Source organism: Clostridioides sp. ES-S-0001-03 (assembly GCF_020676075.1).
Taxonomy (GTDB): Bacteria; Bacillota; Clostridia; order Peptostreptococcales; family Peptostreptococcaceae; genus Clostridioides.
The window spans coordinates 288,358-346,028 of sequence record NZ_JACVWJ010000005.1; the positions used below are offsets into that span (position 1 = coordinate 288,358).

General features: G+C 28.7%; 48 protein-coding genes and 2 other annotated features (1 of these 50 running past the window's edge). Of the genes, 10 read left to right on the plus strand and 38 right to left on the minus strand.

Features of this window, described 5'->3' with window-relative positions; all coding sequences use genetic code 11:
- From IC174_RS12390 to IC174_RS12445, 12 genes are all read right to left on the minus strand, one after another.
- Window positions 1-209: the beginning of a diguanylate cyclase domain-containing protein gene (locus tag IC174_RS12390; RefSeq protein ID WP_227483010.1), read on the minus strand. 2,260 nt of this gene lie to the left of the window's left edge; 209 of the gene's 2,469 nt are visible here — the first part of the coding sequence; it begins with the start codon at window positions 207-209; the stop codon falls past the left edge of the window.
- A gap of 238 nt (window positions 210-447) precedes the next feature.
- Window positions 448-1,269: a nitroreductase family protein gene (locus IC174_RS12395; protein ID WP_227483011.1), complete on the minus strand. Its 822-nt coding sequence runs from the start codon at window positions 1,267-1,269 to the stop codon at window positions 448-450.
- 104 nt (window positions 1,270-1,373) lie between these two features.
- Complete coding sequence (locus IC174_RS12400; RefSeq protein WP_227433465.1) at window positions 1,374-1,850, minus strand: NUDIX hydrolase; 477 nt, start codon at window positions 1,848-1,850, stop codon at window positions 1,374-1,376.
- Window positions 1,851-2,061: 211 nt separating this feature from the next.
- A complete protein-coding gene (locus tag IC174_RS12405) occupies window positions 2,062-2,640 on the minus strand; it encodes an HD domain-containing protein (protein WP_227433466.1) in 579 nt (192 codons plus the stop codon).
- 103 nt (window positions 2,641-2,743) lie between these two features.
- Entirely contained in the window at window positions 2,744-5,269 is a 2,526-nt protein-coding gene (locus tag IC174_RS12410) for a U32 family peptidase (protein ID WP_227483012.1), read from the minus strand.
- Window positions 5,270-5,394: 125 nt separating this feature from the next.
- Window positions 5,395-6,078: a YoaK family protein gene (locus IC174_RS12415; RefSeq protein WP_227433468.1), complete on the minus strand. Its 684-nt coding sequence runs from the start codon at window positions 6,076-6,078 to the stop codon at window positions 5,395-5,397.
- Between the two features lie 200 nt (window positions 6,079-6,278).
- Entirely contained in the window at window positions 6,279-6,869 is a 591-nt protein-coding gene (gene zapA, locus IC174_RS12420; RefSeq protein ID WP_227433469.1) for a cell division protein ZapA, read from the minus strand.
- A gap of 23 nt (window positions 6,870-6,892) precedes the next feature.
- Entirely contained in the window at window positions 6,893-9,286 is a 2,394-nt protein-coding gene (gene pheT, locus IC174_RS12425) for a phenylalanine--tRNA ligase subunit beta (RefSeq protein ID WP_227483013.1), read from the minus strand.
- A gap of 16 nt (window positions 9,287-9,302) precedes the next feature.
- On the minus strand, window positions 9,303-10,322 hold the full coding sequence (gene pheS / locus IC174_RS12430; RefSeq protein WP_227433471.1) for a phenylalanine--tRNA ligase subunit alpha: 1,020 nt from the start codon (window positions 10,320-10,322) through the stop codon (window positions 9,303-9,305).
- 49 nt (window positions 10,323-10,371) lie between these two features.
- Window positions 10,372-10,606, minus strand: a binding site (T-box leader).
- A gap of 198 nt (window positions 10,607-10,804) precedes the next feature.
- The gene (locus IC174_RS12435; protein ID WP_227433472.1) at window positions 10,805-11,602 is read right to left on the minus strand and encodes a TrmH family RNA methyltransferase; all 798 of its coding nucleotides are present in this window, start codon (window positions 11,600-11,602) and stop codon (window positions 10,805-10,807) included.
- A gap of 199 nt (window positions 11,603-11,801) precedes the next feature.
- Window positions 11,802-12,473 (minus strand): potassium channel family protein, encoded by a 672-nt coding sequence (locus IC174_RS12440; protein WP_227433473.1) that lies wholly within the window; start codon window positions 12,471-12,473, stop codon window positions 11,802-11,804.
- A gap of 216 nt (window positions 12,474-12,689) precedes the next feature.
- Window positions 12,690-14,066 (minus strand): TrkH family potassium uptake protein, encoded by a 1,377-nt coding sequence (locus tag IC174_RS12445; RefSeq protein ID WP_227433474.1) that lies wholly within the window; start codon window positions 14,064-14,066, stop codon window positions 12,690-12,692.
- A gap of 427 nt (window positions 14,067-14,493) precedes the next feature.
- Between IC174_RS12445 and IC174_RS12450 the strand changes: the two genes are divergently transcribed.
- Complete coding sequence (locus IC174_RS12450) at window positions 14,494-16,236, plus strand: peptidase M3 (RefSeq protein WP_227483014.1); 1,743 nt, start codon at window positions 14,494-14,496, stop codon at window positions 16,234-16,236.
- A gap of 261 nt (window positions 16,237-16,497) precedes the next feature.
- Here the strand turns inward: IC174_RS12450 and IC174_RS12455 are convergent, their stop codons facing one another.
- Window positions 16,498-16,806 (minus strand): hypothetical protein, encoded by a 309-nt coding sequence (locus IC174_RS12455; RefSeq protein WP_227483015.1) that lies wholly within the window; start codon window positions 16,804-16,806, stop codon window positions 16,498-16,500.
- A gap of 121 nt (window positions 16,807-16,927) precedes the next feature.
- Here IC174_RS12455 and IC174_RS12460 point away from each other — a divergent pair, with 121 nt between their 5' ends.
- Window positions 16,928-17,746 (plus strand): MerR family transcriptional regulator, encoded by an 819-nt coding sequence (locus IC174_RS12460; protein ID WP_227433477.1) that lies wholly within the window; start codon window positions 16,928-16,930, stop codon window positions 17,744-17,746.
- Between the two features lie 376 nt (window positions 17,747-18,122).
- Here the strand turns inward: IC174_RS12460 and IC174_RS12465 are convergent, their stop codons facing one another.
- The gene (locus tag IC174_RS12465; RefSeq protein ID WP_227483016.1) at window positions 18,123-18,686 is read right to left on the minus strand and encodes a GNAT family N-acetyltransferase; all 564 of its coding nucleotides are present in this window, start codon (window positions 18,684-18,686) and stop codon (window positions 18,123-18,125) included.
- A 51-nt stretch (window positions 18,687-18,737) separates the two neighbouring features.
- Entirely contained in the window at window positions 18,738-19,631 is an 894-nt protein-coding gene (locus tag IC174_RS12470) for a LysR family transcriptional regulator (protein WP_227433479.1), read from the minus strand.
- A gap of 168 nt (window positions 19,632-19,799) precedes the next feature.
- Between IC174_RS12470 and IC174_RS12475 the strand changes: the two genes are divergently transcribed.
- Genes IC174_RS12475 through IC174_RS12490 form a run of 4 tightly spaced genes read left to right on the plus strand, consistent with a single transcriptional unit; the run spans window position 19,800 to window position 22,687 of the window.
- A complete protein-coding gene (locus tag IC174_RS12475; protein ID WP_227483017.1) occupies window positions 19,800-20,972 on the plus strand; it encodes an iron-containing alcohol dehydrogenase in 1,173 nt (390 codons plus the stop codon).
- 24 nt (window positions 20,973-20,996) lie between these two features.
- Complete coding sequence (locus tag IC174_RS12480) at window positions 20,997-21,569, plus strand: DapH/DapD/GlmU-related protein (protein ID WP_227433660.1); 573 nt, start codon at window positions 20,997-20,999, stop codon at window positions 21,567-21,569.
- Window positions 21,570-21,573: 4 nt separating this feature from the next.
- Window positions 21,574-22,122 (plus strand): flavodoxin family protein, encoded by a 549-nt coding sequence (locus IC174_RS12485; protein ID WP_227433481.1) that lies wholly within the window; start codon window positions 21,574-21,576, stop codon window positions 22,120-22,122.
- A 4-nt stretch (window positions 22,123-22,126) separates the two neighbouring features.
- On the plus strand, window positions 22,127-22,687 hold the full coding sequence (locus IC174_RS12490; protein ID WP_227483018.1) for a cyclophilin-like fold protein: 561 nt from the start codon (window positions 22,127-22,129) through the stop codon (window positions 22,685-22,687).
- 61 nt (window positions 22,688-22,748) lie between these two features.
- On the opposite strand, the gene IC174_RS12495 is transcribed toward IC174_RS12490, so the two are convergent.
- The 8 genes from IC174_RS12495 to infC form a co-directional block, all read right to left on the minus strand.
- Window positions 22,749-23,834: a diguanylate cyclase gene (locus IC174_RS12495; RefSeq protein ID WP_227483019.1), complete on the minus strand. Its 1,086-nt coding sequence runs from the start codon at window positions 23,832-23,834 to the stop codon at window positions 22,749-22,751.
- A 655-nt stretch (window positions 23,835-24,489) separates the two neighbouring features.
- Window positions 24,490-26,379, minus strand: a complete 1,890-nt coding sequence (locus IC174_RS12500) for a metallophosphoesterase (RefSeq protein ID WP_227483020.1) — start codon at window positions 26,377-26,379, stop codon at window positions 24,490-24,492.
- A gap of 184 nt (window positions 26,380-26,563) precedes the next feature.
- On the minus strand, window positions 26,564-28,510 hold the full coding sequence (locus IC174_RS12505; protein ID WP_227483021.1) for a metallophosphoesterase: 1,947 nt from the start codon (window positions 28,508-28,510) through the stop codon (window positions 26,564-26,566).
- A gap of 576 nt (window positions 28,511-29,086) precedes the next feature.
- Entirely contained in the window at window positions 29,087-30,004 is a 918-nt protein-coding gene (locus IC174_RS12510) for an exopolyphosphatase (protein ID WP_227483022.1), read from the minus strand.
- 566 nt (window positions 30,005-30,570) lie between these two features.
- Complete coding sequence (locus IC174_RS12515; protein ID WP_227483023.1) at window positions 30,571-31,107, minus strand: helix-turn-helix domain-containing protein; 537 nt, start codon at window positions 31,105-31,107, stop codon at window positions 30,571-30,573.
- Between the two features lie 163 nt (window positions 31,108-31,270).
- Window positions 31,271-31,627 (minus strand): 50S ribosomal protein L20, encoded by a 357-nt coding sequence (gene rplT / locus IC174_RS12520; RefSeq protein ID WP_227433488.1) that lies wholly within the window; start codon window positions 31,625-31,627, stop codon window positions 31,271-31,273.
- Between the two features lie 60 nt (window positions 31,628-31,687).
- Complete coding sequence (rpmI, locus tag IC174_RS12525; protein ID WP_003418222.1) at window positions 31,688-31,882, minus strand: 50S ribosomal protein L35; 195 nt, start codon at window positions 31,880-31,882, stop codon at window positions 31,688-31,690.
- Window positions 31,883-31,909: 27 nt separating this feature from the next.
- Window positions 31,910-32,419, minus strand: a complete 510-nt coding sequence (gene infC, locus IC174_RS12530; RefSeq protein ID WP_227433661.1) for a translation initiation factor IF-3 — start codon at window positions 32,417-32,419, stop codon at window positions 31,910-31,912.
- Window positions 32,420-32,447: 28 nt separating this feature from the next.
- Window positions 32,448-32,590, minus strand: a sequence feature (ribosomal protein L20 leader region).
- Window positions 32,591-33,148: 558 nt separating this feature from the next.
- On the opposite strand from infC, the gene IC174_RS12535 reads away from it, so the two are divergent.
- Together IC174_RS12535 and IC174_RS12540 are read left to right on the plus strand one after the other, a co-directional pair.
- Window positions 33,149-34,552, plus strand: coding sequence for an ATP-dependent metallopeptidase FtsH/Yme1/Tma family protein (locus IC174_RS12535; protein ID WP_227433489.1), 1,404 nt, complete (start codon window positions 33,149-33,151; stop codon window positions 34,550-34,552).
- A 524-nt stretch (window positions 34,553-35,076) separates the two neighbouring features.
- A complete protein-coding gene (locus IC174_RS12540) occupies window positions 35,077-38,403 on the plus strand; it encodes a cell wall-binding repeat-containing protein (protein ID WP_227483024.1) in 3,327 nt (1,108 codons plus the stop codon).
- Window positions 38,404-38,543: 140 nt separating this feature from the next.
- Here IC174_RS12540 and IC174_RS12545 read toward each other — a convergent pair whose 3' ends face one another.
- The 6 genes from IC174_RS12545 to IC174_RS12570 all read right to left on the minus strand — a co-directional run bounded on the left by IC174_RS12545 (window position 38,544) and on the right by IC174_RS12570 (window position 46,100).
- A complete protein-coding gene (locus IC174_RS12545) occupies window positions 38,544-39,566 on the minus strand; it encodes a LacI family DNA-binding transcriptional regulator (RefSeq protein ID WP_227483025.1) in 1,023 nt (340 codons plus the stop codon).
- 96 nt (window positions 39,567-39,662) lie between these two features.
- The gene (locus tag IC174_RS12550; RefSeq protein WP_227433492.1) at window positions 39,663-41,261 is read right to left on the minus strand and encodes a sodium:solute symporter; all 1,599 of its coding nucleotides are present in this window, start codon (window positions 41,259-41,261) and stop codon (window positions 39,663-39,665) included.
- Between the two features lie 40 nt (window positions 41,262-41,301).
- Window positions 41,302-42,576, minus strand: a complete 1,275-nt coding sequence (locus tag IC174_RS12555) for an MFS transporter (RefSeq protein ID WP_227483026.1) — start codon at window positions 42,574-42,576, stop codon at window positions 41,302-41,304.
- A gap of 137 nt (window positions 42,577-42,713) precedes the next feature.
- Entirely contained in the window at window positions 42,714-44,006 is a 1,293-nt protein-coding gene (locus tag IC174_RS12560) for an ester cyclase (protein ID WP_255625503.1), read from the minus strand.
- A 50-nt stretch (window positions 44,007-44,056) separates the two neighbouring features.
- Complete coding sequence (locus tag IC174_RS12565) at window positions 44,057-45,064, minus strand: nuclear transport factor 2 family protein (protein ID WP_227483027.1); 1,008 nt, start codon at window positions 45,062-45,064, stop codon at window positions 44,057-44,059.
- A gap of 415 nt (window positions 45,065-45,479) precedes the next feature.
- Window positions 45,480-46,100 (minus strand): hypothetical protein, encoded by a 621-nt coding sequence (locus tag IC174_RS12570; protein ID WP_227483028.1) that lies wholly within the window; start codon window positions 46,098-46,100, stop codon window positions 45,480-45,482.
- A 378-nt stretch (window positions 46,101-46,478) separates the two neighbouring features.
- Between IC174_RS12570 and IC174_RS12575 the strand changes: the two genes are divergently transcribed.
- Together IC174_RS12575 and IC174_RS12580 are read left to right on the plus strand one after the other, a co-directional pair.
- Complete coding sequence (locus tag IC174_RS12575) at window positions 46,479-46,838, plus strand: RNA polymerase sigma factor (RefSeq protein ID WP_413927189.1); 360 nt, start codon at window positions 46,479-46,481, stop codon at window positions 46,836-46,838.
- Window positions 46,816-47,595: a hypothetical protein gene (locus IC174_RS12580; RefSeq protein ID WP_227433497.1), complete on the plus strand. Its 780-nt coding sequence runs from the start codon at window positions 46,816-46,818 to the stop codon at window positions 47,593-47,595. The genes IC174_RS12575 and IC174_RS12580 overlap by 23 nt, the downstream gene beginning before the upstream one ends.
- Before the next feature lie 384 nt (window positions 47,596-47,979).
- Here the strand turns inward: IC174_RS12580 and helD are convergent, their stop codons facing one another.
- The 9 genes from helD to IC174_RS12625 form a co-directional block, all read right to left on the minus strand.
- Window positions 47,980-50,223, minus strand: a complete 2,244-nt coding sequence (gene helD / locus IC174_RS12585) for an RNA polymerase recycling motor HelD (RefSeq protein ID WP_227483029.1) — start codon at window positions 50,221-50,223, stop codon at window positions 47,980-47,982.
- A 129-nt stretch (window positions 50,224-50,352) separates the two neighbouring features.
- A complete protein-coding gene (locus IC174_RS12590) occupies window positions 50,353-51,162 on the minus strand; it encodes a MarR family winged helix-turn-helix transcriptional regulator (protein WP_227483030.1) in 810 nt (269 codons plus the stop codon).
- A gap of 226 nt (window positions 51,163-51,388) precedes the next feature.
- The gene (locus IC174_RS12595; RefSeq protein WP_227483031.1) at window positions 51,389-52,075 is read right to left on the minus strand and encodes a DUF2461 domain-containing protein; all 687 of its coding nucleotides are present in this window, start codon (window positions 52,073-52,075) and stop codon (window positions 51,389-51,391) included.
- A gap of 198 nt (window positions 52,076-52,273) precedes the next feature.
- A complete protein-coding gene (locus IC174_RS12600; RefSeq protein ID WP_227483032.1) occupies window positions 52,274-53,140 on the minus strand; it encodes an RNA polymerase sigma factor in 867 nt (288 codons plus the stop codon).
- A 263-nt stretch (window positions 53,141-53,403) separates the two neighbouring features.
- On the minus strand, window positions 53,404-54,069 hold the full coding sequence (locus IC174_RS12605; protein ID WP_227483033.1) for a methyltransferase domain-containing protein: 666 nt from the start codon (window positions 54,067-54,069) through the stop codon (window positions 53,404-53,406).
- Between the two features lie 530 nt (window positions 54,070-54,599).
- Window positions 54,600-55,469, minus strand: coding sequence for a Nif3-like dinuclear metal center hexameric protein (locus tag IC174_RS12610; RefSeq protein WP_227483034.1), 870 nt, complete (start codon window positions 55,467-55,469; stop codon window positions 54,600-54,602).
- A 213-nt stretch (window positions 55,470-55,682) separates the two neighbouring features.
- Window positions 55,683-56,126, minus strand: a complete 444-nt coding sequence (locus tag IC174_RS12615; RefSeq protein WP_227483035.1) for a DUF3788 family protein — start codon at window positions 56,124-56,126, stop codon at window positions 55,683-55,685.
- A gap of 52 nt (window positions 56,127-56,178) precedes the next feature.
- On the minus strand, window positions 56,179-56,646 hold the full coding sequence (locus tag IC174_RS12620) for a VOC family protein (RefSeq protein WP_227483036.1): 468 nt from the start codon (window positions 56,644-56,646) through the stop codon (window positions 56,179-56,181).
- A 531-nt stretch (window positions 56,647-57,177) separates the two neighbouring features.
- Window positions 57,178-57,549, minus strand: a complete 372-nt coding sequence (locus IC174_RS12625) for a BlaI/MecI/CopY family transcriptional regulator (RefSeq protein WP_227483037.1) — start codon at window positions 57,547-57,549, stop codon at window positions 57,178-57,180.
- Window positions 57,550-57,671 lie beyond the last annotated feature (122 nt).

Here is a 57,671-nt window from a genome sequence, read left to right on the forward strand (position 1 = left end):
GTATATTGTGCAATTTCTAACAGATATTCGTATGTATATCCAGAGTACTTACCTTGTTTATCTAGTTCAGTTAACCCTTTTTGAATAGGATAAGCAACCCGAATAGTACGATTATCACTACCTAGAGCATTGACATTAAAAGGAAATATGCAAGAAGTGAATATGGATGCAATTACAATAATTAATAAAAGTAATTTTTTTGAATTCACTACACTAATCCTCCATATAATTAAGATTTACAATGCAAATTACTACTTAAACTTTTAGATATGAAAAAGTAGATTAGCATAAAAAAGGATATAAAAATTTACTTAAAAATTTAAATATCCTCACCATATACAATATACCTAGATTATAACTGATTTATTTGATTATTACAACAAATTTACTATATTAAATGTATACATTATCTTGTGCTAATCTTGAGTATATAATACATTCTAAGTTCTATCTTATTTCAAATTTAGCACTATTTCTATTTACAGTTCTCTTATATTTTACACTTGGGTATCCCAATATAAATGAAGTTATAACTGCTTCATTATCATTCATTCCCAATAATTCCTTTAACTTTGGCTCTACATTTGATGCCATAACAAAGAATCCATTGTAGCACATTCCTAATCCTTGAGAATAAGCCATAAGCTCCATATTAGACGCAGCTAATCCACCATCTACATATACACTTCCTCCTAAAGAAGTATCACCAACTACTACCATAAGTAATGGTGCATCATAGAATAGAGAATCATATCCTTCTTCTTTATATCTTTTGTACATTCTCTTAAATGTATTTTTATATATAGAACGTACAGGGTCTTCATCATCAGTATTTAATGCCAAGTTATAAAGCCCTTCTATTGCTAATTCTTTTACTTCTTTTAGTTTTTCTTTTACTAATATGTATCTTATCGGTTGTCTATTTCCACCTGTTGGTGTGTATCTTCCTGCTTCTAATATGTTTTTTATTTTTTCTTCTTCTACCTCTATGTCTTTATAGCTTCTTATACTTCTTCTAAATTTGATAAAGTTTAGTAATTTTTCAGGCTCTAGTTCAAAATTTTCATGATTGAATTCTAATACTTCATTTTTATCAAATCCCTGCATTTCTATTGCATCTGTTGGACATATAGCCATACAGTGACCACAATTAATACAGAGAATATTTTTCACCTTTGCTTTATCTTCTTTAACCCTTATTGCATTTACAAGGCAGTCTGACTCACACATACCACATCCTACACATTTGTCTAAATTTATGTCTATCATTCCAGATTATTCCTCCATTTTAAAATTTTTACTCTAGTATAAATCAAATAGTTGTCCTAGTCAATTTTTATTTTTTTAACAATACAGAGGCTTTAATTTTTTAATTAATCTAAAAAATTTACACTGTAATCTTTCAATTTACCATTATCATATGTTATCTTTGCACTAAAAATTTTGCCTTTTTTAGCCCAATCTAAAAATAATCTGTCGCCTTCCCACATATTTAAGTCAAATATTTTATCATTATCAACCCAAAGTAACTTGCCTTCTTTACAATTATCTAAATCTTTGTTAGATAAAGTTCCTTCAAATTCATCTGAAAAATACAAAAACATATACCAATCTTCTTCATCTTTAAATTTTGGAAAAGTTATCAATCCTTTGTATGTTAATGACTTAAGAGTAAGACCTGTTTCTTCTTTAACTTCTCTAACTATACATTCTTCTGGTGTTTCTCCCTGCTCAAATTTGCCACCAACACCTACATACTTACCTTCATGTACATCATCTTTCTTCTTATTTCTATACAACATTAAAGTCTTACTGTCTTTTTCTATATAACAAATAGTCGTAAGTTTCATATACTTCGCCTTACTTTCTCTTTTCTATTTTTCATTTACTTATTTTATATATTTAAGTTTATTACTATAATTACTGATGCAAAGAATCACTATAATTACTCATTGCAGTCAATTATTAACAAGTTGACCTTAAGTTTATATTAATTATAGTCATTTATTTAAACTAATTATTGTCAATTCACATTTTTAAATTTATTGTTATTTTCCTTATTTACTCATTTTCATTGTTTTCAAGTACATCACTAATATTTTTCATTGCATTAAGAGAAAGCTCTGCAAATTCATCAAATGGAATCCCTATATCTTCTATACTTCTCATTGCATCTCTATTTACATTTGAAGCAAATCTTGTTTCTTTCATTCTTTTAATTACAGATTTTGTCTTTACACTCGTAAGTTTTTTATCTGGATAAACTAAAGCTATTGCAGTTATAAATCCAGTTATAGGGTCTGCTGCATATATAGCTTTTTCCATTAAACTAGTTCTTGTAACCCCCATACCATCATGATGACCAAGTATTGCTCTATACATTTCTTCATCACCAAAATTTTCTTTTTTAAGAAGTTCTACAGTTGTTGTTGCATGACCTTCACAGATTTCTCCTGGTTTTCTTCCAACTATATCTGAATCCAAATCATGTAAAAGACCTGCAACCGCCCATTTTTCTTCTTTTTCTGGCTCTAGTCTTTTGGCTAAATCTTTCATAACTGCTTCAACTGCGTAGCAATGTTTTCTCATTCTATCAGTTTCTAAATACTTAAATAAAATGTCTAAAGCTTCTTCTCTCATTTTCAGTAATCCCCCTGTTTTTTCATAGATATGATATTTTTATATATTAATACACATAAATTCAAGAGTTTTTATATATTTATGTATATTTTTCATGTTATATCTATTCTACACCTTTATAGTAGTGTCCTGCAACTGTTCCAATTTCATCCAATTGCTTATATAAGTTAGTAGCTTTTTCTCCAAGTTTATAATTATTGTTTAAAACCTCAATATGAGCTTCAATAACTTTCTCTACCATTTCACTATTTTCCACTGTAAAATCTATTCTAAATACATCTACTCCAATCTCATCTAATTCATAAAGATTGTCCAACATACAGGTTACCTTTGAATTGTAAATAGTGCTTCTACAGAATATATCTTGTGTTATCCTATAACTTGCATCTGTAAAATCTCTTAGAGCATAACTGCTCTCCTTACATTTAGCTACTCTCTTATCTTTTTTACAATCTCTAACAACAACCCCCATAGGACAGTATTCTGTGACCATCATAGGCGTATATCCATATATCACTGCTTCAATTTCTGCATCTGTATATTTTAATGTTTGTTCAATTTCACTTAAATTTAACTCCTGTGATAAACAAACCGTATTTGCTCCTGTATCCCTAAAGTGATTTATACTTTCACTATTAAAAGTATTCAAATAGCAATCTATATTTAGATTTTTATCTTTAAAATAATCCATAGAACCCCAATTACCAATTTGAATTTTATTTAGCCCTTTTATATTATCTAATACTTCAAACTGTTTGTATTCTCTATTTCTAATAATTCTTGGTGCTGAATAGATTAATCTATCTTCAAAGCTAGATGTTCTTTCACTTGAAACATTTACATCATCTATATTTAATGAAGAATTTACACTATCTATATTTGAACTTAAATTAACTGATTCTTTAGAAATACTTGAAGCTATTTCCAAAGCTTCAAATAGCGTATTTATATCTTCATAATAAATTAAATCTACATTATATTTTAGTACTGATTCTAATTGCTCTAAATTCTTAACTTTAACTCTAAGTTTAGGAGTTGTATTAAATTCTTTATGTCGATTTATTTTAGCTGGTTTATATTTTAATTTACTTTCCTTAAATCTTCTCTCTTTTATCCTTATTCTTTCCTCATCCAAAAGCTCAATACAATCTCTTCTCATTTGATTTAATATACTTATAGGTATACTTACACCTTCGTCTAAATCAATGTCTATATCTTTTAATTTATAAGGCGTGTTTCCAAGTTTTTGAATCTGTGTTTCGATTTTTTCTTCACTTAAAGCAACTTTTATAGCTTTTTCAGCTACCTTTTCACCCTCTACAACTGCTTTATTACCACAAAAATCACTTATAGAGAGTACTGGCTTTTCACCCAATTTAATACTTACTTTTGCATTTATGTTAGTTTTTATAAGTTCTTTATCTTGCTGAAATGTAGACTGTACTTTGTCCATTAATTCACTGTCTGAAGTCTTGAATATAAGTTGATTTCTCTTTGCTTCCCCAATAAAATCTAATTCGATTAAATCTCCTTTGTGTGCTATTGTAGTTATCTCTCCATCTTTTATAATTCTTCCAATAGTTCCTCCACCTAAGTTGATTCCATCTCCTTTTTTAAGGGTATTCTCTAGTATCACTCTAAGTCTCTTTGTTTTTCTATTATGGTCTAAGACTTTTCCAACATATAGACCTTGATTGTTAGGTCTATCAGAATTCATTATATCCTTACCAACTTCACCTAATATATATCCTTTAGTAAACTTTCTATTGAAGATAGTATACAAATTATTTATTATTTCCTCAGAAATATTTATTTTATTCTCACTTATAAACTCATTAATCGCTTCTCTATATCCTGAAACTACAGTAGCTACATATTCTGGCTTTTTCATTCTTCCTTCAATTTTTAGAGATAATACCCCTGCTTCGATTATTTTGTCTAAATCTTCTATAGTACTTAAATCTCTAGGGCTTAATAAGTAATCTCCATTACTATTTACAACTTCACCTGTATTTATATCTATTAACTCATATTTTTGTCTACATGGTTGTGCACATCTTCCTCTGTTTCCAGACCTGTTTCCTATCATACTACTCATAAGACATTGACCTGAATAACATACACATAAAGCCCCATGCACAAATACTTCTACATCTACAGTTGTATTTTCACAAATCCATTTTATCTCATCAACATTTAATTCTCTTGCCAAAACTACCCTATCAAATCCTACGCTTTTAAGGTATTTTACATCTTCTAGCGAATGAGCTACCATCTGAGTACTTGCATGTAATTCAAAATCAGGTAGTAATTTTTTTATAAGCCTTGCCATACCTATATCTTGAACTATTAATGCATCAATATCTATATCATATAAAAATTTTACATACTCGACAAAATCTTCTATCTCATACTGTTTTATCAATGTATTTACAGTGACAAATACTTGTACTCCTCTTATATGACAATATTTAACAGCTTCAATCAACTCATTTCTATCAAAGTTATTTGCAGATGCTCTCGCACTAAAGTCTTTTCCACCTAAGTACACAGCATTTGCCCCATTTTGTACTGCTGCTTTCAAGGAATCAAAAGAGCCAACTGGTGCAAGTAATTCTATTTTTTTCATATTTTTCTCCTCTATATATACTTTTTAAACTTAATGTTATCATGTCTATAATTTACACATTTACACTAAATTTATATACTACTTACTATATTTAAAGTATATCAAATAATGACTCTATTGTTTTGTTAATTTAAATTAAAAGAATCATCTTTATTGATAAACATAACTATAAAGACTACTGATAAAATAAGGAAACATATTAATATAGATTTTTCCACAAAAATCTTTGTAAAAACAGTTCCCAAAATAGCTCCCAAAATAAAGAATATAATAATAGCATAATACTGCAAACTCTTCTTTATCATAAAAATATTTTTAGTTTGCACATAATGAAATAGTGTTTCTGTAGCACTTCTTAAATTACCAGTACACATTGTTGTTGCAAATGTGTTGCCATTTACCTTTCTAAAACTCTCAACTTGCATTGAACAAATGAAAGATATAGCAACATTTACAAACATATTAAATTTTCCTTGAGGAATAAAAGAAACAATAAGTATAGTAATCATTTCAATTCCAATGATAACTTGTCGCCAATGAATCTTTCTATTATTATTTTTAAAATGATTTCTTATTTTTTCTGCTATCAACACCCCTAAAATAAAAGCCAAAATAGGAATAAAATAATAAAAAGATTTCCTGACATTACCTTCTGCTATGTTAAGACCAAATAAAACTATATTTCCAGTCTGTGCATTAGCAAATACTTTTCCTCTTACTACATAAGTATAAATATCTAAAAATCCTCCTGTTATTGCCAATAAAGCGCATAAGAAGAATGATTCAGACATCTGGCTCTGTTTTGTCATATATAAACATCTCACTTTCTATTGATAGATACCAAATCAAAATTCTTTTAGATATTATTTTTTATTTTAATATTTTAATATTTTATATTTACATATTATTTATACACTAGTTATATGTATACATTACATGTTATTTATATTTATTATTTATAAATTAAAAGAAGCTGTCTCAAAAAACAAGAGACAGCAAATCTTTTAATTTATTCCACGTTTTTTACATCATTATTTAACCCTGTACATTTTAGCTGTAAATCATAAGCCTTGTTTTGAAACTCAGAAGCTAAATTTTCAGCTATAGTAGCTCTTTCATTTGATTCTTCAAGCTGAGCAGTTAACTCTTCTATCTTGTTTTTATAAGCATCTAACTCGGCTTTAGAGCCTTCTGTTGTATTACTAAGTTCAAATATTTCTTGCTTTTTATTTTCTATAATCTCAATTAACTCTTTCATTTTAGCTTCAGTTTCACGATTTTCTGCTTCTTTTTCTGCTATTGTAAGTTTTAAAGATTTGATTTCTAATTGAAGTTCTTCGTTGGATGAACCAACCTTCTTGCTCAATTCTTCATTAGCTTTAATCAACCTCTCATTTTCATCTGAACATTCAAATAAAAGGTCTGATATATTTAATGCAGTTAATATTGCAGCAACTGATAAGCTTAGCTTCGGGTTTTGACGTGTTATCTTATCCATTTCTTTGTCAACAAAATCAGCAATACTAATCATAAATTTCTCTGACTTGTCTCCAACCATTGGATACTCAGCGCCATGGATTTTTACCATTACTTTGTTCATCCTAACCTCCCCGACATTAGTTGTTAATTTGATCTTAAGTTAGCATTCAATTTTTTGCTTAATTCACTTAATATCTTATCATGCACCTTAGCTACTTCTTCATCTGTTAGAGTTTTATCTTTACTTCTATAAGTTATTGAATATGCAATTGATTTATATCCAGCTTCTATTTGAGAACCTTTGTAAACATCAAATAATTTGTAGCTTTCTACTAATCCTTGACCATTTTCCTTTATTATATCTTCTATTTGTTTTACAAATACATCATCCTTAACAATAAGAGCTATATCTCTAGATGTAGATGGATATTTTGGTAATGGTACATAATTCTTTGTTCTATCAGAATTATCAAATACAAAATCAATATCTATTTCAGCAACATAAACTCTTTGCCCTAGATTGTAGTTTTCTATAACATCTGGATGCAATTCACCTAATGTACCTACATATTTATTATTATACACTATTTTAGCACATCTACCAGGGTGGAAGGTAGTATTATTATCTTGAGGTTCAATTTCATAATCTTTAAATCCTACATTTACAAGTACAGTTTCTATAGCTCCCTTTAATGCAAAGAAATCTACATCTTTACCATACATACCTACACACATTCTATTTGCTTCCATAGGAAGTTCTGAATCTTGTGGTGTGAATATATGTCCACACTCAAATGCTGATACTTCTTCTATCTTATGAGATATATTAGTTGATAAAACATCTAACATATTTGGTATTAAAGTAGTTCTCATTACAGAAGTTTCTTCTCCTAATGGGTTCATCAACTTAACAAAGTTTCTCTTTATATTACCTTCTGGTACTCTTATCTTGTCAACTCCCTTAGGGCTTACAAATGAATATGTTAATATTTCATTTAATCCTACAGCAGTTGAATTATTTTTTAGCGCTTCCATGAATTTTTGTTTTGGAGTTTTAACCCCTGCAGTTGTATTTCCTTCTAATTGTACAGAAGGTATATTTTCAAATCCATAAATTCTAGCTATTTCTTCCCATACATCAGCTTCTTGCTCCATATCTGTTCTGAAACTTGGTACATCTACTTCTAGCTTATCATCAGCAATTAAATTGCATTTAAATTCTAATGATTCTAAAATTCCTACAAATTGTTCCATTGGTACATCTACACCTAAAAGATGGTTGATTCTTTGAGGATTTACTACTAATTTTTTAGGTTCTGGTTTATTTGGATATACATCAACAGTTCCTTTTAATACTTTTCCAGCACCTAACATTTCAACAAGTTGTACAGCTCTATTTGCTGCTATTTCTGCAAGATTAGGGTCTAAGGCTTTTTCATTTCTTGAAGATGCTTCTGACCTAATTCCCACTTTTTTAGCTGTCATTCTTATGTTTTCTGGCTTGAAATTGGCACTTTCGAAAAGTACAGTCTTTGTCTTGTCAGTTATTTCTGAGTTTGCACCACCCATTACACCAGCTAGACCAAGTGATTTTTCTCCATTTGTTATAACTAACATATCTTTGTCTAATGTTCTTTCAACATCATCTAGTGTTACAAGCTTTTCTCCATCTTTAGCAGTTCTTACTACTATTCTTCCTGTTTCTACTTGATTTATATCAAAAGCATGAAGTGGTTGACCAAGCTCTAACATTACAAAGTTTGTTATATCAACTATGTTACTTATAGGTCTTACACCTGCTTCTGTAAGTCTTCTTTGCATCCAGTATGGAGAAGGTTCTATTTTTACATCAGTTACCATTCTAGCAACATATCTTCTACATAAATCTGGATTATCTATCTCAACTTTGAAGTCTATTTCCTCGTCACTTTCTTTTACTTCTATTTCAGGATATTTTACTTTTGTTCCTATAGTTGCAGCTGCTTCTCTAGCTATCCCCATCATACATTTGCAGTCAGGTCTGTTTGAAGTTAATTCAAAATCTATTAAAGCATCATTTAATCCTAAAACATCTTTTACATCTTTTCCTAATTCATAAGAGTCTTCGTGGTCTAAAATATATATACCACCTCTTTTGTATTCTTCAATATAATGTTCATCTATACCTAATTCAGCTGCTGAACACATCATACCATCTGATAATTCACCTCTGAAGTCAGTTTGTTTAATTTCAACTCCTCCAGGTAATTTAGAACCATTTACAGCTACTGGAATATAATCTCCTTCTGATATATTTGTAGCTCCTGTAACTATTTGAACAACTTTATCTCCAACATCTACTTTAGTTACAACTAACTTATCAGCATTTGGATGTTGTTTTATTTCTAAAATCTTTCCAACTAATATATTTTCTACTTCTTCACCATAATAATCTATTGTTTCAACTTTAGTTCCTGTCATTGTCATTTTATCAGCGAACTCTTTTATATCCATGTCTATATCGACATAGTCTCTAAGCCATTTTAAAGATACTAACATCTACACACCCTCCTAATTAAAATTGATTTAAGAATCTCATATCATTTTCGAATAATAATCTAATATCATCTATTTCATATTTAAGCATTGCAAGTCTTTCAACCCCAACTCCAAATGCAAATCCACTGTAAACTTCTGGGTCTATTCCACAATTTCTAAGTACATTTGGATGAACCATACCTGAACCTAATATTTCTATCCAACCTTCATACTTACACATTGGGCAACCTTTACCACCACATTTGAAACAAGTAACATCAACCTCTGCACTTGGTTCTGTAAATGGGAAGTTATGAGGTCTAAACTTAGTTTTGATATCAGAACCAAACAATTTTTCAACGAAGATATCCATAGTTCCTTTAAATTCTGCCATAGTAACATCTTTTCCAACAACAAGTCCTTCTATTTGATGGAACATTGGTGAATGTGTCGCATCTGGTGAATCAAATCTAAAGCATCTACCTGGTGCTATTACTTTAATTGGTAACTCTTGGCTTCTCATAGATCTTACTTGAACTGGAGACGTTTGAGTTCTAAGTAATACACCATCATTGATATAGAATGTATCACTCATATCTCTTGATGGGTGGTCTTTAGGAGCATTTAATGCATCAAAGTTATTTTCAACTGTTTCAACTTCTGGACCTTCTGCTATAGAGAATCCCATTCCGATAAATATATCTGTTACTTCATCTATAATTTGAGTTATTGGATGTTTCTTTCCAACTTTCAATACTTTTCCAGGTTGAGTAACATCTATTACTTCTTCTCTTAACTTTCTTTCTTTTTCAATAGCATTTATTTCTTCTTTTTTAGAATTTATGCTAAGTTCAATATTCTCTCTTACATCATTGGCAACTTTTCCAACTACTGGTCTTTCTTCAGCAGATAATTTACCCATCTCTTTAAGTATGGCAGTTATCTCACCTTTTTTTCCTAAATACTTAACTCTTAAACTTTCTACATTTTCTATGCTTTGTGCCTCTTTTATTTCAGCTAAAGCTGCTTCACGTAAAGCAAGTAATTTTTCTTGCACACATATCACCCTTTCGTTTTTTTGTATAAAAAAAGCCCCTCAATCCCTGTCTAGGGACGAAAGGCTATAGTTTCGCGGTACCACCCTAGTAGTTTAACAATCTAAAAATCATCAAACCACCTCTAACAAACTTAACGCGTTTTTCACGTCAAAGCCTACTATCAAATTTCAGCTTTGTTACTCTAGAGGGAACTTCTCCTGACCTCTTAGAAAACACTCCCAGCCTAGGTGTTTATCTCTTTACTAAGTTTAATCAAAATACTTTCCTCTTTCATTGCATTTACAATATTATATTGTTTATTTTAGTATTATATCATTTATATCTATATTTTGTGATTATCTATATGATTATTTTATTGTGACTATTTTAAAGTACAATCATATAATATTTTTATCAATCATGTTTAAAATATATTGACTATTTTTGATACTCTACTATTTAATTCAAGATTATAACACGACATTATATTTATTACAATACATTAAATTAAGTATTTTTTTATTTCATACATCAATATAGCAGAACTTATTGCTGCATTTAACGACTCAGCTTTGCCATATATAGGTATTTTAACCAAAATATCAGATTTTGATACAAGCTCTTCATTTATCCCATTTGCTTCGTTTCCTATCACCAAAGCTACTTTTGAACCGTAGTCTATTTTGTCATAAAAATTATCTGTATTTAAATAACTTGAAACTATATTAAATCCTTGTGATTTAAGTATATCCACAGTTTCATCTTGTATGGCATTGATTATATTCATATCAAAAATAGAGCCCATAGTTGACCTAATTACTTTTGGATTGTATATATCGACGCATCCCTTTAGTGCTATTATTGCATCTACTCCAGCAGAGTCAGCAGTCCTTATTATTGTTCCCATATTTCCTGGGTCTTGTATTCTGTCTAAAATTAATACAAACTTATCTTTTTCATTTATACTTTCTTTTAAATTTTTTTCCTTAAATGAAACTACACCTATTATACCTTGAGTATTTTCTGTGTCTACAAGTTCCTTAAAGTTTTTATTAGTAGTCTTATATATATTTGTGTTTTTTTTATCTAAGTTTTCTAATAATTCCATGTGTTCCTTTTTATTTTCAAAATCCTCATTGATAAATACATAATCAAGATTTGCATTACATTCAAGTGCAAGCACTACTATTCTGTACCCTTCTATTATGAACTTTGATTCTTTTGTTCTATTTTTTGACTTTAATAATGCTTTAGTATATTTTAATCTTTCATTATCCTTACTGCTTATAGTTGTAATCATTTTATATAAATGCTAACTTGATATTAGCACAACCTCCTTATCATTCTTTATCCTACTTCTAAAATCTTTATTTCTATTAAAATTCTATTCTCGATTAAAACTCTATTCTCTATTAAAATAAAAATAGTATCATATAACTATTCATAATTATATGATACTATCTACTTTCATTGCAATCAAATATATCTTAAATAATAAACTATCTTCTTCTAATTATACCCTTATTTCCAGATGTAATAGCTGTTATACTAGTGTTTTGACCAATTATAACCAATATACTTCCAGCTGTAAGTTCCTCATCAGGAGAAGGTGTCACATTTATATTTTTACCAGTCTTGATGGCAAGCACAGTTATCTCATATCTAGCTCTAAGCTCAAGTTCTACAAGTGTTTTACCAACCCAACCATTTGGAGTTACGATTTCAACAATTGAATATTCTGGGTCAAGTTCAATATGGTCTAATATATTGTCAGAAACTAAATTATGTGCAACTCTTACTCCCATATCTCTTTCTGGAAATACAACTCTATCTGCACCAATCTTATAAAGAACTTTGGCTTGCAATTCATCTTTTGCCTTACATATTATTAACTCTACACCCATTTCTTTGGCTATAAGAGTCGCCATTATAGATGCTCTTATATCAGAACCGATTGCAACTACTGCTACATCAAAGTTACCTAAACCCAATGATCTTAATGCTTGTTCCTCAGTAACATCCACTATAAGTGAATGAGTTACTTTATCAGATATACTTTGAACTGAATCTTCATTTTTGTCTATTGCCATTACTTGATGTCCTAAAAGATGCATAGTAGATGCAACTGAACTTCCGAATCTCCCACATCCAATGACTATATATTGCTTCATCTCGAAACTTCCTCCCTAATACACAATTTGTATAATATCTATTAAATTAACTTTTATATAGGTAAATTAATTTTAATATTTTTATTTTATTAATCATAGCTAAATTTATTTGCTAGATTATTTCTATCATTAATTGATTTATTTAATTGATTATATCTAAGTTCATTTTCCTAGATTATATATCATTATTAATAGATTTATCTAATAAATGGTACTCTAACCAACCATAATCTTGCCTTCTGCGTATCTAACTGGCTGACTCTTTCTTCTACCTCCAGAAAGTATAGCCATAAATAAAGTAAGAGAACCAACTCTCCCCATAAACATAAAGATTATTATTATAACCTTACCTAAAGCATTTAGATTTGCACTTCCAGCTAAACTTGAACCAACTGTAGCTAGTGCTGATGTAACCTCAAATGCTGATTGAACTAGTGTAAACTTAGGTTGAGTTATTGAAATAATCAAAGTTCCAAAAATAACTGCGGATATACTAATTACAAATATCCCTAGAGATTTTTTTATAGTTGTTGGAGCCAGTCTTCTCTCAAAAGTTTCTATATCAGATTTTCCTGATAAAAAACTTCTAACTGTAATTATTAAAACTGCTAATGTTGTTGTTTTGATACCTCCACCAGTAGATGCAGGTGATGCTCCAATAAACATCAAAATTATCATTATAAATACACTACTTTCTTGTAAAGTAGCTAAATCAAGTGTATTAAAACCAGCAGTTCTTGCTGTTACTGATTGAAATATCGCTGATAATATTTTCCCTTTTACAGGTAAATCTGCCATAGTGGCCTTTTGGTTAAACTCTATAAGAAAAATAAATATTGCACCTACTAAAATAAGTATTGCAGTTGAAAATAAAACAACTTTAGAATGCACATTTAATTTTGAAAATCTTCTTTTTCTTACAATATCAAGAACAACTGGAAATCCTAATCCACCTAACACTATAAGTGCACAAATAGTCATTGATACTATAAAATTGTTTACATAAGAATTTAGCGATGTAAATGGCCCACTTACACTACCCATTAAGTCAAATCCGGCATTACAAAACCCTGATATTGCGTGAAATACGCTATACCATATCCCTCTAGATAAACCAAATTGTGGAATAAAGACAGTTGATAAGACTAGTGCTCCTATTCCCTCTATGGTTATAGTTATTATTAATACAAACCTTGTAAGTTTTACTAGCCCTGATAAGTCTGCTTGGTTTAATGATTCTTGTATCAATAATCTTTCTCTTAGTTGTATTTTTTTTCGTGCCATAAGTGAAAACATTGTAGCTACGGTCATAAATCCAAGACCACCAATTTGTATCAATGTTATTATTACTATCTGTCCAAATAAACTCCAATAAGTTGCTGTATCTACCATAACTAGACCAGTAACACAAACCGCTGAAGTAGCTGTAAATAGAGCATTTAATAAACCTATACTCTCTCTACTCTGTGACGATATCGGGAGTGTTAACAATATTGCTCCAATTAAAATAGTTGCTGCAAACCCAGATACTATTATTTGAGTAGGTCGCATTCCATCTGCGTAGAGAATAAGTCTTCTAACTATTGTTTTCAACTTTCTTTATACCTCCTTAACATAAAATCATTACTGTTAAGACCTTTAATTTGTTTATTTTTAGAGTTTTCCTCTAAATTATTACTCTATTATAGTATAAATATTGTATAAAGACAATGATATGAATTTTTATAAATTTTGTTTAGAATATTGCAAATTTTTATATATGTCTTTTAATTTCAATTACATCAAAAATTTCTATATTTTTTGCATATAATAAGTCTAATAGTAGAATAGTTTTTCGTATTTTATACTTAAAATTTATTTATCATTTTACCAATACAATTTTCATATATTTTCTTGAAGTTAAATTTTTATATTATCTATAATCTTGTCCATATTTTTATATTAAATTTTCTTAATATGCATTTTTTATATTTAATATAGTAAAATAACTAATAACTATATCCATGATTGGAGGATTTCTATGATTAAATCCAAGAAAAGATTATTTATTTCTCTAATTTTAATTGTAATTTTTATTATATTTGCATTATACATAAAAAATTATACTAATGATTCAAAAAAAGATTCAGTTAGAGGAACTATTCCTTTTGAAAAAATGGAATATAAGCGTCCTGACATAAAGTCAGTATGCGAAAATATTAACACATATAACGATAAACTTTTAACATGTAAAAATGCCAAAGAGCAATTGAACGTATTTAGTAATGTCGATAAGATTTACCAAGACTTTTATAGTACACTTACTATAGCAAAACTTAGAAATAATATTGATTCATCAGATGAATTTTACTCTAAAGAATACAAATACCTTATGAGTAAGTCTGTGGATGTCGATATGGCATACAAAGATTTTCAGGATACATTTGTAAATTCTAAATTTTCTAAAGAACTAAAAAAAGAAATTGGAAAAGATGGATTTAATTATTTAAAAAACATTGGAAAGCTTAATTCAGAAGAAGTAGAAAGCCTACTTAAAAAAGAGCAAGACTTAGTTGTTAAATATGAAGACTTATTATCTAAGTCTACTGTATCAGTAGATGGAATGGAAATAGACTTTGAAGAAGCTATGTCAAAACCCAATCTCACTTATGAAGAATATGTAAAAATCTATTCAGATTACTTAAAAAAATACAACCCTATATTTGGTAATATTTTTTTAGAACTTGTACAGACGAGAACTGAAATAGCAACTAAGCTAGGCTTTAAGAATTATACAGATTATGCTTATTTAAATTTAAATAAAGATTACTCCCAAGAGGATGCAAGAAAATTTAGAAGTGAAGTAAAAGAGTACATAGTTCCATTATATAGGAAAGTTACATCACAACCTTCTGACTCTTCTATTTATATTAAGGCATATAAGAATCGTTCATTTAGAAAATTTGATAAAGTACTTGAAGATATATCTCCAAAATTAAAAGAGTGTTTTAACTATATGAAAAAGTATGACTTATACGATTATTCCTCTGGGAAAAACAAATCACCTGGAGGTTATACTACTTATATAACCAAGTACAAAGCACCCTTTTTATTTAATACATGGGACAATTCTTTTTTAGGTGTTACTAGCTTTGCTCATGAGTTTGGTCATTTTTTTAATTACTACAACAGTATTAACTCAAATAATACAATACAGCCAAGTATTGATATATGCGAAGTTCATTCAACATCTTTAGAAATTTTATTTTACAAGTATTTTGATGAATTCTTTGGAAAACAATCTGAAGCAATAAAAAAAGAACACTTATCGATTGTTTTAAACACAATTATTGATGCTTGTCTTTACGATGAGTTTCAAGAAATTATATATAAAAACCCATATATGAGCTTAAATGATATAAATAAACTATTTTTTGATTTAGAAGAAGAATATGGAGTATCTAATAAGATACTTAAAGATAAAAATGCTCCATTTTGGATACTTGTATCTCATAATTTCCAAGTTCCTTTTTACTATTTAAGTTATGGTCTTGCATCTGATGTATCTCTTCAAATATGGGAGTTATCACAAGGTGACTATAGAAAAGCTGTTGATGTATATATGGATTTTTTAAATCAAAATACAGATGCAGGATTTAAAGATGTAGTAGAAAAAGTTAATCTACAATCTCCTTTTGAAAGCGGAAACTTGGAGGAAATAAGCTCAGCTTTATACGATTATTTTGGTATAGAGAACCCTCTTGAATTAGAAAATGCTTCTTAGTATTTAATAACTTATGATATATCTAATAAATATTTATTAATACTTATTAACTCATGTTATGTCTAGTACGTACTTATTAATACTTATTAACTTATGTTATATCTAGTAAATATTTTCCATACTTAGTAACATATAATAAAACCGTCAGAAATTTTATAAACCTTTACCTTTATTACTTCTGGCGGTTTCATATGTTTGACTGATTAGATTAATATTTAATAACACTTGCACCAATAGTTATAAGTTTCATTTCACATCATCTCATTTGATAATATTATCTATTAAAATATCAATAAATTTATCTCTCTGATGTTTAACTTTTATATTTGTACCACTATATAATTGAAATGAGTCTGGTGATAAAGCCTCCATTTGTATAGGTAAAATAATTTGTAAGGCAATAGTTCTTAAACTCATTTCGTCTTTTTCGTCCCCAAATATATTACGAAGCATAGAAATGATAGCAAGTTGTGCCTGCATATTTCCATTGATTATACATTGATTCAATATAAAAGATAGTACCTTATCATAACCTACCTCCAAAACATTTACATTTTTCGTTCTAAACATGTTCAGTATAATATTTTTTTATTATTTGTCAATATATAATTTTTAGTTGACTCTACCACTATGATATGGTTTATATTGATATTGAGCTCAAAAATAACACCTTTATAAAGGAGATGTAAATATGTTTAAGATAGGTGATTTTTCAAAACTTAGTAAAATTAGTATTCGCATGCTACGTCACTATGATGAAATTGGACTTTTAACACCAACTCATATAAATAAAATTAATGGTTATAGATACTACAGTGCAAATCAACTTTCCACTACAAATAGAATCCATGCCTTAAAAGATATGGGGTTCAGCTTATCTTCTATCAAAGAAATTTTGACGGAATACAATGATAGAGAAAGCTTGATAAGGTATTTAAATATTCACTATTCTCAAGTAAGAGAACATCTAGAAGACACGCAAAAAAAACTATTAAAAATAGAAACTACTATGGAGAGAATTGGAAGGACTGATATTATGAAAAATTATGATGTAACTATAAAAGACTTTGCTCCAAAATATATGATGACTTTAAGAAAAACTATACCTACTTATCAAGATGAAGGAATGCTATGGCATCAATTATTCTCAGAAACAAAAGGGCATAATGTACAAGTTGATGTTCCTAACTATTCTAAAGCAGTCTTTTATGATGTTGGGTATAAAGAAAATTATGTTGATGTTGAAATACAACTTGCTGTATCTGGAAATTATAAAGATACTGAAAATGTTAAGTTTAGAACTGTTCCAAGTGTAACTGCTGCAACTGCTATTGTAAAAGGAAACTTCAATCAACTTACAGATGCTTGTGAAGCTATTGGTAATTGGATATCTGACAATAACTATGATGTAGACGGCCCTATGTTTAATATTTATCATATAGGACCTGGTCAAGACAGTAATTCTGATAATTGGGTAACAGAAGTATGCTTTCCAGTTAGAAAAAAATAAGTTTCAATGATGTTTTATTTATATAATATTTGTATTCTAGCTCTTGTTGTACTTCTTTATAAGTCTTTTAAACATAGATTCATACTTTAAGTACTACTTTTGAATAAACATCCCAATTAATGACTAAGAAATTGCTATAACCATCAATTACAATCGGCTTTAGATTCTTTAGGTTTTTCAAACTTTGCTAGAATGTCTGACAAGCTTCCTAACTAATAGGAACTTGTTGGACCTCACATTTTATTTCTTTACTGAGTATAAATATCCTTTGCTAAACTTACAACCTAGGGAATAATATTTATTTTTATTCTAATCTCTTATTTTCCAGACATCGAACTACTAATAGCAAAAGTATATTTTTTCATAGCATTGTTAACTACTCTATTGAAAGTATCATATTCACATTCTCACCTTCTGGATAATCACCTTGACCCCATTTATCGAAGTATTTCCCATAATACTCTTTAGGATTAAAACAATCACTTACCACAAAACCACATTTTTCATAGGCCTTTATAGCACGAGAATTTTTAATCCATGGTCGAATAATAAATGTGCCTACCTCATAGTCTCTAGTCAAGCTGTCAATCAACAACTTCATAGCTTTTGAACCAATCCCCTTCCCAGTATATTTCAATGAACGCAACCACATATCTAGCTCCATATTAGGTATCTTACCATCATTGTATGCATGAGAAATGGTACCCACAATTTGATTATCATATTCTATAAGCAAGTATTTATTAAGACCAGGAGTACTACTAAAAAAGTAAGATTCTTCATCATGAATGTCAGACCAGTCAAAATCCTCTTTATTGTCAAACATTGACTTCCATATCTCATCTTCCTCAAATGCCATATCATATATTAGTTTTCTATCATAATCTTCAGCATAAAAAAGTTTTATTTTATCTCTCATTACATATAAATCTCGCTTCATAAAAATCACTACCTTCATATAAACAATATTATAAATTAAATAGCTGTCTCTCTATTCTGATACAAAATTATTAATTTCGCTTTGCAATTTACTTAAGAACATTTTAGTTGCCTTAGAAAAAACCTGATACTTTTTCCAGACAATATTTAAGTGTGCTTCTAATCTCGGTTCTAAAGGTCTAAAACAAAGATTGCTATTACCTGTTGTATTGATTAGCTTATCCAAGCAAAGAGCATACCCAACCCCTTCATCTACCATAAGAGAAGCATTGTAGACAAGATTATAAGTTGCCACTATATTAAATGCTTGAAAATCTTGCCCAGACCAACCAGAAATTACATTTTGAACCAATGTTTGACGTGAAGTTAAGATAGGAATTTCCTTCAAATCATCTGGACATACCGTTTTCTTTTGAGCAAGCTCACAATCTTTTTTCATAAGCAATCCCCATACATCATTAACAGGAAGTTTGATATAATCATACTTTTCCATGTTGGCAGGTTCGATTAAAATTCCAAAATCTAAAAGCCCTTTATCTAGTCTTTCCGTTACATCATCAGCATTTCCACTAAATAGATGATAACGGATATGAGGGTATTCTTTCTTCAATTCTTTTGCAGTTTTGGCAATAAAACGCATAGCATCTGTTTCTCCCCCACCAATATAAACATTTCCTCGTATATCATCACAATCATTGTTAAAATCTGAAGTAGTTTTATCTGTTAAGTCAATTATTTCCTGTGCACGTTTACGTAAAAATAAGCCATCCTCTGTAAGTGTGATTTTTCTGTTACCACGCAAAAACAACTTTTTCCCAAGTTCATCTTCAAGTTCCATAAGTTGTTTTGAAAGCGTAGGTTGTGTCACATTAAGTGATTGAGCTGCACTTGTAATACTTTCCTCTTTTGCAACTGCCAAGAAATATCTCAATACTCTAAGTTCCATTATCTATACCTCCTATTTATAGTGTACTTTTCCCTACTATGCCTGTCAACTATGGGAAGGCATTCTTTATAAGTATTTGCTATTATATTGTTTCGTTAATATAATAAACGTATAGAAACTATGATATAAATTTTAATAAAAACAATAACATAAAAAGGAGAAAAAAATATGAATTTTAATATGTATATACCAACTCGTTTTATCTTTGGAAATGGACGCTTAGATGAATTACATCAACAAAAACTACCTGGAAAGAAAGCCTTGCTTGTTATTTCAAGTGGAAAATCAACTAAAGAAAATGGTGCACTTGCCCGAACAGAAAAACAGTTAAAAATGGCAGGAGTAGAATTTGTGTTATTCAATGAAATAGACGCAAATCCTAATAAAAATTCTATCATGAACGGGGCTTTCTGTGCTTGTAAAACAGAATGCGATTTTATCATTGCCTTAGGTGGTGGAAGTGTCATGGACGCTTCAAAGGCAATTGCAATGATGGTGACAAATGATGGTGACTTATGGGATTATGTAAATGGAGGTACTGGAAAGGCTCAACCATTACAAAGTGAACCACTACCAGTTGTTTGTATTACAACCACTGCTGGAACAGGTAGTGAAGCTGACCAATGGGGAGTTGTTACAAATGAAGAAACCCATGAGAAAATTGGTGTTGGTGGTTATGACTCTTTATTCCCTGTTTTGTCCATAATTGACCCAGAATTGATGAAATCTGTACCACCTGAATTTACTGCTTATCAAGGATTTGATACTTTATTCCATGCCGTGGAAAGCTATATATCTTCTTTTTCCAGTGTTATGAGCGATATGTATGCTTTAACTGCTATCGAAAATGTAGGCAACTATCTTGCACATGCAGTAAAAAATGGTAATGATATGAAAGCAAGAGAACACATGGCTTTTGCAAATACAATTGCAGGAATTGTCATGACAATCAGTGTCACTACAGCACAGCATTCTTTAGAACAAGCTATGTCTGGTTATTACCCAAGACTTCCTCATGGTGCAGGTTTGATTATGATTTCTAAAGCTTTCTTTGGATTTTTTATAGAAAAACATGCTTGTGATGAACGCTTTGTACGCATGGCACAGGCATTGGGAATGAAAGATGCTAACAAAGCAGAAGATTTTATTACGGCTCTTAGCAAATTACAAGAAGCTTGTGGGGTTGCAGATTTAAAAATGTCCGATTATGGAATTACACCAGGAGATTTTAATCTAATAGCAAAAAGTGCACGAGAAACAATGGGAGGTTTATTTGCAGCAAATCCTTGTGAAATGACACATGAGGATTGTGTAGAAGTATTGAAAAAATCTTACAGTTAATCAGAAAGGATGTGCAAAATGAACTTGAACTTAAATACATTTTTAGAACACCTTAATCAAGGACTTACTGTTGTTGGAGGTTCAAAGTTACATCAGTTTATGAGTGAACTCAGCAATGAAGCCATGAAAATTACATCTAAATTAAACAATCATTATCATGAGCCGGAAGAAATTAGAACATTATTTTCAGAGTTAATTGGAAAACAGGTAGATGAAACATTTAACATGTTCCCTCCATTTTATACTGACTGTGGAAAAAATATAACAATAGGTAGAAATGTTTTTATAAATTCAGGATGTCGATTTCAAGACCAAGGTGGTATTACTATAGGAGACAATTCGTTAATTGGTCATAATGTAGTATTGGCAACTTTGAATCATGATTTTGCTCCAAGCAAACGAAGCACTATGCACCCAAAACCTATTGAAATAGGGAAAAGTGTCTGGGTTGGTGCTAATGTCACAATAACTCCTGGTGTAATAGTAGGAGATGGGGCAATCATAGCAGCTGGAGCTGTTGTAACAAAAGATGTGACACCTAATACATTGGTGGGAGGTGTACCAGCAAAGTTTATAAAAAAAATTGAGGAGGAATAAATAAATGAACAAAAAAGTCTTAATTATATCTACAAGCTTTCGCAAAGACGGAAATTCTGAAATGTTAGCAGATATGTTTTTAAAAGGAGCAAAAGAATCAGGAAATATTGTTGAAAAAATCTGTTTGTATGATAAAACTATTCACTTTTGTAAAGGATGTCTTGCTTGTCAGAATACAAAAACAGGACATTGTATAATGCAAGATGATGCCGATATGATTGTACAAAAGATGATGACTGCTGATGTAATTGTTTTTTCAACTCCAATCTATTTTTATGAAATGAGTGGACAGATGAAAACATTACTTGACCGTTCTAATCCACTATTTCCCTTAGAGTATTCTTTTAGAGATATTTATCTTCTAGCAACTGCTGCTGATAAAGAGGAACATGCAATGGATGGTGCAGTGAAAGGATTGCAGGGCTGGATTGATTGTTTTGAAAATGCAACACTTAAAGATGTTTTGCGCGGTACAGGTGCAGATGAATATGGTTCTATCTCTGCTTTACCTAATCTATTAAGTAAAGCATATCAAATGGGAAAGGTAGTATAATCATATGAAGCAATGTAATCATATAAAAAAGATTATAACCCTCATGTTAACTGCACTCTGTAGCTTTGCACTATTAGGTTGTACAAATATTCCAGCCTCAAAACAAACAGTAAAACAAGAATCTAAAAATAATACTTTGACTGCAACTCCTATTTCTTATAAAGAAAAAGAAGTAATAACACCAACTGAAAATAAACCAATTAAAAATAACATTATAACTGCCAATCTTAAAATTGGAGATAAAGACTTTGTATTGAAACTTTATAATAATTCTTCTGTACAGGCATTAATAAAAAAAATGCCACTTACAATAGATATGAAGGATTTAAATAAAAACGAAAAATACAATTACTTTATAAAAGATTTGCCATCAAATGCAGAATCTGTAAAAAATATTAAAACTGGTGATTTTATGCTCTACGGCTCTGATTGTTTGGTTCTATTTTATAAAGATTTTCAAACCTCATATAACTACACTAAACTGGGGTATATTGAAGATACCAGTAAACTTGCTGAAATATTAGGAAGTGGAAACATACAAATAGTAATTAGTATTATTGATTAAAATAATAGTGTCATCATGGCAAATGCATCTACTATGATGACACTATTAAACCAAACTTTCTCTAACTTACAATTCTATTTTTCCCATTATTTTTAGCTATGTAAAGTTTTGTATCAGCTCCTTTTACTATCTTCTCCATAGTCATATTTTCAACATACTCCTCTACGCCACCACTGACTGTAATTTTGTTCACTAAATCAAATAATTTTTTGTCACTAGAAACATGTATGCGAATACGCTCTGCTACCTCAACCGCTTTAGATTTAGTAAAGCTAGGCATTACCACTATAAACTCTTCTCCTCCATATCTTGAAACAATTCCATCATTTCCAACCTCTTCAATTAAAATCTCACTAAATCGAATTAATACATTATTTCCACATAGATGACCATATTTATCATTTATTTTTTTAAAATCATCTATATCAAATAACACAATGGACATAATTCTTTCTTCCAATGGCTTTTTTAATATATCGGACATATATTGTATTAAATATCTTCTATTATACAACTTTGTCAAATCATCTATAATTGCCTGCCTTTCAAGTCTTTGGTTCAATTTATATACTTTATCACGCTCATGAGAATACTCTTGTAAGACCACAATCATTACTATACATAAAAACAATGAAACTATAATAAAACTACTTATCGTATCTGATGCACGAGATTCACCTATAGACACAATTAAGTTTGGGTAATTAAATGCCAAAAATATACATATACTATACACAAGTGTAGATACAAATATCATAACTATTCTCTTAAGACCATCAAGAGTCAATGATATAACACATATTCCCAACAAGAAATAAAACATCATACCACTATCCACTCCACCACTTATAAAAAAGAGTACTGGAAATAAGAATATATTAAGCCCTATATTAATTACTAGACACCCTCTATCAATATCTTGTGTTTTAAGAGAATAGATTGCCAATATTGACATGATACAAAAACAAGAAAAACTTCCCCATACAGATATACTAGGAAGATTACTAAAAAGAGCTGCAACAAAAGCTAAAAAGGAACAAACAACTCCAGCAAAACAAAAAAGATAAAAAAGTCTTTCTTGTAAGTTTAATTTTTTATTGAAATACTTCTCCATATAATCTTTAATAGACTGTTGTATAGATGCCAAATATTTAATCTCCTCCTTTATTAAGATATTTTAATTTAATTATACTTATAATATTATATCATATAATAAGTATGTTTAAATAATAGCTTGTATATCCAATATATGGAATTAAATTTATCTAATAAGTATATATAATAATAAAAGTATGTAGAAAAATATTAAAAGTAAAACTTATAAAAAATAACAGACAATTACATGTATAAAATAACAAAGCAAAGCACTCATATTATATTAAAGTGTCTTGCTTTGTTTATATATTCTATAAAAATTTATAACCTATAATTTTTATTCCAACTCAAATGCCTCTGTATAAAGACTATAATAAACAAAAAATGTAAAGGAAAAATATATTCGATTCTTTATAGATAATTTTACTGGTTTGTAAATAGAAAAAAGGGGTTTAAATGGAAAAAAAGAAGAACATCAAATATAAAGGTTCTTCTCTTTCATCTTAGTATACTATTTTTTAGTGTTTTAACTATATTCAAATATATTTTTTATATAAACGTATTCTTACTAATAAATCTATATTACATTGTATCTAATTGTATAATTATGGTATAAATTTACTTTGTTTTTATTGATTTACTGCTTTATCAATTTACTTATTTATTGTATTAATTCATCTTTATTGTCTCACTTAATATTTATTGTTCTACTTCATTTTTATCGCCTTACTATATTTATTGATAATATTCCATGTCCCATTTTCTTTTCTTAATTCAAGACTTATTTTTGAATAATACTCTCCATCTTCACTAGATTGTGTCACTATAACTTTATTTCCAGACTTATTCTTGTAGGTACGTTCTTTTATCTTATTTTTGGTATGCCCAACTACAATAGCATCTATTCCATCTACTGTAGTAGCAAGTTTTTTTATCTCGCTACTTGGATTTTTTAAATTTATATTATCACTATCTGAATGTACAACTGTGACAATTACATCTGGATTTTCTTTTTGCATAACCTTTACCCACTCATTTGCATCCTTCACTAAGTCATTAGTATATAATCTATTTGTTTTTTTAGAATTTTTTTCTGAACTCGAATCATTGGTATTTTTTTCATCTTTATCTATAGTAAGCCCCAATATTCCAACCTTTATATCACCTTCCTTAGTCTCAACTTTATGCATTATATAAGGTTTTACATAATTTTCTCCAGACTCATCATATATATTAGCTGATAAAACAGGAATTTTCATTTCCTCAAAGTTTTCTATAATAGAATCCAATGTAGACTTTTTTTCTTCAAAATCATTTTTTTCAGATAGAAGTTCATGACTACCAAGTACTACAGCATCATAGCCGAGATAAACAATAGGCCATTCGTTTATTCTTTTATGAATACCTTTTTTTGTATTATACTGCCACTCTTTAGACCATCTAGTCATTTCTTTTGTATTAGCATCAAAAAAATCTCCAGTATCAATAAAGATTGGCTGTACAGCTCTATATCTTTCATTAAATAAACTAACTGCCATTTCATCTGAAAAATTTGAATGTAAACCAGATGTCGTAATTATATTTACTTCTTTTCCAAATACCTTTAATTCACTATGCTTATCTTTTATAAACCACTTATCATTCTTCTTATCCAACTTAAAATTAATCTTTGATACACTATCACCATGAGCTCCAGGCTGTGTCACTATCACTTCTTCACCAGATTTATTCTTAAATGTATGTTGCTCTATCTTTTCATGTGTATGACCAGCTACAATAGCATCTATTCCTTCTACTGTTGTTGCCAGCTCCTTTATTCTATTTCCTGGGTTTTTAGGATTTTTAGGCTCTTCACCTGAATGTACAATGGCAACGATTATATCTGGACTTTCTTTTTTCATGATTTTTACCCATTTTTGGGCATCTTCCACCAAATCATTTGCATATAATTTACCTTTATACTGTGCTTGTTCTTCAAGTGCTCTAGCTTTTTTATCTTGCTCAAAGCTTTTAAATCTTGAACGTTCTCCTACTTCTTTTATAGTAAGCCCTAGTATTCCTACCTTTACATTCCCTTTTTCTGTTTTGACATCTTTCATTATGTACGGTTTTACATAGTTTTTTCCAGATTGTTCATATATATTTGCAGACACTAATGGTATGTTATTATTTTTAAAATCAGAAACTAACCTATCAAGACCTTGCTTATCATTGGAAACGAACTCATGATTTCCAAATGTAACTGCATCATATTTTAATTTTGCCATTTCTTTAGCTATAGGAACTTCTCCTTCACATGGCTCAGCTATTTTTTTAAATTCCGGCATACCATCATTAAATCGTACTAGTTTTTGACCAGTAAACCATCCATTCATATCAATACTTTGTATGTCAAAAAAATCGCCTGCATCAACCATTAGCAAGTTTTCATCGTATTTTCTCTCTTCTTGCACATAAGAAACTAGGTTTTCTGGGACTATTGAGTGTAAGTCGCTTGTACCAAGTACATTGATTTCTATATCTTTAGTACTTTCACAGCCCACTAATAATATTATTAGAAATATTATTGATGTAACTATAATAAATTTTATTTTCATAAAAGCCTCCCCCTTAATTTTTTTGATGATAATAAAATTTACTCTTATACCTTATCTTTACTATATAAGTTTGTACTGTTTATTATACTAAAAAAACTATATGTAAATTCCTTTTTAAATAAATCTACATATAGTTCTTGATATTTTTCAGTTACAAAACAAGGCTTACTCTAGTATGCTAAAATTATTCAACCTCAATTGTTTTACTAGATTTATCATTAATAACCCATGAACCCTTTTCTTTTTTCACTTTAAAAGTAATTTTAGAATAATATTTACCATGTTCACCTGGTTGTGTCACTATAACTTTACCTCCAGACTTATTCTTATAGTCATGTTCATCTATCTTTTCATGAGTATGACTAGCAACAATAGCATCAATCCCATCTACTGTAGTTGCTAGTTCTTTTACTCTATTTCCTGGATGCTTGGGATTTTTAGGCTCTTCTCCTGAATGTACAACTGCAACTATTATATCTGGATTTTCTTCTTTCATCACTTTTACCCACTTCTTTGCATCTTCTACTAAATCATTTGCATATAATTTACCTTTATATTGAAATTGCTCTTGTAAATTTACATTTTTAAGACCTTTACCTACCTCTTTTATCGTAAGACCCAATATTCCTACTTTTACATTTCCTTCATTTGTCTCCACATCTTGTATGACATATGGTTTAACATAGTTTTGTCCAGATTGTTTATATATGTTTGCTGATAATACAGAAATTGTTGTCTGTTCAAAATCCTCTACAACGGCATCTAAAAGACGCTCATCTGCCCAAAATTCATCTTTCTCGGATACAAACTCATGATTGCCAAGTACTACTGCATCATACATGCCCTGATTCATAGCTATTGCCATTGGGCATCTACTAATCACTGTATCAGTATTATTATCCCTTATAGCCTTCCACTCTTTATACCATTCAATCATTTCATCTGTTTGAGGGTCTAAAAAGTCTCCTGCATCTACTACAACAGGTTCAATTGGCTTACTTCGTTCATTAACAAGGCTTACTAATAATTTGTCAGAAAAATGTGAATGTAAATCTGCAGTAGCAACTATATTTATTTCTTTATCAACTATTTTTAATTTGCTAGTTTTTTCCTTTATACCCCATTTACCATTCTTCTTATCTAATTTAAAGCTAATCTCTGACACACTATCTGCATGCGAACCTGGTTGTGTAACAATTACTTCTTTCCCAGATTTATTTTTATATGTATGTTGCTTTATTTTCTTATGAGTATGACCTGCTACTATTGCATCTATTCCATCTACTGTAGTTGCTAGTTCCTTTATTCTATTTCCTGTATTATCAGAACTCTTAGATTCTTCCCCAGAATGTACAACTGCAACTACTATATCTGGATTTTCTTTCTTCATCACTTTTATCCATTTCTTTGCATCTTCTACTAAATCATTTGCATATAATTTACCTTTATACTCAGCTTGCTCTCCAAGTTCTCTTGATTTAGTTTCTTTTTCAATATCTTCAAATCCTGAACTTTTCCCCACTTCTTTTATAGTAAGACCTAGTATTCCTACTTTTACATCACCTTTATCTGTCTTAACATTTTTCATCACATATGGTTGTATGTAGTTTTTTCCAGATTGTTCATATATATTTGCTGATACTACTGGTATATTATTATTTTTAAAATCAGAAACTAATTTATCAAGACCTTGCTTATCATTTGAAATAAATTCATTATCGCCAAGTACTACAGCATCATATCTCAATGGTATCATGTCTTTAACTATAGGTACTTCATCTTGACTATTCTTAACTATGTCTTCATATTCTGCTGTACCACTCTCTCTAATATTAACTAGTTTTTTGCCAGAGGTCCATTCCCACATTTCTTTACTCTGTTCACCAAAAAAATCTCCTGCATCTACCATAAGTATATTTTCATTCTTTGCTCTTTCTTCATTTACATATGAAACTAGAGAATCTGTCACAACTGAATGCAAATCACCTGTTCCTAATATTTTTACTTCTGTATCTGATACATTAACTTTTGTATCTTCTATTTTAGTTTCTTTATTTTTAGTACTTTGACATGCCACAAGCAATCCCACTAAAAACACTATCAATACCATTATAATAAATTTTATTTTCATAAAAGCCCCCCTCATAAATTTTTAGATTATAATAAAATTTAATATCATGCTTTATTTTAAACTATAGCAGGTTATAGGATTATGAGCAACATTCATTGGACTAGTAGATTATTACCTGTAAATATATCTATAATTTAAAGATATACATTTCATTTCTTATGTCATGGTATTTAAACATACTTAATAATATATTTAAATATACTATTAGAAAACTTTAAATAGATACTTCAAATAACAAACTTTTATTTAACACAGATAGCTATGATGAGATTGTAGCGATATTAAAATATATGGAGAAAATCGAGTATAAAATATTATTTGAACAGTTAAGTAACCAGAATGGTTGTAAAATTGATAAAGGGACTTGTGTATTTTTGACTGTATTACCTATATTTTATCTGATATTCAAAATATAGAAATACAAAGTAATTTTATATCCTCAGATATGATTGTTGCATATGTAAGCATCCTCAATATGCATGCTTATAGGAACTTCATTGTACCACTTCACTTTCTTATGTTAAAAGGTACAATGAAATTCTATTTTATTTATACTATCCTTTATAAATTAGACCATTACTTCTTAGGATTTATAAGTTCATCAAGCAACATTGGAAGTAACTCGTCTATTTGTTCATCATTAAATTGGCAAGTCCCAACAGCTTTGTGACCTCCACCGCCATACTTAAGCATTAGACTACCAACATCAACATTTGAAGTTCTATTTAAAATACTATATCCTACAGCTACAGAACACCCTTTCCCACCTTTTCCATTTACAATCCAAGCAGAAATATTTTGTTCTGGATACATACTGTAAATCATGAAACGATTACCTGTATAAATTGGCTCTACTCCACGTAAATCAGAAATAATAACATCTCCTTCTGTACGTGTGTATTTAGCAACCATTTCTTTAAATTTATCTGTTTGTTCAAAATAAACTTCTATACGTTCCTTTACATCTGACAGATTTAAAATTTCTTCTGTATCTAAAGTTCTACATGCATCAATTAACTTTTCCATCAATTGATAGTTAGATATAGTAAAGTTTCTCCAACGCCCCAACCCTGTTCTTGGGTCCATAAGATAACCAATTAAAATCCATCCAGTTGGATTTTGTACCTCTTCTATAGTAAGATTTCCAGAATCAACTTTGTCTACTGCTTCTAACATTTCATTAAAATGAGAAAATTTTTCATTTCCACCATAATACTCATAAATAATTCTTGCACAAGAAGGAGCAATACGACTTTCGCCTTTATACCTTCCTTTAAGCTCATTTCTCTCAAATTCACTAGAATGATGGTCAAACCAAAGACCACACCCTTCTACAAATGGTACATTGGCAAGACAATCATTTTCTGTCACCTCAACCAACCCATCTTGTAAATCCTTAGGATGAGCAAATTTCCAATCATCAATAATACCTGCTTCTTTTAATAATGCACCACAAACTAATCCATCAAAATCAGAACGTGTAATCAATCTCATATGTTTCAACCCCTTTGCTTTAAATATATGCCTATAGATATTGTAATTTTTTCCTTAAATATATAATATCACTTTACATGTCAGCTTGATATACATTTCAATATATACTAACAAAACTTATTTTTGGGACTATAAATAGCTTTATTTATTATCTAAAGTACAACATTGTCTTTTACTAAGAATATAGTTATAACTTGCCTAACAGCCAAAATTAAATCAAAATAAAATACTTATATTACTATGAATATACTTATATTTTGTTGTAGTCTTAAATATAACCTATATCACGTTATATCAATTCATCATATAAATTTTATAAATTAACATAAAAATATCACTTATCACTTATCACTTATCACTTATCACTTATCACTTATCACTTATCACTTATCACTTATCACTTATCACTTATCACTTATCACTTATGTAAAGTTTAACATGCTAAAATAAAGATAGCAATTTGATATAGAAATCAAACTGCTATCTTTATTTTAAAACTACCCTCAATATTTTATTTAATCATACTAGCTTATATATTGTTTACACTGCACTTCAACAATTTTACTTTATTCTTCTTTAGGAGGTGCAATTATTAATCCTATAGAGTGCATTTTGCGTCCTTCTCCTGATGAGTTATTTCTTAAAGGTTCTAGTATATCACCAATCTTTCTAGCTGCTTCAGTTATTTCTTCTAGATTCGCATATATTGGACAGACAGAAAAAACAGAGCCATCTTTTAAAATATCTTTTTCTTCTCTTTTAGCATAATCATAAAACTCCTTCATAAATGCCATCATATATTGAGTAAACAGCTGTACATATGCTTCTGCTGAGTTTTCATTTATCATTTTTTTTGCATCATCATCAATATCTGACTTAACAGCATATACCTTTTCAACAGTTCCTCGTATTTTATTTTCTTCAACTACCTTTAGAATATTATCCTTTAACATTTTATCAAGATAACGATAAAGTGTAGCTTGTGATATATCCTTAAACTTCTCTGCTAATTGCTTTGCTGTAGTTTGCTTATTTGAATAAATCTCAAGTAACAACTTGCATTTAACTGGATTTATGAAGCAATCCATAAGTTTATCATTCATATTATACTACCTCCTCATTATTATTAATAAGATAATATTATTATATTGATAATATTTAATCAAGTTTATTAAAAATTTTATATAAACAAATAATATTCAAAAAATAAAAAAAGCACTTGAATTATGTAAATAATTCAAGTGCTTTTTTTATCATGATTTAATACTAAGCTAATTTTGCTTTAGCAACTTCTGCTAATTTAGCAAATCCATCTGGATCTTGTATAGCCATTTCAGATAACATTTTTCTGTTAACTTCAATACCAGATAATTTTAATCCATTCATTAATCTTGAATAAGATATTCCATTCATTCTAGCTGCTGCATTTATTCTTTGTATCCAAAGTTTTCTGAAGTCTCTTTTCTTTAACTTTCTTCCTATATAAGCATTTTTTAATGCCTTCATTACGAATGTATTTGCTGGTCTATATAATTTGCTTCTAGATCCTCTGAATCCTTTTGCAAGTTTTAATATTTTTTTATGCTTCTTACGAGCGTTCATAGCTTTTTTAACTCTTGCCATCGTTATGACCTCCTTTTATATCCCTCTTCTATAGTTATTGTTTATAATCCGTATCCTATCCTAGTATGGTAATAATTGTGCTATTCTCTTAGCATCTCCATCACTTACTAGAGTTGATTTTCTTAAGTTCATCTTAGTTTTTGCAGATTTTTTAGTTAATATATGTTTTTTATAAGCTTTAGCTCTCTTTAACTTTCCTGTTCCTGTTTTCTTTAATCTCTTTGCTGCACCTCTATGAGTTTTCATTTTAGGCATGACAAATTCCTCCTCTCAGTTAATCATCTATTTTTTTGGATCTATAATTACAACCATATTATTACCCTCAAATGCAGGGGCTTTTGTTGGTTCTCCAAACTCTTTTATTATCTCTAAAAACTTTAACATAACTTCTCTACCTATATCTTTATGTCCTAGTTCTCTACCTCTAAATCTAAGTTCAACTTTGACTTTATCCCCTTTTTTAAGGAATTTTATAGCATTATTAGCTTTCGTATTTAAATCATTTTGTTCAATACCTGGTCTAAGTCTTACTTCTTTTACAACTATAGTCTTTTGTTTTTTCTTAGCTTCTTTATCTTTTCTCGCTTGCTCATATCTAAACTTTCCATAATCCATTATCTTACACACTGGTGGATTTGCATTTGGCGAGATTTGAACTAAATCTAAGTTTTTACTAGTAGCCATTGCTTGAGCTTCTTTAGTAGGCATTACTCCAAGTTGTTCACCTGTAGGTGAAAGGACTCTTATTTCCTTGTCTTTTATTTGTTCATTGATTGCTAATTCTTTGCTAATTGTAGGACACCTCCAAAATTTTTATAAAATATAAAATAAAAAGCGGATGACATAATCATCCGCAATATAAGTTACCAAATTTAAACAAGCTTAAATTACTATTAAGCTTTAACTTATATTTACCTTACTAACCATCGGCGTAAGGTGAGAAGCGGACTTCTTCTTTGTTTTATTCTTACCTTATCTACTATATCATTTTATCAAATTTTTTGCAACTATTTTTTTAAGTTTAATAAATTTTTACTAAATTAACTGCTTTTTTATTTAAACCTACATATATTTATTATAAGGTACATAGTATTTGCATTTAATTATTTCTTCCTAATACTTATTATATGCTTGTACTATTTATTTTGCTCTTATTTTTCAAAATTTAATTAAAAAAATTCAAACTTCAACTTTAAAATCTTTTATTATCCTACTACTCTATATAGTAAATACCTAAAAACACTTCTTTAGCCAATTTTATACTGAATACTTTACTTTACATCCTTTAATATCTATATTATGGTTTTTTCATCATTTCAATTTTATCTTGATTTGTCGTATTTTTTTAGTATATAAAGTTAATTTGCACATATTTATAAATGACTTTTTTCAGTTAAATTTATGAATTTATTTTTATTTAGATTGCATGTATATTTTTTCCATAAAAAATAAATAATAAAAAATAGTAAATATGGAAAATATAAAATTGATTAACAATAATTAATTACCTGAGGTGTGAATATGAAAATGCTAAACAACTTTTTTAAAAAAATTAACAATCCAGTTCCTGTCTTTGCACAGACAAAAATGGAAAGAGAAAATCAAACAGATGATTCACTTTCTACAAAACCAAAAACTACATTTAGAGATGTAGCTGGATTAGACGAAGTAAAAGAAGAACTATTTGAAATAGTTGATTTTATGAAGTCTCCACAAAAGTATCAAAAAATGGGTGCAAAAATACCTAAAGGGGTATTATTTTATGGTCCTCCAGGAACAGGAAAAACATTACTTGCATCTGCTGTAGCTGGTGAAACAAACTCATCATTTTTCAATGTTACAGGTTCTGAGTTCGTTGAAAAATACGTAGGTGTAGGAGCAAAAAGGGTAAGAACTCTATTTGAAAAAGCTAGAAAAGAAGCTCCAAGTATAATATTTATAGACGAAATAGATGCTGTAGGAGCAAAAAGACATCTTGAAAGTAACAATGAGAAAGACCAAACGTTAAACCAACTTTTAGTTGAAATGGATGGATTTAATAAAGACTCCAATGTATTAATAATAGGTGCTACCAATAGACTTGACTTATTAGATGAAGCTTTACTTAGACCAGGAAGATTTGACAGACACATTCATATAGGTGCACCAAATTATCACACTAGATTTGAAATTCTAAAGGTACATACAGATGACAAGCCTATAGACAAATCTGTAAATCTAGAACTTTTAGCTAAAAAAACTCACGGTTTCAACGGAGCCCATCTTTCAAATATAGCAAATGAAGCAGCTATATTTGCAGTTAGAGATGACAGTGAATATATTACAGCAGAACACTTCGACAAAGCACTTGAAAGAGTTATTGCAGGATTAGAATCTAAAAACTCTTCATTAGTTGAAAAAGAGAAAAAGATAGTAGCTTATCATGAGGCTGGACATGCTCTTGTAAGTGATATCGTTGGAATTTGTCCTATACAAAAAATATCTATAGTACCTAGAGGACAAGCATTAGGTTATGTTCTTCAATTACCTGATGAAGATAGATATATTTATACTAGAGATGAACTGATTGGAAAAATAAAAATATTACTTGCTGGAAAAGCATCAGAAGAATTAATATTCAATCATAAATCTACGGGAGCAAAGGATGACTTAAAGAAAGTTACTGAGATAGCTAACCAAATGGTTTGTGAGTATGGTATGAGTAACTTAGGATTTATGACTATTGATGGAAATGATAAGACTTTCTTATGTGATAAAATTCAAAAAGAAGCTAATCGTATAGTTGAAAGTTGTTATAAGGAAACTTTAGAGATGTTAAAGGATAATCTTGAAGATTTACATTCTGTTTCTAAATTCCTATTTGAAAAAGAAACTATGACTCATGAAGAATTAAAAGATTTAATAGGAAAAGAAGCTGTAAATTAATTTGATAGTATTTTAAATAATTCTTACATTAAAATTAATAATTAATCTTAAAAAGAATTTCAATATTTAAAATGTACCAAAATACTTTAAGATGATATGTCTTGAGGCTGTAGATAGATTTGTGTAAAAACAAATTTACCTACAGCCTCTTCATTAATTTTATAGCCTCTGACTACTCTATCCTTTCTTCAAAATCCTATATTTGTGATTTGTCTTTATCAGTTACATCTATAGCAATTAGATTTTTGTATATTAAAACTACACAACTTTATCCTTATGTAAATATGATAATCTCTTAATGTAAACATGACAATCTCTTATCTGATTTTAAGAATCATTTATAGATTGTCTCTTTTTATTTATATGCTTAATAATAAATGCTATCTTCCTGTAAACATAAGATTAACATTACTATGATATTGTTTTGTATATAAATACCAATAGACTAATATATAAGACACTAATAAAAAGTAAATTTTAAATGTTAAACACATAAATAATACATATAAAAAGGGGGAAATATCATGAATAAAAAATTAAATGCAAGAATTATATCTACAGGAATGGTTATGACTACACTAGTTACAGGAGTTGCTCAGGCACAAGAAACTGCTCAAGGTAATACTAATATAGAAAAGTCAGAAAAAACAACACAATCTAAAAGTAGAAAAGAAATTAAAACTAGTAGTACTACATATAGTCAACTAGCTGATTTTCTTTTACAATCAGCTAAATCATATAATTCTAATATAGATAAAAAGAAAATCCTGTCTGGATACGAAAAGAAAGAAAATCAAAAAGTTAATAGACTAGATGGTCTTATCATGATAAGTAGAGCTTTTGGAACTTTATCAGCTCCAAAAGGTCAAAATGAAATAGTGGCAGATAAAAATGTAAGTTTTACAGATATCCCTGTTTCTGCTAAGTCTCATATAGATAACTTAATAAAGGGTGGAGTTATGGTTAACACTAAAGACAAAAAACTTCATGGTAGTGATGTTATGACTGTAGGAGAAGTTGATACTATGGTTAGACGTATCTGGTCATTTAAAGGTAGCAATCCAAAAGATGATTTTTATAATTTTGTAAATAAAAAGTCTTTGGAAGAATCAAAGCTTCCAAGTGACGAAGCAGTATCTGGTGGTTATGTTGATATTGAAAATGAGAACACAAAAAAAATTAATGCTATTATTAAAAAGATAGTAGAAGGGAATCATAAAAAAGGTAGTGAAGAGCAAAAGATTAAAGATTTCTATCTTAATATACTAGACATGAAAAGCAGAAATGAACTTGGAAATAAACCAATAAAAAAATATCTTGATGCTATAGATAAAGCAAAGAATGTAAAAGAACTTAGCGATATTCAAAAAAAATCACTTGAAGAAATAGGAACTGGTGGTTTGGTTACTCTTTCTTTAATGCAAGACAATGTAGGTGAAGCAAAATATGCTTTATATATAGGAACAATAGCTGATACACATTTATTTAGCTCCTATTCAAATGATGAGGTAATAGAAAATAGTAAAACATTTTTTAAAAAACTGTTAATTTTAAGTGGAGAAAGTGAAGCACAAGCTAGTAAGCATGTTGATGAGTATATAAACTTTGTAAAAAAAGTATCTGGAGGTGAAGAAAATATTGATAAGAGGATGACTTTAAAAGAGATGGAAGAAAAAATGCCAAACTTAGAGTTGTCTAAAATGCTTACTGCTGCTGGATATACTAATCTTCCTAAAGAAATCAAGCTAATGAATCCAAAAGATTTAGAACTATTTAATAAGGCATACACTAATAACAATTTAGAAGTTTTAAAAACACTTTTTAAAATAAAACTTTCTGAAGAAAATGCGCAATTTTTAGACCAAAAATATCTAAATGTTTGGGCTGAAAATTTTAATCCTGGTGCAGATGCTTCACAAAGTAAAATAACTGAAAAAGATGCATCAGTATTAACATCAGAAAGGTTCAATTCATATCTTGGAAAATTATTTGTAGAGAAATATTTTCCTGAAAAATCAAAGAAAGATATTGAAGATATGATTAAATCTTTTGTAGAATTATATAAAGAAAGAATTAAAAAACTTGACTGGATGAGTGAATCTACCAAAAAAGAAGCTATAAAAAAACTTGATAAAATGACATTTGTAGTTGGCTATCCTGATAAATGGGAATCTGATACAGAAAATGTAGACATTAAAGGTAAAGAAAATGGTGGAAATTATTTTGATAATATAACTGCTTTTAAACTTGCACGTCTAAAAAAGGATGCTGAAGATACAGGTAAGGTAGTACCAAAAGATAGATTTAATTTAGCAACATTTACTGTAAATGCAGTGTATGGAATGTATGATAATGCAATGACTTTCCCAGCAGGTATTTTACAAGCACCTTTATATGACCCAAATGCATCAAGAGAAGAAAATCTAGGTGCAATAGGTGCAATAATAGGTCATGAAATTTCTCATGCATTTGACAACAGTGGAGCCAAATATGATTCAAGTGGGAAAGAACATGATTGGTGGACTAAGGATGATTACAGAGAATTTCAAGAACGTTGTAATGATGTAGTTAATTTCTATGATGGATGGGAAATAGCTCCAGGTGTAAAAGCAAATGGTAAGATAAGTTTAGGTGAAAATATTGCAGATATAGGTGGTGTAGGAGCAGCCTTGGGAATTTTATCAAAGATGGAAAATCCAAATTATGATAAGTTCTTCAAGAGTTATGCAAAGTCATATATTAGATTATACACAAGAGAATATGCAAAGAACTCTACAGGAGATGAGCATAGTCCAAATACTTTAAGAGTAAATCGTGTCTTATCAAATTTCGAAGAATTCTATAAAACGTATAATATAACAAAGAATGATGGTATGTATGTAGCTCCTGAGGATAGAGTAAATTTATGGGATAATCTAGACACTAATGTAAAATCTAAAAAAATGACTGGAGATGACAGATTCGAAACAGCAGTAAAAGTATCTAAAGAAGGCTGGAAAACTTCAAATACTGTAATACTTGTAAACGGTACTGATAAGCACTTAGTAGATGGATTATCGTCTACTCCACTTGCAAATACAAAAAATGCACCAATGCTACTTTCTAATGGAAATAATGTAGATAAATCAACAATGGATGAAATTAAAAGATTAAAAGCATCTAATGTAATAGTTGTAGGTGGTGAAGCTTCAATATCCAATTCAGTTGTTAACCAACTAAAAGGTGTTAATAAATCTATGAATGTAAAAAGAATAGGTGGGAAATCAAGATATGAAACGTCTTTAAATATAGCTAAAGAAATGTCTGGTAATAACAATATTGATACAATATATGTAAGTGCTGGAGATGGAGAAGCTGATGCACTCTCTATTTCATCAGTAGCAGGAAAAAATAACTCTCCTATAATACTTACACAAAAAGATGGTTTAGATAAAGATACATATGATTATATTAAATCTAAAAAAATAAAAACTTCTTACTTTATAGGTGGGGAAACTAAAATCTCTCAAAAAGCTATAGAACAAATTAATAATGTAACTTCAAATGATGTATCAAAAAATAGAATTGCTGGAAATGACAGACAAGAAACTAATGCCCATGTTATTGAACGTTTCTATAAAGATAATAGCATAAATGGGGTGATATTAGCTAAGGAAAATAATCTGATTGATGCTTTATCAGTAGGTCCATTTGCCTCAAAGGAAAATATGCCAGTTGTAATAGCCACAAGTAGTTTAAATAAAGAGCAAGAAAATATATTAGATAAAAAAAACTCAGAAAAAGTATATCAAGTAGGTGGTGGCATAAAATTATCTGTACTTAATAAATTGAGACTTTTATTAAACAAATAATATAAACAAAAAAATATACTATAAATATAGGTTTACTAAATTAATCACAAGTATTCAAGAAAGTATTCTTCATTTTGAATTTGAAGAATACTTTTCTTGTTTATACAGTATTATTAGTATATCTTTAATATAATTTTATTCTAAATGGTAGAATCTCTTTTAATTAATTCAGGCTTAAGCATTTCAACTACTGGCTCACAATCATCTTCTTCTAATAAGATTTTAAGTATATTAATCGTTTTTCCAATTAATAAGTCTAATGGTTGTCTAATCGTTGTTAAACTATAACTTTTCCATGAAGCCATCTGAATATCATCATATCCCATTACTGATAAATCCTCTGGTATCTTCAATTTATACTCAAATCTTGCAGCATCCATTACACCCATAGCTATCAAATCACTTGTACAAAAAATTGCTGTTGGAGGATTTGATAATGCTAACATTCTCTTTCCAGCTTCATATCCAGAATCATAATCATAATTTGCAGATTCTTCTTTAAGATTGTGAATTCCGTTTTGTCTTAATTTAGAATAAAATCCAATTTTCTTTTCCATTTCCTCACTTGTTTCTCTTGTAAATTGAATGTATCCTATATTTTTATGTCCCCTATCAATTAGGTATTCAGCAGCCATTCCTCCACCTTCAATTGGGTCTACATAAACTGTACTTATTTTTATACCTGGTATAAAACGATTAAAAAGAATCACAGGAATATTATTTTCTTCACATGTCTCAGCCATTACCTTATTCATAGCTGAAGCTGTAATAATCACAGCTTCCACTTGAAACTGAATTACTCTTGAAATTATATTATCTATTCTTTCTTGTCTAGGAACCTTAAAAACAAGACACTGTTTACCTATTTCTTGAATCTTTTCCACGAATAAGTTAATAATTCTGTTGTAAAACGGACCTAGATTATCACCAACTATCAATCCTATAACATTTGTTTTGCCACTAATCATTCCTCTTGCAACTAAATTGGGAACATATCCAATTTCATCTGCTACACGGAAAATTTTTTCTCTCACTTCAGGTTTTACACCTTTTCCATTTGCACTACCAAATGCCCTTGAAACTGATGACTGCGATACTCCTGCTAATTTTGCAACATCTTTTGAAGTAGCCGATTTATTATAATGAACTTTCTTTTGATTCATTTAGTATTTCTCCTTAAACATCTTGTATTTCTTTTTAAACATCTTGCATTTCTTTTTAACGCCCTTTACTTCTTATTAAACATCTTGCATTTCTCATTAAAATTGTATTAAAAATAAGATTATATATTGGACAACGAAAAAAACTAACACAATTAACTCTTGTTTACCTAAAGAAAATGGCAATACAGACACTCCATCTACTTTATCTATTCCTTGTGAAATAAGTTCTTTTCTCATACCAAATACAGTATATTTTTTAATATCTTCTATATTATGATTATTCTTTAAAATGATACTAAAAATATATCCAAATATTAATGTTATTGTAGCACCTATTGCTGGATTCCACAACCAACTCACATTATATTTATTAGAAATAAAAAATCCTAAAACTAATCCTATGATAAAACCAATAGATACCCCTTTATCATGAGTTTTGTATGTAAACATAGCCAATATAAATGCACCCGTAGCTGGACCAGCAAAATATGAAATATAGTTACCAACAAGGTCAAGAATTGATTTGATGCTTCCTCCAAATCCCATAATAATAAAACATGTCATAACAATACCTATAATCATTGTTATAATCATCGTGACTTTTAATGACGATTCCTCATTATCTTTTTTAAAATAAAACTCATAAATATCCTTTGTAAAAACAGTTGTCATACTATTTAATATAGAGTCAATACTAGACATAGCCGCTGCAAATACACCAGCAATAATAATTCCAATTGCCCCTACTGGAAGTTCGTTCAAAATAAAAGTAATCATTATTTCATTTGAAGTTTCAAATGTTCTTCCCTTATAATAAACAAATAAAATCACTCCTACTAATAACATAAAATAGTAAGCTAAATTCATAACAAATGCACTAACTACAAAAGAATTTTTGGCTCCTTTTAAAGATTTAGATGTCAAAACTCTTTGAACTTGAGATTGGTCAAAGCAAAAATATCTTATCCACATTACAGTTCCGCCAATCAGAGTAGCCCAAAAAGTATTTGTAATTGAAACATCCATATTAAAATCAAATGTATTTAATTTACCACTCTGTTGTGCAATTTGCAATGTATCAAAAAAGCCAAGATTCATTCCTTTTAGTGCTGTCATACTTACTATAAATACAGCACCTATTACTACTAACATTTGAATACTATCAGTCCATATAACTGCTTTAATTCCCCCTAGTAGTGTATATATAATTGCTACACATACAACTATTGGAACCAAAATATAAAGTGACCAACCAGTGATTATTTGAATAATAAGTACTGGTATATACACCATAGAACTCGCTTGAATCAATGAATTGATAAAAAATTGAATAATAGTTAAGCCCCTTGAATAATTGCCTAAACGAAGTCCCATATATTCATATACAGATGTTATTTTTAATCTATAAATAACTGGGGTGGTAATGCTCAGTGCAAAAAATATTGCTAAAGGGACTGTAATGTTAACCATTACTGGATACATTCCATCCATATATGCCCATCCAGGCCCCCCTATAAATCCATTAGCACTAATCATAGTAGCAGCAACTGACAAAGCGATTGGAATCCATGGCATTGACCTACCTGCTAAGAAATAATCTTCTTGATTTTTATTATCTTTTCCTGAATAATAACCAATAACCAACATTAACAGCAAATATCCTACTATAATACACACATCGATTACTGAAATCATAAGCCACCCCTTTCTAACCAACAAAATAGTTCTTAGAATTCTACTCTTTCTTGTTTAATGTTTCTGGTAAGAACAGCCATACAATAGCACCTGCTACAAATACTGCTGTTGATATATAAAAAATAGTTGTCATACCTAAAGCACCAGAAGCTGTACCAGCTATTGCAGGAATTGCAAATGTAGATATAATTCTTCCTCCATTAAATGACATTCCAGAGGACAATGAACGATATTTACTTGGGAATAATTCTGTATAGTATGCTCCCCATGCTCCAGAATATCCAACAGCAATTCCTAATAATACTGATATCATATAAAATGCTGTTGTATTATTTCCTCCTAGTTTTGTATATATAAATACAAATACTGCTGCTAATGCCATCCCTATAAAAGGTACTTTTCTTCCAAATTTATCTGCTATTGAACCCCAAAATAAATATCCTACTAACTGCCCAATTCCTTGTAAACTATATATAGAACCTGCTACTGCTGCTGTCATTCCTATCCCTGTTACCAAATATGTAGTTGCATTGTTTGAAAATGCTGAGTATGCTGTGAAGTTAGCACCTGATAAAATAATTGTTCCTAGTCCAATCCACAAATATTTCCCCTTATACATACTTACATAGCTAATTTTTTCACCTGTTTCTTTTCCTTTTTTAACTAATTCTCTTGTATACTCTGAATCATCTGGTACAAAGAAAAATGCCAAAATAGCTCCAACTATAGGTGGTATAATCGCAGTATACATTAATATTTGCCAATTTGCATCACCTAAAAATCCATACACTTTCCCACCAAAAATCATAGCTAGTGAAAATAATGCAGTTAATACAGCAGCTAACTTACCACGATATTTGCTTGGAAACATATCTGCAACTAGAGGCATAGCTGTTCCAAATACACCACCCAATACTACCCCTGTGCATAAACGTGCAATTTTCCACAATATAATATTTGTAGGAGATAACATTGGAATAAAAGTCGTCAACCCAATTAATAAAGCTACACTAATTAAAGTTTTCTTTTTACCAAGCTTTGTAGAAATTACTCCAAAAATGAATGTACCTGGAATTGTACCAAAGGACATGACAGCAAATATTTCTTCTGTCTGTTTTAATGAAAACCCAAATCCACCTTCTGCCAAAGTATAAATCATTGTTGGTTTAATAAAGGTACCTACCATAAAGTTATAGCAATAGAAAAAGTATATTAAAGCAATCGAAAAAAATGCAATTCCCCTTTTTAGATTTGAATAATCTTTTCCTAGTATAATATCATTTTCTATCACATCTGTTGTTTTCATATTATTCATAATTACCCCTCCCTTACTATTAAGCATACTATTGCTAAAACTTTAAATTTTTACTTTTCATACATATTTCTTGCTTAAATTTTATAACAAGAATACTTATTATATAATTTCTAAAAATATTTATACTCTAAACTATCTTACTCTTCTACACCCATGTACATCTGCTTCAAAACATCCATACCATCAAAAGTCATCCATTCTTCCTTTACCTTACCTTGTAGTACATGATAATGATTAATTCCCATTACCTCTACATGCTTACCAGAAGGTTGTCCAAAAAATCCAATGCCTTCATTTATTCCACGCAGTCTCCATCTCACAGATACATCATATCCTTCATTTTTTTCCTTTTGATTACAAGTTACTCTTTCTACTTCATAACTGCCATTTGGAATTGAAGCAAGTAAACTTACAATCATTCCTTGAATCTCATCATACCCATTTAAATCTTTATCACATATGAAATGTACTACTGCATTATCGTGATAGTACTTTTTAACTTCATTTATATATTTATAATTGTAAATACGACTTGTCATCTCAAGCATCATTTCACCAACAGAATCATCTTTAGCTTGATACTTTGCTGGCATAAATTGACCATCCATAGACTCACAAATACCATAAGTTGATTGTAAACTCAATACTTTAGATGCACTTGCCTTTGCCATATTTTTTGCCACTTCTTGAGGATTTAACCCTAACTGAGTAACAATCCATAGATTATCTCTAACTAGCCATTCTTCATGGATTCTATTATTCGTAGTAGCACAATCAATTACAGTTCTAAAATTTATCTTTTTTCCAGTTGCTGGAGCAAAATTACTGTCACCTAAATTAGTTGCTGTAGACAAAACACGATGAGAAGACAAAAAACCATCAGCACCAAAATTAGACCATATTACATTTTGACCAATCAGCCTTCTATCTGGAAACGCATGTAAAGTTTGAAGAGTATTTGAGATAACATCTTTTATACCAACTAAATTAGAAGAACCACAGTGCATTGTTACATTATTGTGATATGTATCATAAATAACTCCAATACCTTTTTCTTCCCAAATATTATGTGTAATTTTCATAATATAGTCTACAAAATCTCTATATTTGGAATCAAATCCAGGTAACTTCTGCTCCCTTTTTGTTTGATTTGAAAAATCATTATAATCCATTACTCCAACAGGTGTTACTTCTAGTGAATCTCCATAGTAAATTTTTGTAGACTCCATATTTGTTTCTCCCTTCAATGTAATTTCTTCAGCTTTTTTAATAGTATTATTCTCATTGATTTTATCTATATTAGATTTATTTACTTCAACATTATTAGCTTTATCTACTTCAACATTACTTAATTTAATCTCATTTATATCAACTTCTTTTGCTTTTTCTTTATCTTTTTCTCTTACATCATTTTTATCAATATACTTCAATTTACATTATCTCCTTCCTTGAATACGTATTCAAAATTAATTATTAAAAATTAAACATTAAAAATACTTTTAGTTCTTTCAAGAATATCAAGACCTTGTTGTTTTAACCAGTATGGAATATCAATCAACACCCAATTTTCTTTAAGTTTATCTCCTTTACGATAGTAAACATCAACGACTTGCATATCTGCCTTAACCTCTCCACCTGGCAATCCTAAAAATCCTCCACATGGGATGTTGCTTAAGTTAGGCCATCCAAAGAAACAAGCAAAATTACCTTCTGCGAATCTACATACATGTCCATTAAAAGTCTTTCCTTTTAAATTATTTCTAAATGGCAATTGATGTTGTTCTTGATATCTAGGTATAGTATAAGAAGCTCCAATCCCCCCTGGTCCATACCAAATCATATCTTTAGCCCATGATTTTTCAAGTATCTCTGGTGGGCATCCCATAGAACCACTGTCATTTAGTTCAGACAAATCATCTACCATTTTATTGACTAATGCTAAAGTCTTAACCCCCTCTACTTCATCTGCATCTTCAAAAAGTAATCCATTATGGTCAATTGGTCCTGGATATACAAAATATGAACCTGTTTGTGGTGGCAATGGATTGACACCTGCCTGAATCATAAATCCAATTATATCTACAAATAATCCAGTTTTGGAAATTCTACCATCCTTCACACAGTTAAATTCCGCATATCTTAAGCTAATCATCTTGCGAGTATGCTTAATCCCAAGCCAATCATTATCAAAAAGTCCCATAAAATGACCCATACTCATTACCCACTCACTGTTATCAATTTCATTAGTACCTGCAATGAAGATATCTTGTCGTCTTTGCATATTACTCAATGAATGCTTTAAAGGCTTCCAAAATATATCTGCTACATTTTCAACTCCTTTTTGTTCACGAAATGGATATACGCCTCTCCAGTCATAATCTGACTTCATGTGCTGTTTTAAAATTTTTTTAATTTCATCTCCATTGGCATTTTCTAATGCTTCAAAGTAATTTCTTACAACTCTTTTTGATTCTTGATATTTTCCCATGATTATATCCTCCCAAATTTATAAAGTATAATCTAACTTTATTGACTTGTCATTGCATACGTTTTCTTTTTTATAGCCTTTTTATCTATTTTAAGGCTATTTTATGAATACATATGCATTTTTCTAAATATTAACATATATCTAAAAAATTGTAAAGAAAATGTTATCATAAAAATGTAAATTGTAACTTATATCTACTCAAATTTATATGTTTTTAATCATTCCTAATAAAACTAATCTTTATCTCCCATATTTATTGAAATACTTGCACCAATAAACAACTATAAAAAAATAAAGGTGACAGTCTTTTTAAAGCTATCACCTTTTTGATTTAGTCAATAATATGTTTTTATTTGTATTCTGATATTTATTTTTTAACCTTTAATTTAATTGTTTATTTATTGAATTTCTAACCCTATTTTTTATCAGTATCTTTTTTTTCACCTTTAATTTCTTCTTTAGTATTATTTTTCTTAACCTCTTCTACTTGTTCATCAGTTACTGTTTTAGATTCATAAATTTTTTCATATTCTTTTATATTATTTTTCTCAGTATCTGATTTATTTTCAGACACTATTTTTTCATCTACATTTTGGTTTTCAAATCTTCCACATTTCTGATATTCATTGTTTTCTTGATAATTTTTAGCATCAAATTCTTCATTTTCTTTAAATTCTCTGTAAGTTCTTTCATGACCACTTGGTGCAAATCCTTCATGACTTCTACATTCTCTATTGCCATGACCTCCTTCGTATCCTCTTGGCGCAAATTCTTCATGACCTCTATATTCTCTATTGCCATGACCTCCTTCGTATCCTCTTGGTGCAAATCCTTCATGACACATCATTTCAAATATTTTGCACCCTTCACATACATGATTCCATGGATGTCTATGAGGACCTCCATATCCCACTTGAGCATGATGTTGTGAATATTTACTATCTTCTCCATGATGTTCTTGGTGTTTATGATGTCCTCTCATTTCAAAATCTCCATATCCTCTAAATCCTTCTCTTTTATCTTTGTAATAATTCATATTAACTCCTCCTAATTAACTCGATTTTTTCTATTAATTTATTTTTTAAGTTTTATTAAGGTACCTTATCTATTTTTAATTATAAAGGTACCTTATAATTTTGTCAACACTATTTTTAAGGTACCTTTGTATTTTCTTCAATTTCTTTTATTTTCTATTTTCAAAATGAAAAAATTAGGGATACTCCTACTAATAAAATAATTATTTAAAAAAAGTGAACCATTTATAGTAAAATTTTATCTAATAAGTGTAAGGCAAAAAAGTAGCGCTACGATTTGCATAGAAAGGTAGGAGTACAATTGGATAAAACTACATTTATTAATAATATTCTTGAGTCAGAACAGACTTTGTATCGCATATCTAAGTCTATTTTAGGAAATGACCAAGAAAGAACAACAATATTTTAAGACTTGGTTGATTAGAATAGTCATAAATGAATGTAATTCATTAAGACGTAAACAGTTTAACCTTCTACCCTTTGAAGAAATTCTCAAGAACAAAAAAGTAGAAGAAGATGATGATTACAGTGATTTATATATTGCTATTCAAGGTTTATCTAAAAAAATTAAGATTCCAATAGTTCTTTATTATATCGAGGGATATTCAATAGATGAGATTAAAGAAATATTAGATATACCTCAAGGAACTGTAAAAAGCAGATTATCAAGAGGTCGAAAATTATTAAAAACTAAATTAGAAAATATAGAGGTAATGTATGAACAAAAACAAATTAAATAATTCATTTCCGAAAGCTCCAGAAAGCTTTCATAATAGATTAAATAAAACATTAAATAGTCTACCAGAAAGAGGGGAAAATTATAAAATGATTAATAATAAAAAACATAAATTACCATTTAATTTATCATTCAAAAAAGGATTAATTGCAACTTTTGCTGTTACTCTACTTTTGGGTACAACAGTTCTTGCTACAGGAGAGATATCTAGTATAATTGGAAAATCAAGTACTAGGGCTACCTATACATCTATCCCAACTACAGAACAAGTAAAAAAAGACTTTAAATTTGCCCCTAATATAGTTTCTGAATTTAGTAATGGATATAAATTTAAAGGAGCTTATACTATAAATGAAAAAGGACTTGATAAGGAAGATAACATTTTAGGCGAATTAAAAGCACTTGATTTTACCTATGAAAATGGTAATGATGAAATATCTCTTAAAACATCAAATAATGTACTTGGAAAAGATTCTGAGAATATAAAAGTTGTAGATACATACAAAGATGTAAATATTTCTTATGAGGAATTCAAGCAAAAGTATGTACCAGAAGGTTATAAAATGACAGAACAGGATAAACTTGATGAAAAATCAGGTAAATATGTATTTAGTGAATGGTCAGGTGATGTGGAAGTTAATGAATATAAATATTTGAGCTGGAAACAAAATGGAGTTTATTACTCATTTATAGTTCAGGACTCAGATTTATCTATGAATAATTTAGTAGAGATGGCTCATGAAGTAATAGATACAAAATAAAGATAAGTAATATAAAACATAACTAACAATTGAATTATTTATGAGTCTATTATTTGTGACTTTAATTTATTTATTAGTAAACATAACCATCTCTTTTATATTAATATTTTTTTTAGAATTTATATCAGATTTTAACTATTTAACTGCTATACAAATTCTAACTAAATAATACTACTAAAAAAGCCCTTAAAAAACATCTATTTTGAATTTTAAGGGCTTTAACTTTATCATAAAATACTCATATAAATATTCATTACAAGTACATAATAAATATATAATAATCCTAAAAAATTAGAAAAGAGTTAAAATTTCATTATTTTAATATTACTTCAATATTATTTTAATATTGTTTTAATATCGTTTTAGTATTACTTTAATCTTACTTTAATATTGTTTTAATAAAGAACTTATCTCATCTAAATAATATATGTTTAGTACATGAAGAGCTCTTGTACAACAAGTATAAAGGAGCAACCTTTCATCTTCATTATTATAATTTTTATTGCTTGCATTATATATAATAACCACATCAAATTCAAGCCCTTTAGATAGGTATGAAGGCATTATTAACACGCCATTTATATACTCATCATCATCTTTTGTTATACACTGTACATCATCATCATTCTCTTTTAAGAACTCGTATACTTCTATAGCTTCACGAACTGTTTTTGTTATGATACCAACAGAGTTATAATTTTTCTTTTTATAACCTTTTATATCTTCAATAAGTTTTTTATTCAGTTGATTTTTATCTTTAAAACCGATTATCTTAGGCTCATCACCATGTCTTTCAACATATTCATCATTTATAGATTCAGTAAGAAGTTTTCTTGAAAATCTAGTAATTTCCATTGTTGAACGATAGGTTTTACTTAGATTTATTATACAAGTATCATTCTTTAATATATCATGAATATTATTGTAATCTCCAATATTCATAAATGGATTGATTGATTGGTTGATATCTCCTAATATAGTCATATTTGCAGAATTAAAGAGTTTATAAAATATTTCATATTGTAATGGACTGTAATCCTGTGCTTCATCTATGATTACATATTTAATTTGTGATGTATTTGGGATACCTCCAAGAACTCCTTTTAAATATAAAAGAGCAACTTGGTCCTCATAATAAAGGCTCTTTACACTCAAATTATCCATTGTATAAGTTCTTATATTATCTATAAGATTTTTATCATACTCAATATTCGTTTTATCTAAAAACAGCTCCAAATTCTCAAATAGGTTTTTATAAGTGTCTATAAAGTCTAGCTCTGTCATTTTTAAAACTTTAGAATAAATTTCTTTCAAATTTTCTTTTACAATAAGAGTACTTCTTTCTATCATTTCTTCTTTTTCTATATAATTTCCAGATTCTTCAAGTTCTTTAAATACTTCATCAGCCCAAATTTTTTCATATGGTTCAATTAGAAACATTATTCTTGATTTTATCTTTTCTAATCTTCTCTTGATTGGTAGATTTGAATAATCATTAGAAAACAACTCTTGCAAATCCTTAGATGAAATTATCAACTTGCCTCTCACAATAATATCTTCAAAGCATCTATCCTCTGTCTCTAGATGAGTTATATATTTTTTTAATATATTCACAAACTCTGAAGATGTTTTAAATTCTATATTTTCTATCCTATCTCTATATGTTATTTTTTGATTATTATCAAATATATACTCCATCATTTCTGATGGACTTTCTTTTTTAAAATCATTTCCTAATTCTTGATGCATATAGTCTTTAAATGTGGTCTGACAAATATTATCTTCACCAAGTTGTGGTAATACATTTGATATATAGTCGTTAAATATGTTATTTGGAGAAAATATTATTATATTTTTAGATGTTATTTTATCTTTATGTCTATATAGTAAATATGCAATTCTATGAAGTGCTATAGATGTTTTTCCACTTCCAGCGGCGCCTTGTACAATTAAGTTTTTATAATCTTCATTACGAATCACTTGATTCTGCTCTCTTTGAATAGTTGTAACTATAGTTTTCATTTTCTCATCAGAGTTTTTGCCTAAAAGTTCTTGTAAGACATCATCATCAATATTTAGATTGCTGTCAAACATATACTCAATTTTTCTATCTTTTATTTTATACTGTCTTTTCTTAGTTATTTCTCCAGAGATTAATCCTTCTGGACAATCATAACTTGCTTGTCCAATCTCATAGTCGTAAAACATACTTGAAATAGGAGCTCGCCAATCATATACAAGAAAATCATAATCATCATCAATGAGATTTGATAGCCCAATATAACACTTTTGAGTATCAACTTCATTATCTTCAGTAAAGTCAATTCGTCCGAAATAAGGAGATTCAATCATTTTTTCGTATTTATCTTTGAGCTTTTCAGTAAATTCATGGCTCCTTTTTTGATGCTTCATAACATCCATAAATGACATAAATTCAGAAAGTTGTTCTAATCCATTTTCAATAGAAATAGCCCCCAAATCACTCCATAATTCCCTTTGAGTTTCTATAGCATCTTTTTTTAGTTTATCCTTTTCTCTACGTTTTTCCTCAAGCTGTCTGTTAGCTTCTTTAAAAACTTTTTGGAGCCATTCATTTTCAAGATTCAATTCAAAATCATTTAGATTCATATTATAATCCTCCTCAATTGAAATTAACGTTTAATCCGCTATATCAATTATATAGAAGTGAGGATATATTCATAGTCTTAAAAAAACTTTTTATTTATGATATAATTATAGTGGGAGGATAGATAGTTTCTAATCTTCATTAACATCCTTTTCGCTATACTTTTCATCCTTAGATACATTCTGCTCATCAAATTCCTTATTCTTGAAAAACTCTGGATGTTCTTTTACTATCTGTTCAAAAAATCCTGGATGCTGTTTCGTCATTTGTTCAAAGAATTCTTCTCTATTAAAAAAAGCTTGAAATGCTTCCATACGTGGATTGTAAAACTCTTTTTCTTCTTGAGAACTTGGATGTGGTTCCTCATGTGGATTTGGATGTGAACCCATATGCCCCATTCCAAAACCTTCTCTTCCATTAAAACTTAAGCGTTGACCAGGATATGGTCTTGAGTGTGCTCCCATATGCGCCCCATCAAAATTAATATTATCATCATTTTTTATAGTTCTCTCCAACTCATTAGTAATCTTAGTAAGAATATCACTTAGAATACTTTTTTCTTCTTTTTCTAAAATATCGAATATTTTATTAGTTGGGTCTTCTTCCTGCTCAATTTTATTAATTTCATCCATACCCTTTGATGTCAGTCTTACTACCATTACTCTACGGTCTTTTTCTGAAGGTGTACGAGTAATAAATCCTTGATTTTCTAGTTTTGAAAGCAACTCTCCTAAAGATTGAGGTCTCATATCAAGCAAATAAGATAGTTCTTTTTGAGTAATTTCTGGTTTTATTTTTAGCATAGATAATACTCTTCCTTGACCTCTATGCGTTCCTCTAAAAAAACCATGTGATTTATGATTTTGAAGGTGAAATTTATGTAGTAACGATTGTACTTTAAAAAATTGCTCTAATAAATTTTCATCTTGAGTTTCATTCATGATTTTTACCTCCTAAATTAATTATTAATTTTGTAATCATACATTTTACTAATTATATGATTTTTTTCGAATAAGTCCTTTAAAAAGGTACCTTACTTGTATTGAGTATAAGAGCAAGCCTTCGATTTGTCAAATATTTTAACACTTTATTACACTTTAACTGTACTATATTTTAAACTTTTACTAATATTATGCCCCGATTATACTCTACTCATATTTCTTATGTTTAAGCTTTTCTCTCAGGCATTTTGTAGCCTTCTAAAGCTTTATTAATATAATCATTAAAAGGTTTCATAAGTAAGAATTTATCAGTAACCATTTTACAAAATTCATATAAATTGTCTAAGTCACTATCCTGTAAGTGATATTCAATATACCAGCTTTTGTGTTTTAAATACTCTCCTTTAGTAAAATCTTTTGGATATCCTCTTGGAATATTTTTTAGTTTTTCGCCATCTAAAGTAAAATTCTCTGAAAATTTATGATTATACAAAATAGATTCTAATTCATCTGAATGTTTAAGTATATAATCCCTCACTCTTGTTGTTGCATCTGAAAGCTGTGGTGTAAAAAGTCCTGCTCCTAAAAATATATTTTGTGGAGAAATATCTATGTAATACCCTACTGGAATTGGTACTCGTCCAGCAGATGAAATATGTGCTCTAAATGATGGGTTATAAGGTGATTTATCATTACTAAAACGAGTATCTCTATTCAACCTAAATATTAAATCTTTTGCATTTAGATGTGCAATAGATTTATCTTGATAAGCTAAAGCATTAATTATATCTTGTAACAACTGTTCAAATTGCAATGTAGCTTCTTTTTTCCATTCTTTATTTTCCATCATCCACTCTCTTGAATTATTGTTTTTCAGTGCATTTAAAAACTCTAATATACAATTTTTTTTCATAATTTTCTCTCCCTTTTATATTAATTTTATTAATATTTTTAAAAATTATTTAAATACTTGATTGATACTCAAATACCATATAGCTATTTTAAAATACTCATTAATTAATTTTTAAAATTACATATCTAAATAACTTCTAATATCCATACTTAATACTTATTAAAGTTTTGCATCATATTTTAAAAACTTTCTAAGTATTTATAAATTTTTAATTATTGAGTAGCAGTCTGACTGTAAAAAATCTATTAGAAATTTTTTTAATTTTTCACTAGAATAATATGATGGAAGTCTTGAAAATACTGTTGAAAAATTTTCAGCTTCTTCCATAGCAGATTTAAATTTAAATATAGTATTATCATCATCTTTTTCTAGACTAGAATACTCCAAGTTTTTAGGATTTATACGGTGATTAACTATTGCATAATTAATACGCTTCTTGCACTGACATACCCCTTTTCCACTTAATCCACAATACTCATCTAAAAATGAGGCCATTTTCCTCCTAGTTCGTGATAATCTTTGTCTATATGCTTCAGAAGATATATCCAAAATATCAGCAGCAACTTTACTATTTAGTTTAAACATTGTACCTAAAATAAAAATGCATCTACTCTCTACATCCAAGCATTGTAACATTACATTTGTACATGAATATTTTAGTTCTTCTTCAATAATAGAAGTTTCAACATTTTGAGATAAATCAGGTATATCTTTTGATTTGCCATTTTTGATATCAGCTCCATAATATTCAAAACTTAAATGCTGTTTAGAAAACATACTTTTTTTATAATTTTGTAAATGATTGTATGCTATTCTAAATACCCATGTAGAAAAAGAACTTTCTTTTCTAAATGTAGATAGATGAGTAATTACACGTATCATAATTTCTTGACTGGCATCCTCTGCATCCTGTACAGTACCTAACATTCTTAAAGATAAATTAAATACTAAATCCTGTACATCCAATAACAAAATTTCAAGAGATTTTTTGTCTCCTAAAATAGCTCTATCTATCAAATTTTCTATTTCATCTTTTTTTACATTATTTTGTGTACTTTCACTCATAATTTCACCCCCATATTAAATTAGACAATTTAAAAAGTACTTTGTGACATAAAATTTTTATTTTTAGTATATTATTAAAAAATAAAAATACCCAATCAACCTAAATAGTCCAATTGGGTATAAATTCTCTAAAAAATCATTTTGTATTTAAATAATCATCTTTATATTTGAATAATTATCTTTGTATTTGAATTTTTATCTAACTCTAATCTTTATCTAATTCAAATCTTTATCAAGCTCTAGTCTTTATCTAACTCCAACTTTTACTTAACTCTAGCTATTAGAGAAATTGTATTAAAATACTTACCATCTTCTACTTCCATCATTTTTTTATCATTTTTTGCATAAGAATTATCGCAGTTTAGCCAATCTTGCCATGCTTCTTCATGACAACTTAAAGCTTCACATTTCTCTAAAATCACAGACTCCGATTCTGACCAAAGCTCATTCCACCATTTAAGAGAATGAAAATTCATGTTATCTTGCCAAAATGGAATAAGTTCATCAGGTATACAATCTACAAAATCTTGTTTTAATCCTGGCATTGCCATTGCAATTATTCCACCCTCTTTTACAAGAGGCGATATGTGATTTTCCAAAAAACCTTCTTTATTTCCAAAGTAGTGATAAGAATGAACACTTATTACTGCATCAAAAAAACCTTCTGCGTAAGGTAATTCATGTGCCTCTGCTTGTATTGGAAATATTTTATTATCTAAGTTAAAGTCCTTAAATCTTTCATAATTCTCAGTTGGTTCTATCCACAAATCTGTTGCAAATACAGTTGCATCAAATTCATTTGCTAAAAATATAGAAGATATACCTCTTCCACATCCTAAATCTAAAATACGCATTCCCTTTTCTAATTTTATCTTATTTGTCAGTTCCTCTAGTATTTTTATACAATTAGGCCCCATCATATTTTTCATGAGGAACTCTTTGTCATACTTATTACTTTTCGTAAATACCATTCTATCTTTCCTTTCCTTATAAATTATTATTTATTTAAATTGTTTATATTTTAATGTATATACTAATTAATCTATTTAGTTTAGCGGATATTTGACACTTTACCTTTTATTATACCATTTATTCTCATAAATATAATAATTCTATTATTTTAAAATTAATATTTATAATAATTTAAAATAAATACTTATAAAATATAGTTTATCATAATAATACTATAAAAAAACATCGAAAAATAAGTATTCTATAGTGAAATAGGAAAAATAACCTTGATATATGTTAGCTATAAAATATGAACAAATAAAGAAGCAGATATGAATAGATTTTGGAATATCTAAAAAATCTAACTCCAAGACAATTTTTTTAAATTCTCCAGAGAGTATTACGATACTACATTATAAAGCTAATTAAGATATTATTCTAAAAACAATAAAATAGGCAGTCAGTAAACACAAATTTTTACTGACTGCCTATTTTTGTTTAATATCTATTATAAATCTTCTAAATAATACTTTCCTTCCAAGAATTCTGATTCTAGCCCTAGATTTTTGAAGTAATTGACTAAAGACATACATGCAAATTTTTCTGTAGAATAATGAGTAGCACCTATAACATTAATTAAATTCTCTTTTGCAATTCTATGAAATTCTAATACTGGTTCAAAATGTTTTAAAGGCTTGGTAAATCCAGTAATATATAAATTTATACCAAGCTCATCAACTTCACTTGCTACAAATGGGTAACTTCCTCCCCCTGCTGCAATAGCTACTAAACCATCTTTTAAAAAAGAGCTTCCATAATCATATAGTTTCACATCATGTCCAACTGCTTTTTTAACAAGCTCCTTAATCTCTTCTACTGACTTTAAGGATGTTTTACATATAACTCCTACCTTGATTTTATCATCATATTTGCAGAATGGTTTGACAATTTCAAGACCTAAAGCATTTGCAAAACTAACAGAAGTTGAATAATCACTATAATTGTCTAATGGAGAATGTAATACATAAAAAGAAATTCTACGTTTTTTCATCTCTTCCATATAAGATAGTGGAATATCATGAAATGGAAAACCTTCATCACATGCTATATATCCCATTGCATGGTGTGAAAAAAGTAAGATATCTCTTTCATCTTTATCTATGATTTGCTGAATTATTTCTTTATCTGGAAAAGTAACTGTATATACTTTATTAATGTCTTGAGCATTATCTAATACTAAACCTATGTATTTTTTCTTAAACTCTGGAGTAATAAAATCATTTTCAAAATTCATAAAACTCCAATCATCATCAATATTTTTAATATCAAATTCTAAGTCTAACTTTTTATAAAGTTCTTTTGCTTTAATACTAATCACTCCTTTACAATAATATTTAACTAATATCTATTTATACAAGAGTTCTATAGTATACTTATACTTTAAAAATCAACTATATTTCAAAACACTATAAATATTCACTCATCTTAAAGTATAATTTATTTTTCTAGTATACATTCTATCTCAATACTCTTGTCTAGAAATATCTTTTCATTTTAATTTACATCATTAATCTTGTCAAATACTATTATTTTATATGATTAGATTTTTTGGAGGCTTTTTCTTAACTTCAATAATCTTTAAAATATCATCAAGCTCTTTCTCATTCTCCACTCTATAATTTATCCATCCTCCACTTCCACAAGGGTATCGCTTATTCCAAAATTCATTTGTCTTTGGTAATAAGTTATCCAGTATATCTAATAGCTTGTCTACATCATTACTTCCAATTTGAATAGTTGTTGTAAAGCAATCTTTCTCAAAAAACACATAAAATAGATGCATTGTTTTATGTGAATACTTATATCCCCAGCCATAATTATTTCCAAAAGGAAATCTTAATTCTTTACGCAAATCATATTTTTTATCTAATAAATTCTCAAGATGCAAAATAAGATTAAAATGTTTTTTGCCAACATACTCAGAAATCTCTTTTTCTGATGGCATAACACTTTTATTCAACATTCTTTCATACAATTTTAATCACCACTTTTGATTTATTTTTAATCTGAAAATACTAGTAACAAAATTATTCACTCCTTTTACATTCCTCTACAAATTCAATTGGATGTTGAATAATCTTAGAAACTTCTTCTACAGAATACCCTTCATCTAAGTATCTTCTGGCTATAACTTCCATAGCTTCTCCTACCTCAATAATATGCTTATCAGGGTCATAAATACGCACTACTCTCTGTTTCCATTCATATTTTAGTGGTTGGTGAACATACTCTACATCTTTATATGATTTAAGTTTTTCAATAAATTTATCAAAATCATCAGCTTCAAAATAAAGTTCCATATTGTGTGATTTTTTCACAACTGTATCTGGATTTAGTCCTGTTAACCATGCGAAATCCTCTTGTATTGCAAATCCTCCACTAAAAGTTACATTTTTCCCTAAATCTAACACAACTTTTTGGTCAAACAATTCTCCATAAAACTTTTTTGACACTTCTACATCATTTACTGCCAATAATGAACATTGATATTTCATAAATATCCCCCCTAATTTTTATTATTATTTTATTGTACCAATTTAAACTTGAAAGCTATATGTCATATTTATAAAAATTATGAAATTATGTATTCTACACAACTACAATCCATATGCAAAAAGCTACCCTAAAATATAGTTATTTAATTGATAACTAAAGGTAGCTTTTTATATTGAATTAATAGAATTGTCCATCATTAATTTACACTCATATTTAATTTTATTTTGGTTCATATTACAATCCACTTATAATTTATAATTTTCAAATACAGATATACTACATATCATAAATATACTGTATATGATTTATGTTTATATTATACAAAATTTTGCTTTAATTTTGCTTTAAGATTGTATTTTTATAATATTTAATTTACATATAATCTATTAAATTACATAAATCACCAATCTAATGTTTTACTTATATTATACAAGCTCACAAAATTTCTAAAAATAAGTTTTCATATTTTTAGGTATCATGTTTTATTTTACAAATAGCTACTATTTTTCTTTAATCTTATTTTCTTATTTTTATTTAATACTTCTTAACCACTCTTCAATAAAAAGTATATCTTTTTCACTTATATTATCATCTGCATGAAGTGATAATAATAAGCTTTTTATAGAGGAATCATGAATATTACTAAAAAATTCTCTCGTTTCAACATTCAAGTAGTCCTTTTTATTAATTAAAATCTCATACTGTGTATGTTTATTTACCTTTTTAGAATTTAAAAATCCTTTAACTACTAATCTAGATAAAATAGTTAAAGTTGTCGTTTGCTTCCATTGATATTTTTGCTCCATAGCTAAAATAATATCTTTTGATGTTATTTTGGAATCTACTTTCCATATAAATTTCATTATCTTCAATTCTGATTGTGGCAACTTTTTTATTGGCATAATAAACCTTTGCTACTCAGAATACAGACAAGCAATATTCACAGTAAAATTTTCATCAATTTAATTGATGTTATATTCATCTAAATTACTGTAATTTTATAAGATTTTCTCAATCTTAAATT

Coding starts and splice junctions, on each gene's coding strand:
- IC174_RS12395 (WP_227483011.1), bottom strand. CDS start 1,269: ATGATAGACATAAATTTAGACAAATGTGTAGGATGTGGTATGTGTGAG.
- IC174_RS12400 (WP_227433465.1), bottom strand. CDS start 1,850: ATGAAACTTACGACTATTTGTTATATAGAAAAAGACAGTAAGACTTTA.
- IC174_RS12405 (WP_227433466.1), bottom strand. CDS start 2,640: ATGAGAGAAGAAGCTTTAGACATTTTATTTAAGTATTTAGAAACTGAT.
- IC174_RS12410 (WP_227483012.1), bottom strand. CDS start 5,269: ATGAAAAAAATAGAATTACTTGCACCAGTTGGCTCTTTTGATTCCTTG.
- IC174_RS12415 (WP_227433468.1), bottom strand. CDS start 6,078: ATGACAAAACAGAGCCAGATGTCTGAATCATTCTTCTTATGCGCTTTA.
- zapA (WP_227433469.1), bottom strand. CDS start 6,869: ATGAACAAAGTAATGGTAAAAATCCATGGCGCTGAGTATCCAATGGTT.
- pheT (WP_227483013.1), bottom strand. CDS start 9,286: ATGTTAGTATCTTTAAAATGGCTTAGAGACTATGTCGATATAGACATG.
- IC174_RS12435 (WP_227433472.1), bottom strand. CDS start 11,602: ATGATTACAACTATAAGCAGTAAGGATAATGAAAGATTAAAATATACT.
- IC174_RS12440 (WP_227433473.1), bottom strand. CDS start 12,473: ATGAAGCAATATATAGTCATTGGATGTGGGAGATTCGGAAGTTCAGTT.
- IC174_RS12450 (WP_227483014.1), top strand. CDS start 14,494: ATGATTAAATCCAAGAAAAGATTATTTATTTCTCTAATTTTAATTGTA.
- IC174_RS12455 (WP_227483015.1), bottom strand. CDS start 16,806: ATGTTTAGAACGAAAAATGTAAATGTTTTGGAGGTAGGTTATGATAAG.
- IC174_RS12460 (WP_227433477.1), top strand. CDS start 16,928: ATGTTTAAGATAGGTGATTTTTCAAAACTTAGTAAAATTAGTATTCGC.
- IC174_RS12465 (WP_227483016.1), bottom strand. CDS start 18,686: ATGAAGCGAGATTTATATGTAATGAGAGATAAAATAAAACTTTTTTAT.
- IC174_RS12470 (WP_227433479.1), bottom strand. CDS start 19,631: ATGGAACTTAGAGTATTGAGATATTTCTTGGCAGTTGCAAAAGAGGAA.
- IC174_RS12475 (WP_227483017.1), top strand. CDS start 19,800: ATGAATTTTAATATGTATATACCAACTCGTTTTATCTTTGGAAATGGA.
- IC174_RS12485 (WP_227433481.1), top strand. CDS start 21,574: ATGAACAAAAAAGTCTTAATTATATCTACAAGCTTTCGCAAAGACGGA.
- IC174_RS12490 (WP_227483018.1), top strand. CDS start 22,127: ATGAAGCAATGTAATCATATAAAAAAGATTATAACCCTCATGTTAACT.
- IC174_RS12500 (WP_227483020.1), bottom strand. CDS start 26,379: ATGAAAATAAAATTTATTATAGTTACATCAATAATATTTCTAATAATA.
- IC174_RS12505 (WP_227483021.1), bottom strand. CDS start 28,510: ATGAAAATAAAATTTATTATAATGGTATTGATAGTGTTTTTAGTGGGA.
- IC174_RS12510 (WP_227483022.1), bottom strand. CDS start 30,004: ATGAGATTGATTACACGTTCTGATTTTGATGGATTAGTTTGTGGTGCA.
- IC174_RS12515 (WP_227483023.1), bottom strand. CDS start 31,107: ATGAATGATAAACTTATGGATTGCTTCATAAATCCAGTTAAATGCAAG.
- rplT (WP_227433488.1), bottom strand. CDS start 31,627: ATGGCAAGAGTTAAAAAAGCTATGAACGCTCGTAAGAAGCATAAAAAA.
- rpmI (WP_003418222.1), bottom strand. CDS start 31,882: ATGCCTAAAATGAAAACTCATAGAGGTGCAGCAAAGAGATTAAAGAAA.
- IC174_RS12535 (WP_227433489.1), top strand. CDS start 33,149: ATGAAAATGCTAAACAACTTTTTTAAAAAAATTAACAATCCAGTTCCT.
- IC174_RS12540 (WP_227483024.1), top strand. CDS start 35,077: ATGAATAAAAAATTAAATGCAAGAATTATATCTACAGGAATGGTTATG.
- IC174_RS12545 (WP_227483025.1), bottom strand. CDS start 39,566: ATGAATCAAAAGAAAGTTCATTATAATAAATCGGCTACTTCAAAAGAT.
- IC174_RS12550 (WP_227433492.1), bottom strand. CDS start 41,261: ATGATTTCAGTAATCGATGTGTGTATTATAGTAGGATATTTGCTGTTA.
- IC174_RS12555 (WP_227483026.1), bottom strand. CDS start 42,576: ATGAATAATATGAAAACAACAGATGTGATAGAAAATGATATTATACTA.
- IC174_RS12565 (WP_227483027.1), bottom strand. CDS start 45,064: ATGGGAAAATATCAAGAATCAAAAAGAGTTGTAAGAAATTACTTTGAA.
- IC174_RS12570 (WP_227483028.1), bottom strand. CDS start 46,100: ATGAATTATTACAAAGATAAAAGAGAAGGATTTAGAGGATATGGAGAT.
- IC174_RS12575 (WP_413927189.1), top strand. CDS start 46,479: ATGACCAAGAAAGAACAACAATATTTTAAGACTTGGTTGATTAGAATA.
- IC174_RS12580 (WP_227433497.1), top strand. CDS start 46,816: ATGAACAAAAACAAATTAAATAATTCATTTCCGAAAGCTCCAGAAAGC.
- helD (WP_227483029.1), bottom strand. CDS start 50,223: ATGAATCTAAATGATTTTGAATTGAATCTTGAAAATGAATGGCTCCAA.
- IC174_RS12590 (WP_227483030.1), bottom strand. CDS start 51,162: ATGAATGAAACTCAAGATGAAAATTTATTAGAGCAATTTTTTAAAGTA.
- IC174_RS12595 (WP_227483031.1), bottom strand. CDS start 52,075: ATGAAAAAAAATTGTATATTAGAGTTTTTAAATGCACTGAAAAACAAT.
- IC174_RS12600 (WP_227483032.1), bottom strand. CDS start 53,140: ATGAGTGAAAGTACACAAAATAATGTAAAAAAAGATGAAATAGAAAAT.
- IC174_RS12605 (WP_227483033.1), bottom strand. CDS start 54,069: ATGAAAAATATGATGGGGCCTAATTGTATAAAAATACTAGAGGAACTG.
- IC174_RS12620 (WP_227483036.1), bottom strand. CDS start 56,646: ATGAAATATCAATGTTCATTATTGGCAGTAAATGATGTAGAAGTGTCA.
- IC174_RS12625 (WP_227483037.1), bottom strand. CDS start 57,549: ATGCCAATAAAAAAGTTGCCACAATCAGAATTGAAGATAATGAAATTT.